Here is a 57671-nt window from a genome sequence, read left to right on the forward strand (position 1 = left end):
ACACCGTCGCGGTGGTGGACCGGCCGTTCGTCTCCTCGCCGGAGTTCACGTCGCGCAGCGTGTAGGTGTGCCGGGATTCGGTGAACAGGGCGCCGGAGGCGTCGGCGACGGTCTCCCGGGTGAGCAGGTTCCGGGTGTAGTGGCCGGTGGTGTCGAACTCCAGGGTCCCGGTCCTGAGGACCTCGCCCTTCTCGTCGCGCTGCGAGGTGGCGACGGAGCCGTAGCCGCGGAACTCGCGCTCCAGGCGGTCGTACACGCCGTCCTTGTAGGTGATGGTCGATCGCTGGGTGTCGGGGCCGTCGCCCGCGAGGCCGTCGTGGACCTGGACGCCGGTCAGCACATAACGCGAGCCCGGCTGGTCGTAGGTGTTGCCGTCGCGGGTGTAGTCGAGGTCGACGCGCGAACCGAGCGGCCGCTGAACGCTCTTGAGGAGGTTGGTGCGGCCGGTCTGGTTGGCGGCGACCGTCAGTTCGCTGTCGTTGGTCGAGGCGAGGTGGTCGGCGAAGCCGTCACCGTCGATGTCGCGGAGCATCTGCTGGGCGCGCGAGGCGCCGGTGGACACGTTCGCGCCCGGGTTGATGATCAGGAAGCCCAGACCGGGGAACCCGATCGAGACACGGAAGTAGGCGCCGCCGCCGACGTTCGCGTTGCTGTCGGAGTTGATGCCGCTCAGGCTGCCGTTGAACGGCACCGGCTCGGCGAAACCGTTGCCGATGTTCAGGGCGACCTTGATGGGGTCCCCGGTGAAGACGCGGTCGGCGAGGCCGTCGCCGTTGACGTCCATCAGGGAGTTCTTCGTCGAGGACGTCTCCTGGTCGAAGGAGGCGCCGCCGCCGAAGCCGTAGAAGTCGGTGTTGAAGCCGATGTTGAGGCCACTGCTGCTGCCGGAGCCCTCGTTCAGCCTGCCGCCGGGCCACGGCTCGGCCGCGCCGAAGCGGTAGCCGAGGTTGAGGGCGGCGCGGCCGTTCTCGTAGACACGGTCCGGCAGCGCGTCGCCGTTGATGTCCAGCAGGTCGAAGGTGCCGTCGGAGGAACTGGTGCCGAGGCTGCCGCCGACGCCCAGCGGAGGCATGTCGTTGCCCGCGCTGGAGGTGTTGGTCGTGCCCGAGGCTGGCGGGTCGGCGTGGCCCCGGCCGGTGGCGATGGTCCGCGCCGCGCTGCCGGCGCTGGCGTTGCCGCTGCGGGTGCTCGACTCGCGCACCGAGCCGTTCGGCACCGAGCCCCGGGTGGCGCCCAGCACCCCGGTCGGGTCGGTGTACTGGATTCCGCCCGCGCCGATGACGTCAGGGAACCCGTCGGCGTTCATGTCGAGGTAGTCCAGCTCGGCCTTGGCGGTGCCGCGCGCGACGCTGCCGCCGACGCTTCCCACGCCGCCGCCGAGGCTGCCGGTCAGTGAGGTCTGCTGGTTGCGGGACATCCTGGGCACGGCCTGTGCCTCGGAGAGGGCCTCCGCGCTGGGCAGGCCGATCGTCTGGCCGCCGAAACGTGCGCTGGAGACGGTGCCGGGGGCCACCCAGGAGAAGTCGCCGGAACCCCAGCGCCGGAACTCGGGCTGCGGAGTGAAGGGAACCAGGTTCGGCGGAGCGATCCGCGGGTCCTCCTCGAATTCCTCCTGGTCCCGCTCCGGGTCGACATCCTCGGGGAGTTGGTCCCTGATGTCCTCGAAGTCGGGCGTCAGGTCCGCCTGCCGGATGGGCTGTTCGGCCCGCGCCCGGTTGCCGTTGTAGCCGAACGTGTCCCAGCCGCGGTAGGGGCGGCCGAAGACGCCCTCCGGCGCCGCGCCGTACACGGTGGCGGGCACGCTCTCGACGCCGACGGTCACCGTGTGCTCGGTGATCCGGCCGGTCAACTCGGCGTCGGCGACGGCGAAGTCGAAGTACAGCTCGTCACCCGCCTCGGCGCGCACCCGCACCGACGGCGGCTCGGCGCCCAGGACGACGGTCTCCTTGGCGAGCAGGACACCGCGCTTCTTGACCGTGAACACCGCACGGCCCTCGGCGCCCGCCTCGGCCGTGATCCGGGGGGTGACCGTGAACGTGCCGGAGCCCGGCGCGGTGAACGTCTCCGGCGGCGCGGTGGCGCTGCTGACGGGATAGGTGTCTATGTCGAACGGAGGGCTGAACTCCATTGTGTCGTCGGCGAGTTCGCTCACGCCCTCGGCCGCGGTGTAGGTGGCGAGCGGGGTCCACTCCAGCGCGTTGACGTCGATCGCCGAGTCCGTCTTCAGCCGCCAGGCCAGTCGCTGCCCCTTGGTGACGGGGACGGTCACGTCGACCGGGACGGTGCCGGTGTCGGCGGCGTCGACGCGCTGTTCCAGGACCGGTTCGTCGCCGCGGGTGATCAGGACGGTGACGTCGTCGGTGGTGGCGGCCTTCTTGGTGACGTCACCGGTCAGGTGCACGGTGCCGTCCACGGGCGCGGTGACGGTGGCCGCGCGTCCGGCGAGGGTGAAGTCGGCGGCGGCAGAATAGGCGCCCTGCGACAGCCCGTTGGCGTCCGTTTCCTCGATGCCGGCGTAGGTGACGGCCGGGTTCCAGGCGACCTGGTCGCCCGAGCCGTCGAACACCGAGCCGACCCGGAAGTACAGGTGCTCGCCGCGGCTGACCTGGATGGCGTCGACGCCCTCGGGGCTGTGCGCGGCGTGGTCGTCGGCGCCGATGCGGGCCGCCCACATTTCCCGGCCCTCGTGCTGGACGGCCACGCGCACGCCGTCGGGTTCGGCGAACTCCTCCAGCTCACCCGAGGGTTCCTCGAGGGTGACGGAGCCGCTGACGCGCACGGTGCCGTCGTACGGCGCGGTCCAGCGGCGCACGCTGTCGACGAGCGGGAACGAGTCGATGCGCCGCTCGCGGTCCTCGCCGAAGCCGGGCAGCAGCCCGTCCGTGTCGAGTTCGCCCGAGCCGATCGGCACGGGGGTGTCGGCCGCCGTTCCGAAGACGGGCGTGCCGTCGGAGCCGACCCGTCCGAACAGCACGGAGGAGCCGTTCACCAGGTCGAGGATGCCGTCGGCGTTGACGTCGGTGAAGTACCGCTCGGTGGTGGAGAAGGTGTCGACATGGTTCAACTGGGCCGCCGCGCTGCCGAGATAGCCCTCGATGCCGACCGTGCGGGAGGTGGACGTCTCGCTCAGCAGGGCGGGGAGGTTGCGCAGCGGGGTGGTGGTGTCCGCGAACTTCGGCTGCCCGCCCGGCCGGGAGAGGTTCTTGCGGAAGACGAACCCGTCGCCGCCCCGGAACACCTTGTCCGGCAGGCTGTCGCCGTCCACGTCCGTCAGGGCCAGCAGACCCTCGCTGGAACCGCGGCTGTAGCCCGCCTTGACGCCGATGGAACCGGACTTGGTGGGGCCGGCGCCGTAACCGACGTACAGATGGCCGCCGACACTGCGCGAGGTGTTGCCGTTGAGGGCGCCGGCCTCTCCCGCTCCTGATTTCACGGTGTTCACGGCGCCGCTGCGAACGTTGTCGTCGGGCGAGGACCAGTCGACCCTGGCGAACGCGTCGTACGTGCCGTCGGCCTCGCGGATGTCGTCGAAGTAGCTGAACTCGTGCTTGTTGAAGGCTTTGCCGTCGGCGTCGTACTGCTCGACGGCCGCGAGCAGCGTCTTGTGGAACGCGCCGGTGGTGTAGGTGAGTCCGTAGCTGCGGACCGGCTTGTCGTTCAGCCGTATCTCGACGCGGCGCAGCAGGTCGGCCGAGACGCGCTTGAAGCCGCCGCGCGCGTCGATGGTGACGTCCTCGCGGCGCGGTTCGTCGAGTTCGCGGTCCCGCACGAAGGTGACGGTGTACGGACCGTCGGTGTCGCCGCGTCCGGTATAGGCGATCTTCTTCAGGTACAGCTCGCGACCGGTGACCGTACCGCCTTCGATACCGGCGTCCTCGATCTGGGTGTACTGGTAGCGGACGGTGTTGTCATGACGGTCCGTCACCTCACGGAGCGCCCAGCGGAAGACACTGCCCCCGTCGTCGGCGAGCGTCGCGCCCTCACCGCCGTACAAGTAGCGGACCCCGGACTTGTCGGTGACCTCCCAGGAGTAGGTGGCGGGGGAGTCGCCCTTGCGGACGATGCGGGAGAACCCGCCCTCGACGCGGGTGTGGAACACCTTGTCGGCGGAGCGCGGGCCCGGCTTGCTGCGGTGCGCGACCGGCGTGAGCTGGGCGTCGCCCATCGTGTACGTCTCGGTCTCCGTCGCCGTGTCGTAGCGCGGCACGCCCCAGCGGGTGTCGACGGCGATCGACGGCACCGCGAGGTCCCAGCCGGTGCCCAGCCAGCCGTTGGCCGAGGCGGAGGAGTACGTCACCGAGAGCCCGGGTTCGAGACCGGACCGGCCCGCGGGCAGTTCCAGCGGGTAGGTCAGCCGGGCGTCGCCCTGGCCGTTCGCGGCCGGCGCGGCGATCTGGTTCACGCCGCTGGCGGGGTCCGCCGCCTGGATGCCCTGGATCTGCGTCGGGTCGTACGAGATCTGCTCGGGGCCCTCGGGGGCGTTGACGGCCGCGTTCACCATGTCGGTGAAGTGGTCCGTGCGCGAGACGACGAGGTGGGTCTTCTCGTCGACGGAGACCCGCTCCAGTGCCTGCCAGCACTCCGCGGGCTCGTCGAAGTAGTAGGTGCGCACGTCGTCCGCCGTCAGACCGGCGGCCTTGAGAGCGGCGGGGTCGTACGGGAGGGAGACCGTGAGGCCGGCCTCGAACCGGTGCGGGGTCGGGGTGAACCGGTAGCCCGTCGGGCCCTCGGTCACGTTCTCCATGCCCGCGCCCAGTCCGGGCAGTTCGCCCTCGGCCAGCGGTTGGATGCCGACCTCGGTCGGGGTGTCGACCGCCTCCGAGGAGACGGCCACCTCGGCGCCCTGGTGGGCCAGGCGTCTGGTCAGCCCGGTCCCGGGCGAGACCAGGACCTTCGAGGGGGCGGCGACTGCCGCGGCGCTCTGCTCCGGTCTGTCCCCCGGTATGCAGCCGCCGGTCGCGGGCACGGCCGCCAGGGCCTGTGTCCGTGCGCCCGGCAGGACGTCGCACGACATCATCGAGACAACGAGCGCCATCCCCAGCAGGACGACGACCAATGGATTGCGCTTACGTAACCGACCGGACATCGTCTCGGTCCACCCCTCCATCGCGACGGACACCGCAGCGAGCCGATGGGGCAGGCGGGCTCACACGGCGCCCGGCGACCCAGGGAGTTCCCGGGTCCCGACGGCAACGCGAACGGCGCTCTCCCACACAGGTCGCCCACGCATCATCGCGATGGGCATGGACACGCCACTAGTGAAGAACCGGCCAAGGCACACGAAATCTTGAGCATTTCTTCACGCAATACTCACGAAGCCGGTGAGTGGCTGACCGGGACCGATCAGATGCTCTGCCGTTGCGGTAGCTGGCCTGCGGCCGGTCCGCTGTCGCGGGGGAGCTTCCGCCGACCCGGTGGCGTCGCCGTCGGGGTGCGACGTGATCCAGCCGTCCGTGATCACCGTCCGGCGAGCGGGGAAGCGATTTCTGTGCCGCCGCGTGGTCGGACCAGTGGTGCGGCGGTAACGTCCCCGCCCGCGCACCCCGGCACATGACACTGGCCGGATCCGGCGAGGCCCGCGCGTCGGCTGTCGGGCGCCGGCACCGGCGGCGAGTCACCCCACATCCGTAGACGCTGTCTCGTCCGACGCGCCGGGTCGTCCGAGCCCGCGACGGCGTCCGCCCGCCGCATGAACAACCGCCATCCCCCGGGCCACCGGCCGGACAGGCATGGGTCCGAGGGGCGATTGTCAGTGCCGGGTGTCACGCTGGGGGCCCAGAGGAACTGTGAAGGGAATCGCTGTGATCACCACTGATTTCGACCCCGGCACCCCCTGTTGGCTCGACCTCGGCGTACCCGATGTCCCGGCCGCCGCCGCCTTCTACGGCGCGGTGCTCGGCTGGGACTACGAGTCCATGGGCGAGGGAGAGGACGGAGAGGGCGGGATGTTCCGGAAGGACGGCAAGATCGTCGCCGGACTCGGCAAACTCACCGAGGAAGGAGCCCGCCCGGCCTGGATGATCTACTACAGCGTCGTCGACGCGGCCGCCACGACGCAGGCCGTGGAGCGCGCGGGCGGCACGGTGCGGGTGGCGCCGATGGACCTCGACGGCTGGGGCTTCATGGCGCAGTACACCGATCCCTCGGGGGGCCAGTTCGCCGTCTGGCAGCCGGGGAAGTCCAAGGGCGTCGAGCTGGTGGACCAGCCGGGCTCACTGACCTGGACCGAGTTCTACACGAGTGACGCCGCGGCCGCCAAGGAGTTCTACACCGGCGTCCTCGGCTGGCAGTTCAGCGACACGGAGATGCCGGGCGGCGGCGGCACCTACTCCCTCATCACTCCCGCCGGGCTCCCCGAGGAGCGTATGCACGGCGGCCTCGTGGAACTCCGTGAGGAGGACCTCGCCTTGGCGGGCGGACGGCCGTACTGGCACCCGGTCTTCGCCGTCACCGACTGCGACGCCGCGGTCGCCAAGGTCACCGAGAACGGCGGCAGCGTGCAGATGGGACCGGCCGACGCGGAGGGTGTCGGCCGGCTGGCCGTCTGCCTCGACCCGTCGAACGCGGACTTCGTGCTCCTCGCCCCGTCCGAGAGCTGACTTCCGCGTGCGTCGCGGTGACATCCACGTGTGTCGCGGGGACTCCCGCGGCCGTCGCGGTGATCTCCGCGTCCGCCGAGGTCTTACGGACCGGTGACGTGACAGGCGCCGTGCCGCCGCACGGTGCCTGAGCGGCACTAGCGTTCCGCCCATGCGAGTACTGGTCACCGGCGCAGCCGGGTTCATCGGTTCCCATGTCGTCGAGGCACTGACCGGGAGAGGGCACGAGAGCGTCGGGTTCGACCTGCGCGACGGCCTGGACGTGCGCAGCCCCGAAGCGGTCGCCTCCGCTCTCGTGGGCGTCGACGCCGTGTGCCACCAGGCGGCGATGGTCGGGCTGGGGACGAGATTCGGCGACGCGCCCGAGTACGTGTCCCACAACGACCTCGGTACGGCGGTGCTGCTCGCCGCGATGGCCGACGCGGGCGTACGACGGCTGGTGCTCGCGGGGTCGATGGTGGTGTACGGGGAGGGTGCGTACGCGTGCGAGCGGCACGAGGTGGTGCGGCCCGGGCCCAGGAGCGTCAGGGACCTGGAGGGTGGCGCCTTCGAGCCCATGTGCCCCGCGTGCGGGCGGGAGTTGAGGCCCGGCCTGGTCGGTGAGGACGCCCCGGTCGACCCGCGGAACGTGTACGCGACGACCAAGCTCGCCCAGGAGCATCTGTCGGCGGCGTGGGCGCGGTCCACCGGCGGCTCCGCGGTGTCGCTGCGCTACCACAACGTGTACGGGCCGGGCATGCCGCGCGACACGCCGTACGCGGGTGTCGCCTCCTTCTTCCGGTCCGCGCTGGCCCGCGGCGAGGCCCCGCGGGTCTTCGAGGACGGCGGCCAGCGACGGGACTTCGTGCACGTACGGGATGTGGCGGCCGCCAACGTGGCCGCGCTGGAGGCCGAGACGGGGGAGGGGGCGTTGACCACCTACAACACCGGGAGCGGGCAGCCGCACACGGTCGGCGAGATGGCGTGGGCGCTGGCCTCCGCGTACGGGGGGCCCGAGCCGGTCGTGACCGGGGAGTACCGCCTCGGCGACGTACGCCACATCACGGCCGACTCCTCCCGGCTGCGGGCCGAGCTGGGCTGGAAGGCCGAGGTCGGGTTCGCGGAGGGGATGCGGGAGTTCGCGGTGGCGAGGCTGCGCGGGGAGTAGCGCCGGGGGCACTCCGGCGGCCTGGCGAGGGCTGGGCGCCCCGCGAACTCCGGGTTCCCCGCGAACTTAGGACGCCCCGCTGGGCCCGGGCACTCCGCGAACCTCGCGAACTCCGGGCACTCCGCCGGGCCCGGGCACTCCGGGTTCCCCGCGAAGCCTGGGCTCTCCGCGAACCTCGCGCGCCTTGCGAACGCAGGGCTCTCTGCGAACCTCGCGAACTCCGGGTGCTCTGCGCACCCTGTGGTCCCCGCGAACTCCGGGCACTCTGTAGGCCCCGCGAACTCCCGGTGCTCCGGGCACCTTGCGAACCTTGCGAACTCCGCGAATCCCGGCTCGCCGGAACCCCTCGGGCCTCACGCACCCCGTCCACGCCATGCACGCCACGAACCCGGTACACCCCCACACCCCCACACCCCCCGTCCCCTCCGCTCACGCCTCGGCCGTCGGCAGTGTGACCTCGAAGCGGCAGCCGCCGGGGACGTTGCGGACGGCGGCCTGTCCGCGGTGGGCCTCCACGATGCCCCGGACGATGGCGAGGCCGAGCCCCGCTCCGGCGGGAGGCGTCCGCGCGTGCGTGCCTCGCCAGCCCGTGTCGAAGACGCGCGGGAGGTCCTCCTCGGGGATGCCCCCGCAGCCGTCGGTGACGGACAGCACGACACCCTCGTCCGACCGTTCGGCGGCGATCGCGACCGTGCCGTCGGCGGGCGTGCGCCGGATCGCGTTCACCAGCAGATTGCCCAGGACGCGGCTCATCTCCTTGCCGTCCACCTCGACGGGCACCGGTTCGATCCGGTCGCCGACAAGCCGTACGCCGTGTTCGCGGGCGAGCGGATCCGCTCCCGCGAGGGCGTCGCCGACGAGGTCGTACAGCGACATCCGGGAGGGGGAGAGGGCGAGCGCCCCGGCGTGTATGCGGGACAGCTCGAACAGGTCGCCGACCATGTCGTTGAGGCGTTCGACCTCGGTGCGGATCTGGCGGAGGTAGCGGTCCGGGTCGGCCGCGACGCCGTCCTCCAGGGCCTCCGACATCGCGCGCAGTCCCGCGAGCGGGGTGCGCAGGTCGTGCGAGATCCACGCGACGAGTTCGCGCCGCGAGGTCTCCAGGGCGCGCTCGCGGTCCCGGGACTCGGCGAGTTTGGCACTGGTGGTCGCCAACTCCCGGCTCAGCGCGGTGAGTTCGGCGATCGCCGGACCGACCGGGGCCGCGAAGTCACCGTCGTCGCCGAAGGAGCGGGCGGCGAGAGTGAGCGCCCGGCTGCGGGCGACGACCCAGCGGCCCAGGAGGAGAGCGGTCGCCAGGGACACGATGGCCGCCATCGCGACGACCGTGGTCACGACGGACAGGTCGTGCGAGGACAGGAACATCGCCCAGGCGACGGTCAGCGTCCCGGCGAGCATCGCGGTGACGGCCACCGCGGCCACGACAGCGAGCGACGCGGTCAGTGACCGCCGTCGGATCAGCCAGAGCACACCCGCCCCGAGCAGCCCCGCCGCGGCGGCGCCGAGAAAGGCGTAGAGAGCGATGAGCAGCATGTCGCGCATGTGTCAGACCGCCTCTTCGCGGGGCGTGGCGTCGAAGCGGTAGCCGACGCCCCAGACCGTCTGGATCAGCCGCGGTCGCCCGGGATCGTCCTCGACCTTCCCCCGTAGCCGGCGCACGTGGACCGTGACCGTCGACAGGTCCCCGAAGTCCCAGCCCCAGACCTCGCGCATCAGGTCCTCCCGGCTCGAGGCCCGCCCGGGATGGCGGAGGAAGAAGGCGAGGAGGTCGAACTCGCGGATGGTGAGGGCGAGTTCCTCGCCGTTTTTGGTGGCGCGCCGGGCGGCCGGGTCGACGGTGAGACCGGCCGCGCGGAGGGGACGGACATCGGTGGCGGGCCGCGTGCGGCGCAGGACGGACTCCACCCGGAGCACCAGTTCCCGGGGGCTGAACGGCTTCGTGACGTAGTCGTCGGCGCCGACCTCGAGTCCGAGGATCCGGTCGTCCTCGTCACCGCGGGCGGTGAGCATGATGACGGGCACGGGACCGCGCGCCCGCAACCGCCGGCACACCTCAAGACCGTCCATCCCCGGCAGCATCAGGTCCAGCACCACCATGTCCGGCCAGTTCGCGGCGGCCCGGGCGAGCGCGCCGGGCCCGTCCGCGGCCCGGTCCACGGCGTATCCCGCGCGGTCGAGGTAGCCGGAGACGACCTCGGCCACGGTCGGATCGTCGTCGACGACGAGAACGCGCGTCGTCCCTCCGGATCCGCCCGGGCTCGTGTCCCCATGGCCGCTCGGAGCACGTCCGGTACCTGGGGGTTCGTACGGCTGCTGCATGCCTCCAGCCTCCCACCGGCCTCGCCCCCGTGCCGCCGACGCCGCTCGACGTCCGTGTTTCGTAAGGACGCCAAGCCCGATATGCGCCATTCGCGTTCGTAAGGTGAAAGCCGTGACCGCAAATCCAGCCCTTCCCCCGACGGACCCGGAAGTCGACGTGGTCCTCCCCTGTCTGAACGAGGCCGAGGCCCTGCCCTGGGTACTCGCCCGCATCCCCCCAGGCTGGCGCGCGCTGGTCGTGGACAACGGCTCCACGGACGGCTCGGCGGAACTGGCCCGCGGCCTCGGCGCCACCGTCGTGCGCGAGGCGCGCCGCGGGTTCGGCGCCGCCTGCCACGCCGGGCTGACCGCCGCCACCGCGGACTTCGTGTGCTTCTGCGACTGCGACGCCTCGCTCGACCCGTCGCTGCTCGTCCCCTTCGTGAGCGAGGTCCGGGACGGAGAGGCGGACCTCGTGCTCGGGCGGCGCCGCCCGCAGGGCCCGGGCGCCTGGCCCGCGCACGCCCGGGCGGGAAACCTCGCCCTGGCGCGGATGATGCGCCGCCGCACCGGGCTGCGCCTGCACGATCTCGGCCCGCTCCGCGCGGCCCGCCGTGAAGCGCTGCTCGCCCTCGGCCTCACCGACCGCCGCAGCGGCTACCCGCTCCAGATGGTCGTCCGCGCCGCCGACGCCGGCTGGCGCGTCGCCGAACACGACGTGCCGTATCTGCCGCGCACCGGCGCTTCCAAGGTCACCGGCACCTGGCGCGGCACCTGGCAGGCGGTACGGGACATGCGCCGGGTCCTGGCCGAACCGCCGGCGCCGGTCCTGGCGGCCGCCCCCTCCCAGGGAGGAACCGCCCAGTGAACACCCTGCTCGTCATCGCCAAGGAGCCGCGGCCGGGGCGGGTGAAGACCCGGCTGACGCCGCCGTTCACGCCCGGTGAAGCGGCACAGCTCGCCGAGGCGGCCCTTGTGGACACCCTGCGTGCGGTGGCGGCGACGCCCGCCGCCCGCCGTGTCCTGGTGCTCGACGGGGCGCCGGGCCCCTGGCTGCCGCCCGGCTTCGACGTCGTACCGCAGTGTGCGGGAGGTCTCGACGAGCGGCTGGCCGCCGCCTTCGCCGGCTGCGAAGGGCCCGCGCTGCTCATCGGCATGGACACACCCCAGGTGACGCCCGGGCTTCTCACCGTGGACTTCGCCGACTGCGACGCGTACTTCGGACCGGCGGAGGACGGCGGGTTCTGGGCGCTGGGGCTCGCCGCTCCCGACCCCGAACTGCTGCGCGGCGTACCGATGTCGACGCCGGACACCGGCGCCGTACAGCGGGCCCGTCTGACGGCCGCGGGCCTGCGCGTACGTGATCTGCCCGCTCTCCGGGACGTCGACACGGCCGCCGACGCGGAGGCGGTCGCGGCGGCGGCACCCTTCGGCCGGTTCGCGGCGGAGCTGGCCCGTGTGCGGGCGGTGAGCCACCGATGAGCGCAGGGCCCGGCGCTCACGCCGCACCTGGGGAGCGGGTTCCCCCGTCGCCGTCGGTCCCGTTCGTAACGGTCCCGCCCGTAACGGTCCCGCCCGTAACGGTCCCGCCCGTGACGGTCCCGCTTCCCGGCCCAGCCGGACTCCGCTCCCGGCCCGAGCGGCCTCGGCCTCACACGCCGGGCTTGCCCGAGATGCCGGGCAGGCCTTACGCGCCGGGTAGGCCCGACATGCCTGCCATGCCTTACACGCCGAGTACGCCTCACGCGCCCGCCGTGTCTCACGCGCTGAGCTCGCCTCGCACGCCTGACGGGCAAGGCGCACCGGAGGATCCCGCCGCCCCCTGGTCGGCCGACCCGTACTCCGACGCGCTCCGTACCGGGCAGGGCCCTCTCTATCTCCGCCGCCCCGACGGCTGGTTGCTCCCCCTCGATGTCGAGCGCTGGTGCGCACGGGCCGACGCGGCCGATCTGGAGGCCCTGCGGCACTGCGAAGGCGCTGTGCTCGATGTGGGGTGCGGGCCGGGGCGGCTCGTCGCCGAGCTCGCGGCGCGGGGCCGGCCCGCGCTCGGTATCGACGTCAGCGAGGCCGCCGTCGCGCACACCGTGAAGCTCGGTGGGCAGGCGTTGCACCGGTCGGTCTTCGAGCCGCTCCCGGGCGAAGGCCGTTGGGACACCGCCCTCCTCATCGACGGCAACGTCGGCATCGGTGGCGATCCGGCCGCCCTGCTCCGCCGGATGTCCCAACTCCTGTCTCCCGGCGGACTGTTGATTGTCGAGGCCGTCCCGGACATGGACGTCGACGAACGCGTCCACGTCCATGTCGTCCGCGTCGCCGGCGCCCATGACGCCGCGGGCCCGGGCTTCCCGTGGGCTCGCCTCGGCGCCGCGGCCCTGCTGAGGCACGCGGCGCGCGCGGACTGGCGCCCGGACGGTCAGTGGGAGGCAGGCGGCCGGTCCTTCGTCGCCCTGCGCAACCGCAGTACGAGCAGCACCGCGGAGCCCCCGAACAGCGCCGCCGTGATCAGCAGCCAGCGGGAGAGGAACCCGTCGCCCGACAGGGTGGTAGCGGACCGGTAGTGGTCCGCCATCTGCCCGCTGATCAGCGGAAACCACACCAGCAGCAGGAGACCGGAGAGTGCCGCCGGTACCCGGACGAAGACCGTCCACCCCCGGCGGCCGACCGCTCCCAGCGCGCGTGAGAGGGCGCGGTCCGCCCCCGCGTACAGCGGTACCAGCACCAGGTCGTGCAGCACCGCCGCGCCCACGAACCACAGCGCCACCCCGAACCAGTCACCCGCCAGCAGCCGCACCCCCGCGTAACCGGCGAGCGCGAACGAGCAGGCGAGCAGAAGGAGTTGCAGCGGACTCCCGATGACATCCGCGATACCCGCCCTGAACCGTCGTCGCATCCCAGCTCTCCTCACAGGCTTCACAGGTCCCCGAACGTCATCCGGGCCACCCACTTGGTGTTGAGCACGCCGGGTGCCGCGGGCACGATGATCCGCGCCGGGAACCCGTGGTCGGGCGTGAGCGGCGCGCCGTTGACGAACAGGGCGAGCAGGGAATCCGGGTCACGCACCTGGTTGTCGCGCAGCGCCGCCCGCCGGAACGCCCCGTGCCGCTGGAGCGACTCCACCAGGACGTCGGGCGCCCGCTCATAGCCCACGAGCCGCGCCAGATCCCGTAGCCGCACCCCTCGCCAATGCTGGTCGGAGGTGGACCAGCCCTCCACGCACGCGATGGGCAGCGCGGCGCTGTGCAAGGGGAGTTGGAGCAACTCGTCCCGGCTCAGACGGACAGGCCGCCCGCGCCCCTCGACCACCAGCCGCCACGCCTCCGCGCTCGTCTCCGTCGCGCTGATCCCGCGCGACCTCGCCGTCTTGTTGATCTGGAACGCGCTGGGCCCGGACCCCGGTTCGGGACCGCCGTGCGGCGCCAGCAGAGCCGTCTCCCGCACCGGCCCGTCGAAGCTCCGGCCCGCCGTCGTGGCGAACAGCAGCAGCGAACCGCCGCCGACGAAACCGAGGGCGCCACGCCGCGAGACGGTGGGTTCGGCGGGATCCGGAGACACCAACTCGCTAGCTTCAGGCGGTAGTTCGTCCCGCAGGTGACGCAGGTTACGTACGGCTGTCGGCACCCGCAGTACCGCGTGTGTCACGAACGCGGCGAAGAACACCCAGGCCCCGTAGAAGTGCAGCGGGTAGAAGGAGCCGGGGAAGAGGTAGTCGAGCTGGACGTTCAGCACGCCCGTCGTGAACTCGAACAGGGCGCCGCCCACCAGAAGAAGCAGCGAGACCCGCTCCAGCGCGTGCGCCAAGGACCGCGCGGGCGGCAGCGCGAAGAGCTTCGGCACCACCGACCACAGTTTCGCCAGCAGTACGGGGATCAGTGTGACGCCGAGCGTGACGTGGACGCCCTGCGTGAGGCGGTACAGCCAGTGCGGGCCGGTCGGCCAGGAGAAGAGATAGAAGCCGAGCAGCCCCTTGTCCGGAGTCATGTCGTTCACCGGCGACAGGCCCGGATTGTAGGCGGCGTACGACAGGAGACCCGTCACGAACATCACCGTGATCCCGCCGAGCAGCACGATGCCGAGCACGGAGGTGAACCAGGGGTGGCGCAGCGGGCTGCGCCAGAAGGCGGGGGAGGAAGGGGACCGGGGCATGCCCCGACCGTAGGCGCGGGACAGCCCACGAAAGGGTGCGCGAACCATGACGAAACTCTGACGTCCACCCCGGTGGCGGCCTCGGCGGCCGGACCTCGGCCTAACGTGCCGGTGTGAACCGCGATCTTCTCCGTGACCTGTCCGCGGCCCTGGCCGCCGCGCTGCTCGTGCTGGCCGCCGTGCTGGTCGGCACCGCCATCGAGCACCGCGACGGGACGCTACACGTCGGCTGGCCGCCGCTGTACTCCCGTTGGGATCCGCACGTCGGCCCCGGTACCCCGGCCGCGATCGTGGTGGCCGTCGCGGTCGTCGTCTACGGCCCGCTCGTCGCCGCCCGGCTGCCCTGGCGCGCGCTGCTGCTGAGCGTCTGGGGCACCGGCACGGCCTGGACGTTCTCCCTGGCCCTCGTCGACGGCTGGCATCGCGGGATCGCCCAGCGGCTGACGACCGGGTACGAATACCTCCAGGTCATCGACCGCTTCCACGACATCCCGACCACCCTGCGGGACTTCACGCACCACATCCTGATCGGATCCCCGGACCACTGGCCCGCGCACGTCGCCGGACACCCCCCGGCGGCCACCCTCACCTTCGTCCTCCTCGACCGGACCGGGCTCGGCGGCGGGGCCTGGGCGGGCGTCTGGTGCATCACCGTCGGCGCGACGGCGGCGGTCGCGGTCCTCGTCACCGTACGAGCGCTTTCCGCGGAGGCACTCGCCCGCCGCGCCGCGCCCTTCCTCGTGCTGGCCCCGGCCGCCGTCTGGATGGGGACCTCCGCGGACGGCTACTTCGCCGCGGTCGCCGCCTGGGCCGTCGCGTTCCTCGCCCTGGCCGTGACGGGACACCGGCCGCGGACGACCGGCCTCGCCTCCGGGCTCCTCTTCGGTCTCACCGTGTATCTCTCGTACGGGCTGACGCTGTTCGTGGTGATCGCGGCCGCCGTCCTGCTGCTCGGCACGAGCCGACTCCGCCCCCTCCCGTACGTGCTCGCCGGGGCCCTCGTCGTCCCGCTCGCGTTCACCCTCGCCGGTTTCGACTGGTGGGAGGCGTACCGGCTGCTGGTGACCCGCTACTACCAGGGGGCCGGCGGCATCCGGCCGTACAGCTACTGGGTGTGGGCCAACCTCGCGTGCACCGTGCTGATCGCGGGCCCGGCGACGGTGGCGGGACTTCGCCGGGCCGCCGCGGCCGTCCCGCACAAGGAACTCCGCGCCCGCCTCCGCACGCCCGCTCCCGAACTCCGCCTCGCCCTGCTCGTACTCGCCGCCCTGCTCGCCCTCCTCGTCGCCGACCTCTCGGGCATGAGCAAGGCGGAGACCGAACGCATCTGGCTGCCGTTCGTGATGTGGCTGCTCGCGGCCTGCGCGTTCCTCACCCGCCCCCGTGCCTGGCTCGCGGCACAGGCGACCCTCGCGCTGCTCCTCAACCACCTGTTGCTGACCGGCTGGTGACGGTCCATCGGTTCGTTTCGCGCCTGCCGATGGCTGAGAAAAACGCTTGGACCGCATACCCGGAGTCACGGGACACTTCGACTCCCGACCTGCCCGTACTCGCAGGTCGGAAGCATCGGGGGAGTGCCGTACGACGACACACGGGGTGGGGATGGACACGCCTGAAACACGCGAGTCAGTACCGGGCAAGGGCCCGGTACTCCTCGCACTTCGTTACTACGTAAGGGAGTTGGCCCGGCTGCGACGGCTGACGCCGCCCGCGTTGCTGCTGCCGGCGCTGGGCAACATCGGCATCAACTACATCGCGCCGCTGGTCATCGCCAAGTTGGTCGGCCGGATCGCGGACGACAACGGAATCGGTGTCGGCTCGACGCTGCCCTACGTCCTCGCCTTCACCGGCATCCTGCTGCTCGCGGAGACGCTGTGGCGCGTCGGTCTGCACTGCCTCAACCGTGTCGACGCCCTCGGCATCGAGCACCTGTACGTGATCGGCATGGACGAACTGTTCGCCAAGGACGCGGCGTTCTTCCACGACAACTTCGCCGGATCGCTGACCAAACGGGTACTGAGCTTCGCCTCCCGCTTCGAGGAGTTCGTCGACACCATGACCTTCCAGGTCGTGGGCAGCTTCGTGCCACTGGCGTTCGGGTCCGTGGTGCTGTGGCTCTACGAACCGCTGCTCGTGGTCGGGCTGTTGGTGATGATCGCGCTGACGGCGGTCTGCGTGGTGCCCCTCATCCGGCGCCGCCAGGCGCTCGTCGACGAGCGAGAGGAGGCGATCGCCCGGGTGTCGGGGCACGTCTCCGACAGCCTGATGAACATGGACACGGTCCGGGCGTTCGCCGCGGAGGAACGCGAGGCGGCCGAACACCGGTCCCGCGTCGCGGTGTCACGCAGGCTCATGCTCCGGTCGTGGGACTACGGCAACCTGCGCATCGACACCCTGGTCGCGCCGATGTCCGTGCTGACCAACGCGCTGGGCCTGCTGCTCGCGGTCGCGCTGGGCGGCGGCGGCGTCGAGTCGGTCGTGGTCGCCTTCATGTACTACTCCAACGCGACGCGGATCATGTTCGAGTTCAACCAGATCTACCGCCGCCTGGAGAGCTCGATGACGGAGGCCGCGCAGTTCACCGAACTACTGCTGATCCCGCCGACCGTGCTCGACCCGGCGTCGCCGGAGCCGCTGCGGTCCCGGTCCGCCGACGTCCGTTTCGAGGAGGTGACCTTCGCCCACGCGGGCGCGGAACCGCTCTTCGAGGGGCTCGACCTGGCCGTGCCCAGCGGAGCGAAGATCGGTCTGGTCGGCCGGTCCGGCGGCGGCAAGACCACCCTCACCCGGCTGCTGCTGCGCATGACGGACATCGACACCGGCCGGATCCTGATCGGCGGCCAGGACATCAGCAGGATGCGCCAGGCCGACCTGCGCAGTCTGACCGCCTACGTGCCGCAGGACCCGGCGATGTTCCACCGCTCGCTGCGCGCGAACATCGCCTTCGCCCGGCCCGACGCCACCGAAGCCGACATCCGTCGCGCGGCCGACGCGGCACACGTCACGGAGTTCGCCGACGCGCTGCCGGACGGCTTCGACACCATGGTGGGCGAGCGCGGTGTGAAGCTGTCCGGCGGGCAGCGTCAGCGGGTCGCCCTGGCCAGGGCGATCCTGCGCGACGCGCCGATCCTGCTGCTCGACGAGGCGACCAGCGCCCTGGACTCCGAGAGCGAGGTTCTCGTCCAGGCGGCGCTGTGGCGGCTCATGGAAGGCCGCACAGCGCTCGTGGTGGCCCACCGGCTGAGCACGGTCGCCAACATGGACCGGCTCGTCGTCCTGGACCGCGGACGGATCGTCGAACAGGGCACGCACCAGGAACTGCTCGTCTCGCAAGGCGCCTACGCGAAGCTGTGGCAGCACCAGTCGGGGGGCTTCCTCCACGACAGTCCCGCACCGGCCGACCTGCGCTGATGCCACCACACCGTCATCGCCTGGCGCATCCGGTCAGGACAGGCAGCCCACATGCGCGAGGGCCTGCTTGAGGAGAACTCCCTGGCCGCCCGGCATCTCGTTCTGGACCATGGGGGACGAGGCCTCCTGCGGGCTGAACCAGACCAGGTCGAGAGCGTCCTGACGGGGGCGGCAGTCGCCGGCCACCGGGACGATGTAGGCGAGCGACACCGCGTGCTGGCGGGGGTCGTGGAAGGGCGTGGTCCCCTGCGTCGGGAAGTACTCGGCGACGGTGAAGGGCTGCGGGGAGGCCGGGATCCGGGGCAGTGCCACGGGTCCGAGGTCCTTCTCCAGGTGGCGCATGAGGGCGTCCCGGACCCGCTCGTGGTGCAGCACCCGGCCGGAGACGAGGGCACGGCTGACCGTCCCGTCCGGCCCGATGCGCAGCAGCAGTCCGACGCTGGTCACTTCGCCGTTGTCGTCGACGCGCACCGGTACGGCCTCGACGTAGAGGATCGGCATACGTGCGCGCGTCTGCTCGAGGTCGTCGGTACTCAGCCAGCCGGGCGTGGTTTCGGTCGTGTCAGCCATTGGTTGATCGTACTTTCCATGACCGCCCCTTGGTGTGCGCCGCTCCAGGTCAGACCCGCCAAGTAGACCGTGACCCGCACCACTTCCCGACTGTGGAACGGCGTGGCCGGTTCTGGCTCAGGAGGCCTGGCGAGTGAAGCGCGCGGTGATCGTGACCGAGGTCAGGGGCTTGAGCATGTTGGCCTGGTTCCAGGTCATGCCGAACTCCGAGCGTTCCACCGGGAGTTCCGCGGTGAGGGTGACCGCGTCCGCCGAGGCCTCGGAGGCCGTCGCGGTGAAGGAGAGCGCGCGGTTGACGCCGCGCACGGTCAGCTCGCCGGTGACCTGGGCGGTGCCGTCGCCGGTCGGGGTGACGTCGGTGGCGGTGAAGACGAGTGTGGGGTGCTTCTCGACGTCGAAGAAGTCCGCGCCGCGCAGGTGGACGTCACGCTTGGTGTTCTTGGTGTTCAGGGATGCGGCGTCGATCGTGATGCTGCCGTGCGCGCCGCCTCCGGCGAGTACCTCGCCCTCACCGCTGACCTCGGCGAAGACGCCCTTGACGTTGACGAGGCCCCACATCGTCTTGTTCGCGAAGCGGACCGCCGTACCGGCCGGGTCGAGTACCCAGCGGCCCGGGCTCACGGCCGAGAGCGAGACGGAGGAGGCGGAGTTCGAGGTGGTGTTGGACATGGTCGTGCCTTCCTGAGCGGTTCGGAGCAGTATTTAGAGAGATCAATATATTGCCAGCTATTAGGTAGCTCGCGAGATAATAGCTGGCCGGGGTACCCTCGGCAAGCAGGTCAGGACCAGGATCGGAAAGACAGGAGCCGGCGCATGGGGGAGTCCCAGCAGGCGGCGGGGCGGGTCGAATGGCCGGCCGCCGCGGAGTGCCCCGGTGCCGGAGCGACCGGGTACCCCAGCGCCGAGGAGACGGAGCTGCTCCAGCGCTGGAACTCCCTGGCGACCGGATTCCGCGATCTCACGGACCAGCTCCTCGCGGACGCGCAGCGCGAGATCGGCCTGCCGCCGTCGTTGCTCGAGGTCCTCTGCTTTCTCGCTACCGCTCCTGAGCAGGCGGCCCCGATGCGGCTGGTCGCCCAGACGCTCGGTTTCTCCACGGCGGGGACGACCGGGGTGGTCGACAGGCTGGCCGACGCCGGGCTCGTCGAGCGCAGGCCGTCGAGTTCGGACCGCCGGGTGACCTACGCCGCGCTGACGCCGCAGGGCCGCGAGAGGGCCACGGCCACGGCCAGGGTGTTCGCCGACTCGGTGCGCCGCCGCGTCGTGAAACCGCTGGGTGACGAGGGCTTCGCCTCGCTCGCCGGCGCGTTCGCGACCCTGGGACTCGCGGGCGACTCGTGCGCCGCGGACGAGCCGGCTGCCCACTCCTGAGACGCGCCCCGCGAGGAGTCGGGGAGGGCGCCCGCAAGGGCGGGTGACCGCGATCCGCGCGACCCGCGAGAACCTCAGGGGCCAGTGGGCGAGACGGTCCTTACGCGAACGAGATACGTGGGCATAGCATCGGTTCCCGCATGGACACGATGACGCTCTGGCACATATCCGCATGGGAGTTCGCGGCTCTCGCCGCCGCGGCTCTGCTCGTCGGCTTCTCGAAGACCGCCGTGAGCGGGGCCAACACGGTCAGCCTCGCGATCTTCGCCGCCGTGCTGCCCGCCCGCGCCTCGACGGGGGTGCTGCTGCCCATCCTCATCGTCGGGGACGTACTCGCGGTGCTCACCTACCGGCGCCACGCCCACTGGCCCACGCTCTGGCGGCTGTTCCCGGCGGTCGCCGCGGGAGTCGTCCTCGGCACGCTGTTCCTGGTGTGGGCCGACGACGGGGTCGTCCGGACCTCGATCGGCGCGATCCTGCTGCTGATGGCGGCGGTCACCCTCTGGCGCAGACGGGCCGCCAAGGAGGACGACGAACCCGACTCGGTGGCGACGCGCACGGGCCGGATCAAGGCCCGCTCGTACGGCGTGCTCGGCGGCTTCACCACCATGGTCGCCAACGCGGGCGGCCCCGTGATGTCCATGTACCTCCTGTCGGCAGGCTTCCGGAAACTCGGCTTCCTCGGCACCTCCGCCTTCTTCTTCCTGATCGTCAACGTGTCGAAGGTGCCGTTCAGCGTGGGCCTCGGCCTGATCGACGGGAACTCGCTGCTCCTGGACGCGGCACTGGCGGCCTTCGTGCTGCCGGGGGCCCTCCTCGGCAAGTGGGCCGTGCACCGCATCAACCAGCGGCTCTTCGAACGGCTGGTGATCGCCGCGACGGTGCTGGGCGGGGCCCAGCTGCTTCTGCGCTGAAGGCTGACTGTTGACGGCTGACCGCCGACAGTCGACCGGTGACGGCCGACAGCGGCGGCGAGCGGCACGCCCCGTACGCTCGATCCCATGTCTCACCACGTCCTGGTCCTCGGGGGTACCACCGAGGCGCGCGAACTCGCCGCCCGGCTGGCCGCACGCCCCGGGGTACGGGTGACCACGTCGCTGGCGGGCCGGGTCTCCCGGCCCGGGGTGCTCGACGGGGACGTACGGATCGGGGGCTTCGGCGGGGCGGACGGACTCGCGCGGTGGCTGCGGGAGCATCGCGTGGACGCGGTGGCCGACGCGACGCACCCGTTCGCTACGGGCATCACGGCGAACGCGGCCCGGGCCGCTGCGGCGACGGGAGTCGCGGCCGTGGTGCTGCGCCGCCCCGGCTGGCGCCCCGGCCCCGGCGACCGGTGGCACTCGGCGGTCTCCCTCACCGAAGCCGCCGCGCTGCTGCCGGAGTTGGGCAGCCGGGTCTTTCTCACCACGGGCCGCCTGGGCCTGGCGCCCTTCGTGAACCTGCCCCAACTCCACTTTCTCGTACGGTCGGTGGAGGCGCCCGAACCCCCTCTCCCCCTGGACGTCGAGGTGTTGCTGGCGCGCGGTCCCTACACGGTGGAAGGCGAGCGAACCCTGCTGCGCGAGCATCGGATCGATCTCCTGGTGACCAAGGACAGCGGGGGAGAGGCGACCGCCGCGAAGCTCGAGGCCGCACGTGACCTCGAACTTCCGGTGGTCGTCGTACGCCGCCCGCCCCTTCCGGACGGCGTCGACGCGGTCCCGGACGTCGAGTCGGCGCTGACCCGGCTGGACCTCGGCGCGCGCTGACGGGCGCGCGTGCCCGGCCCGTCAGCTCGATGTGCTGGACGCCAACTCCGGCTGCCGGGTGGGCGGGAGGCCACTGCTCAGGTCCTCGACGAGCAGGCGTTTGGCGATCGAGTCGACGGCGGCGCGCAGGTCGTCGCCCGACGGGCGGCCGAGGTCCTCCTCCACACGCCCTGCGAGCCAGCTTCCCCACGCCTCGCCGAGGACCCGCGCCTCCCGTTCGCCCGCGGCGGTGTGCGAGAAGAGGGAGCCGTCGCGGGTGAGGTAGCCCTCCTCGACCATGCGGTCGAAGACCGGTACCAGGACCTCCGGGGGCAGCCGGCGCCGGGCGGCGATCAGCCCGAGACTGGCGTGACCGACCATCCGGGTGAACAGCTCCACCTGCATCACCGCCCATGCCCCCGCCACGTCGAGCCGGGTGTCGGACTCCGTGACGATACGGCGCGCGGTGTCCATCTCCGTACCGCCGATGATCTTTCCGACGGCGGCTTCGAGGACCCGCCGCGAATCGGTGCCGGCCGGCGACGCGAAGCCCTCGCCCATGTCGGTCGAACCCATCCGCGCGCTGTCGCGCAACTGCACCTGCTTGAGGAACAGGGCCACGATGAAGCCGAGGAACGCGACCGGGACCGTCCAGAGGAAGACGGTCTGGAGTGTGTCGGCGTACGCCCTGACAATGGGCTCGGCCGCCTCCGAGGGCAGCCTGTGCAGCCCTTCCGGACTCTGCGAGGCCTGGGCGATCGCGGCAGGATCCGCCGCGCCGGTCCGGGTGGCCTCGGCGACCCCGTCGCTGAGGTTCGGCTTCAGGGAGTTGGTGTAGATGGTGCCGAACACGGCCGTCCCGAAAGAACTGCCCAGCGTACGGAAGAAGGTGACGCCGGAGGTCGCCGTACCGAGGTCGGCGTAGAGCACGGTGTTCTGCACGGCGATCGTCAGCACCTGCATGCACAGGCCGATCCCGGTGCCGAGCACGAACATGTACAGCGACGCCAGCCACGCGCCGGTGCCCGGCCCCATCAGCGAGAGCAGATAGAGCCCCACCGCCATCACCAGCGAGCCGATGATGGGGAAGACGCGGTACTGGCCGGTCTTGCTGACCACGTTGCCGCTGAAGACGGACGCGATGAGCAGGCCGATCACCATGGGCAGCGTGCGGACGCCGGAGATGGTGGCCGAGTCGCCGTCGACGTACTGGAGATAGGTCGGCAGGAACGTCATCGCGCCGAGCATGGCGAAGCCCACGATGAAGCTGAGGATCGAGCAGACCGTGAAGACGGGGTTGGCGAACAGGCGCATCGGCAGGGTCGGCTGGGCCGCGCGCGTCTCGACCCAGCAGAAGAGGCCGAGCGAGATGACACCGCCCACGAACAGGCCGATGATCGTGCCCGAGCCCCAGGCGTACTGGTTGCCGCCCCAGCTCGTCGCCAGGATGAGCGCGCTGGCCCCGATCGCGACGAACGCGATACCCAGATAGTCGATGACGGGGCGGACCGCCGACTTCACGACGGGGATGGTGCGGGCCGCGGCGATGACGACGACGATCGCGATCGGCACGTTCACGTAGAAGGCCCAGCGCCAAGTCAGGTGGTCCGTGAACAGGCCGCCGAGCAGCGGTCCGATGACGGTGGCCACGCCGAAGACGGCACCGATCGCGCCCTGGTACTTGCCGCGTTCCCGCAGCGGGATGACATCCGCGATCAGGGCCATCGCGGTGACCATCAGTCCGCCGGCGCCGATGCCCTGGACCGCCCGCCAGAGGATCAGCATCGTCATGTTCGCCGAGAGGCCGCACAGGAACGAACCGGTGATGAAGATGATCGCGGAGGCCTGGAAGACCACCTTGCGGCCGAACAGGTCACCGAACTTGCCGACCAGCACCGTGGCTACGGTCTCCGCCAGCAAGTACGCCGTCACCACCCACGACATGTGCTCCGCGCCGCCGAGATCCGACACGATCGTCGGCAGGGCCGTGCCCACGATCGTCTGGTCCAGGGCCGCGAGGAGCATGCCCAGCATGATCGTCACGAAGACGACATTGCGGCGCCGCTTGTCCAGCACCGGCGGCGCGGACGCCTGTGCGGGGGGCAGCACGGATTCCTCGGTGGTCGTCACATTCGTCACTTTCACACCGGAGTGCGCCATGTGCATGCGGGACGACCCGCTCGGCGTAGAGGCTCCGCCCACCGGCCGGACTACCCCTTCGGATGCCTCCGCAGCAGGTACGTGTCCATGATCCACCCCTTGCGCTCCCGGGCCTCGGCGCGCAGCCGCTCGATGCGGGGCGCCGTCTCTGCCAGCGGACCGGAGAGGAGGATCTCGTCCGGGGTGCCTATGTACGCGCCCCAGTAGATGTCGATGTCCTCGTCCGCGTACTGCCGGAAGGTCTGATGGGCGTCGAGCATGACCACCACGTCGTCGACGCCGTCCGGAAAGCCCTCCGCGAGGCGCCGGCCCGTGGTGATCTGGACAGGCCGGGCCACGCGGTTGAGTCCCGTGCGGTGCCGGGCGACGAGCGCGGACACACTGCTGATCCCGGGCACGACGTCGTACGTGAACGCCACCGCGCCCCGGTCCAGGATCTCCTCCAGGATCCCCAGCGTGCTGTCGTACAGCGAGGGATCGCCCCACACCAGGAACGCGCCGCTCTCGTCCTCGCCCAGCTCCTCGGAGATCAGCCGCTGGTAGATCTCGGCGCGGGCGCTGCGCCAGTCCCCGACCGCGGGCGAGTACGCCGCGCCCCCGGCGGACCGGTCGCGGTCCGGGTCGCGCGCCTCGACCAGCCGGTACGCCCCCTCGGGTATGTGCGCGTCGAGGATGTCGTGGCGCAACTGGACGAGGTCGGCCTTCACCTCGCCCTTGTCCAGGATGAAGAACACGTCCGTGTCCCTCAGCGCCTTGACCGCCTGAAGCGTGAGCTGGTCGGGGTCGCCCGACCCAATCCCGATGACATGAATCTTTCGCACACCTGGAGTGTGCCGCACGGCACTGACAGTGGGTCCATCGCACCCGGGTGCTCGTCGGGATGAGGCCGCCCCGGGCGGGAAAGTGGCGGGCTCGTCAGGCTCCGGGGCCGCGTAGTCGCGGGGCCCAGTCCGTCGCGCTGATCGTTGTATCCTCCTGCTCCACGGCTTCCGCCAACTCCCTTGCCCAGGAGCCCAGTTCCGCGAGCCGCATTCCGTAGGGGCGCGCCTGACCGGTTCCCGAAGCCCACTCCTCCAACGCCGCCGCCCCGCGCCGCAGCAGCCGCGCACCGCCGGTCACGTTGCCTCTGGCGGCGTGCGTCAGCCCCACGGCGAGCTGGGCCAGCCCCCGCCACAGCGCACGCTCCCCCTCGGGGCCCGCCTTCCAGGCGTCCTCGAAGACCTCGTGCGCGTGGAACGGTTTCCCGCCGTCCAGCAGCGCCTGCGCCTCGACGACGGTCTCCTCGGGGCTGCGCACGAGTCCCTCGGGCTGCCGTTCCACGCCGTCCCTGCCGTACGGCAGAGGCCGCCCCAGTCCGTCACGCGGCCGTGCGTTGCGCGCCCGCCCGTCCGGATCCCGGTCCCGCCCGCCGCCCTGCCGAACCTCAGCTGTCCCGCTCATACCCCGATTGTCGCGCGGCCCGCGTCCTTACGGAGCAGCCCCCGGCGTGGGGTAAAGTTCCTTTCGCACGATCACGCGGGTTTCCGTGGGTGAGTGCATCGGGACGTGGCGCAGCTTGGTAGCGCACTTGACTGGGGGTCAAGGGGTCGCAGGTTCAAATCCTGTCGTCCCGACTGGAGACAGTCGCAGGTCAGGGCCGGTTTCGGAGACATCCGAAACCGGCCCTTGGCCATTCTTGGGGACCAGTTGGGGACCGGCGCCCTTGACCGGCGTCAGCGGGTCATGACGATCGGGCCCGGCAGAGAGCGCGGTGCGCGCAGCACGCTGAGGTGCGCGGAGAGCGCTGCGCCGGCGGCCGTGATCTTGTGTACGTCCGGGTGCAGGTAGCGCTGCGTGGTGGTCAGCGAGCCGTGGCCGGCGATCCGGCGCAGGACATGGACCTGCACTCCCGCGTCGGCGAACCAGGTCAGTCCGGTGTGCCGGAGGTCGTGGCGGCGCAGGTGCTCGTAGCCGAGCTTGGTGACCACGTCGTCCCAGAGGGTGGCGTCGCGCAGGACGGCGGTGGAGATGCGTCCGCCGCGCGGGCCGGTGAAGAGGCGGGCATCGGGATCGGGGCCTGCGGACAGGATGCGCTGGGCGACGAGGGGGCGGATCTCCTCGACGATGGGAACTTTGCGGGCGCGCTTGCCCTTGGTGCCCTTGTCGGTCAGTCCGCCGGGTGCGGGCGTGGTCTGACGCCGCACGGTCCAGATCCACTGGCCGGTGTCGATGTCACCGACGCGGCATCCGGACACCTCGCCGATCCGGGCGGCGGTGCACGCGGCGAAGAGGACGACGTCTCCCCAGCCGCGGTAGTCGTCGTGGGAGGCGGCCACGAGCGCGTCGGCCAGTGCGGCGAGGGTCTCCCAGTCGGGCAGGGCCAGCCCGCGTGGGTCGAGGAGTTCGTCCTCGGCCTGCTTGTAGAGCTTCTGCCAGCCCGTCACCCGGGCGGGATTGACCTTGATGATGCCGTCACGGACTGCCTGCTCCATGACGCGGACCAGAACGGCGATGGTGTTCTTCACGGTTGAGCGGCTGTGCTCGTCGGCGATCCAGTTCTGCACGCTGCGGTCGACGACGCCGTTGGTGATCATCCGTACCGCGAGGTGGCCCAGGGCGGGGACCACTCGCATCCGCCACCCTGACAGGTAGGGGTCCAGCGTCTTCAACTCCAGGCCGCGCAGGGCGAGATCCATGTTCGTTTCGCCGTATTCGGCGAGCTTCATGGTGGCCAGCGACGGGGTCAGGCCGGCCTGTGCGGCCTCGATGATGGCCTGCAGCCACTCCTGCGCTTCGTCTTCGCTGTCTTTCCCCTCGGACAGTGACTGGCGGCGCTTGCTGGTGGGATCGGTCCACCGGACACGTGCGCGATACGGCGTGGGGCGGTCAGGGCGGTATTCGATGTCGGTGGAGAGGCGGACGCCGACAGGAACGTTGGTCTTATCGGCCATTGAACCCCTTGGCGGGGACGGTACGTCGGTTGCGCAGCCATTCCTCGACGTCGAGGGCGCTGTACATGACGACGCGTTCCGAGACCGTGACGAAAGGCGGTCCCTGTGGAGGCTGAGTGGTGCGCCAGCGGCGCAGGGTTGAGGCGTCCACTCGGAGACAAGCAGCGAGGTCGCTGGTTGAATACCAGACGCTGGTCAGGAGGAGCGCTTGGTTTTGAGCTGGGGCGACATGATGGCGGGGAGCTGCAGGATGCGCTGCGGCCTCTTTCTCGCGACATGGTTCGGCATTGGCGTTTGTTGCTATCGGCGCATTGGGCAAGTGCGGGTATTCTCCGGGGAGTACGGAACACTAGATGGATCTGTGGAAGAGTCCAGAGACGGACGACACAGTTCGCGAACGGAGAACGCGGCGCGGTGAATTCCGGGCTGGCAGCGGTGACGCGCTTTCACTGTCGCTTGGTCCGTGGTTGCGCTCAGGAGTGGACGTTGGGGAAATAATCGTCTCCGGAAACGCCGGTTTGGCTAACCGGCGATCACGAGCTATGTTGCGCGGCTTCGACGGATCAGGGCGGCAGACGCTACGCCCCACGTGCGGTGACAGGGCGAAGGCGCCTCCTGCTGCATGGGCGCTGCGTGACTGTTGCGGACCGAGTCCTGCTGTCCGTATACCGAGTCAGGGCGTGCTTGACGGAATGCGACGCCATCCACCGGGTACTGGGGCCGTAACACACCGTGTGCTGCTGTCGCGGCCTACGGTAGTTCCGGAGGCTGGCCGTGACCGATACCTGGCACCGCGCCGAGCGGGCGCTGACGCAGCGTGTGGTGCGGATACCGTTGGGTCAGTTGTCCCGGAAGAGACCAGCGAGTCCTGTGACCTGCCACGATGGACGGCTCGGGGCTGCTGACCTGTGTGAACGGCCTTTCGGTTGTTTCACGCTCGTGCCTGTTGATGCAGCCGGAAGTCCCAGAAAAGTCCCAGGAGATTCCCACTGCCCGCTGCCACTCTTTCGGCTCTATGCAGAGCGTGCGGGTGCGGTGTGGGCTGGTGTTCGTGCCTCGGTGGTCGGCCCTGATCGAACGGCAACGCGTGCTTCTCGAACGGCTCGCGGCCGGAGAGGAACCCGGAGCCCGGGCGCCGGGTGAGTGGCGCTCGGCTTGCAAAGTCATCCTTGCTGTCTGCCGTTTTCCGATGTCTTGGCCTCGGTACCGGTCGGGCGAGTACCGTGAGTGGTGTCGCTGGAGAGCGTGCTCCGGCAGTTGTTCGGGGGAGGGCGCGTTGACGACAGTCTTTGTGAGCCATCGCGGAGCCGACGGAGCAGTGGCCGAACGGCTCGCGACCGAGCTGCGTGATCGTGGCCACCAAGTGTGGCTCGACACGTGGGAGATCGGGCTCGGTGACTCGATCGTGGAGAAGATGAACGATGGCCTCACCCAGTCCGCTTGCCTCGTGCTGTGCTACACCGATGAGGGGAGCGCGAGCCCTTGGATGAGCCGGGAATGGATGTCGATGCTCGCCCGCCAGCTCGGCGGCGCAGGCGTACGGCTATTGCCGGTACGGATGACCGGCGGGGCGCCGCCAGCGATCCTGGCCGATCTGAAGTACGCGGATCTCGCGAAGGACTGGCCGCGCGGTTTGGCGGAGCTGTGCACGGCCCTGGGCTGAGCCGTGGCCCGACAGTTCGTCTACATTGTGTGCGCCGAAGGCGAGGAGGCGGTTGCAGAGCGACTTGCTGAGCCGCTTCGTTCAGCGGGATATGACGTAGGTCATGACGGAACCGTCTCTGTGGGGGAGTCGTTGGTCGGCGCCGCTGCGCGCGCTGTGTCTTCCGGTTGCCCGATCGTCCTCTGCGGGACCACGCGAGCGGTGGGCAGCGCGTGGGCGCACCAAATCGTGAACGCGGCGCACACCGACGGTATCTCACGGGTGTTCGTGGTGCAGATGGAGAAGGCCGCATACGTCGAGCAGTTGGCCCTGCAGACCAAGGTTGCTCGTTTTCACGCCGATCCCGTAGGGAGCGTGAGCGAGCTGGCCGCAGGTCTGGCCAAGCACTTCCCGCCGACTCCTGCCAGCGAGCCGGCGGCTGGAGCTGCAGACCAGACTGGAGAAGCCGCGTTTCTCGACGCTCTGACGACGTCCGTGACGGTCGATGTCGATGCGCTCCAGCGGTTTCGCGGCGAATTGCGGATAGAGATTGCTGCCGCCTATCCGGCTGTCCTGAGTTCTTGGGAGTTCCTCGAGCGTGCAGGGCTGTGCGGTGAGGGGCGGCTGACCCGAACCGGCGTCCTCATGTTCGGCAAGAGTCCGACGGTCGTGTGTCCGACCGCCATGGTCAAGTGTGTCCGCTACTACGGCGTGGATCGTGGGGCGCGCCGAGTGATCGAGACGTATGAGGGGAACACGCCGGAACAGATAGTGGCGGCCCGCGAGTTCGTCGCCCGGCACACGAGGCGCGATGAGGGTCCCAGTAGCCAGGGGGCGCAGTCCGTTATCGAACACGGCTACCCAATGATTGCCGTCCGTGAGGTGATAGCCAATGCGCTGGTGCACCGGGACTATTCGGTACGCGACGCGTGTGTGCACGTGCGTCTCTTCGAGGACAGGCTTGAGATCAGTAGTCCCGGACGGTGGCTCGGCCACGAGTTCCCCACCGAAGAACCTTGCGGCCTGGCACAGCTGGAAGGGCAGTCCCGCAAACGAAATTTTCGGCTGGCGCATGCCCTGTCCTGGGTGAGGTTGGTGGAGGGCGAGGGCAGCGGCATCCCCTCCGCTCTGCGGGACTGCCGCCAGACTGATTCCCCAACCCCGACCGTCTCCCAGCAGCAGGGCTTTATCACGGTCACCCTCCGGCCACGCCCGGATATCCCTCGCGCGCACAGAGACGGGCGCACCATCGTTCCCAGGACGTTGCCACCAGCGCTGGCCCGGTTTGTGGGACGTGAGGCCGAACTGGCGGAGTTGGAGAACGCGCTGGAGTTCCGGCCAAACGAGGGCGGCCCGCTCGTCAATGTCATCACCGGCATGGCGGGAGTCGGCAAGACCGCCCTGGCCGTGCACTTCGCGCACCTGGCGGCGAACCGTTTCCCGGACGGCCAGTTGTATATGGACCTGGGGGGACACCGCTTGGCCAGCGAGCCAGTGCTCCCATCCGATGCACTCGGCCGCTTCCTGGGCGCACTCGGCGTACCGCTGAACGCAATTCCGGTGGAGCTGACCGAACGCACCGCGCTCTACAGGAGTTTGTTGGCCGAACGGGCCGTGCTCATCGTGCTGGACAACGCCGAATCGAGCGAACAGGTCACACCGTTGCTGCCAGGCAGTCCCCACAGCGCAGTGGTGATCGCCAGCCGCCATCGGTTGTCGGCCCTGACGGTCGGTGTAGGCGCCCACACCCTGTCGTTGGGCAACTTGAGCGCGACCGAAGCACTCACGATGCTGTCCAGCAGGCTGGGTGAGCAACGGCTTGCCGACGCTCCAGAGACAGCGGCGGAACTGGTAGATCTGTGTGCCCGGCTTCCCCTTGCCCTGGCCGTTGTCGCTGCCCGAGCCGCCGCACGGCCCCATCTGCCGCTCCATGCCCTGGTTGCAGAACTGTCGGACCAACATCACCGGCTCGACACCCTCGATGCTGGCGGCGACACGAGCGTGCGAGCCGCCTTCTCCTGGACCTACCGCGCGCTCGCTGCACTGCCAGCCCGCATGTTCCGCCTCCTTGGCCTGGTCCCCGGGCCCGATTTGAGCCTCGCAGCTGCCGCTGCGCTCTGTGACTTGCCCGTGCCGGAGGCCCGCAGGCACCTGCACGCTCTGTGCATGGTCCAGCTGGTCGAGGAGCACCAGCCTGACCGCTACCGCTGCCACGATCTCCTGCACATGTACGCGCATGAGCAGTCGGTCACTGAAGATTCCGCCGACCAGCGCCATGCGGTGATGCGCAGGCTGCTGAAGCACTACCGCGACCACAGCATCGCGGCGAACCTGCACATCAGCCCCCCAAGAGGCAGTCTCGACCACGAGAACGCACCAGGAGGCCAAACCTTTGACTCGTATACGGCAGCGATCGAATGGCTCACAGCCGAGCGACCGGTGCTGCTGGCGATCGTCCAGCAGATCGCCGAAGAATCCTCAGACGAACTGGCTGAGCACGCGTGGCAGATCGCCCGTGCACTGACACCATCCCTCGATCTCCACGGCCTGTGGTCCGACATGGGCACACTCCAAATTCATGCCGTGACCCTCGCCGAGCACACCGGTGACCTGCACGCGCAAGCCGTCAGCCACAACAGCCTGGGAAGCGCCCATCATCAGCTCGGCCGTGTTTCGCAGGCGTTGGAGCACTACCAGCGGTCGCTGGACCTGTGCCGTCAGATAGGTGATCGGTTGGGAGAGGCGGAATCCCTTCTTTCGCTCAGTGAGATCCAGGCGCAGCGCGACCGGGCAGACGACGCCTCGGAGTGCGCCCGGCATGCCCTTGAACTGTTCCGCATCGTGGGCAGCAGACATGGCGAAGCCAGGGCACTGAGTGCCCTGGCGGTCGCCGAAATGCGGGCTGGACGCTACCTACTCGCCCTGGACGGCCTCCGCCAGGTCCGTGCGCTCAATCGCGAATCAGGCGATCGCCTCAACGAGAGCATGACCGTGCAGCGCATGGGACAGGTGTACCTCCGCCTGGCCCAGTTCCAGGAGGCGTTGGCATGCTTTGAGCAGTCGCTTGACCTGTCGCGGCGTACCGGCAACCGTCACGGAGAAGCCGTCGCGCTGAACGGCCTGGGCGACACATACCAGGCGCTCGGTGACAACCAGCAGGTCTGGGCGGCCTGGGAATCGGCGCTCAATCTGCTCACAGAGTTCGGCGACCCTGATAGCGACGCCTTGCGAACAAAACTGGCTGCCCTGGACGTCTCAGCTCGCGAATTCGTGTCGACGCCCCGAGTAACACCATCAACGATCATGGTCCTGGATGCGGCGGAAATGAGCCTCCAAACCGAAAGTCAACGAACTCAATTGCGAAGCGGTCTCCACGACATCCTGAACCAGGCGTGCGTAGCAGCTGGTATCGACCTGGATGCCTGCTTGATGGAAGAGCTGGGAGACGGACTACTCATCGTTGCCCCCCCGCAGATGCCCCTGAAGCTGTTCGTCGATCCCCTCCCGCGCGCGCTCACCGCTTTGCTCGGGGAGCACAACCGTGTACGTACACCGCACTCCCACCTCAGGATCCGGGCGATCCTCCACATCGGCGAAGTCGTGCGCGGGACAAACGGTGTGGTGGGACCTTCAGTGAACTTCGCCCTCCGCCTCGTCGACGGGGTCGCACTGCGATCGACCCTCAAGGACTCGGAGAGCCCGCTGGTCTTCGGTGTGTCACCTCAAGTCCGCGACAGTATCGCCCGGCTTGAAGGAACGGATGACTCTGCCGTCTACAAGCAAGAACAGACATCCATCAAGGAAGCCACCGTGAGCACGTGGATCCGCACGGACATCTCGATCCCTGGCGGGGCCTGACCGTTGATCGCTTGGCCAGGAAGTGATCTTCACCGACGTTGCCGATCATTTATTCGAGTGGGTCAGAGGGGTTGCAGAACTAGAACACAAGCGAAGAATCATAGGCGGACGTCTTGTTCGAGGATTTGATATCTGGACGACCGTACGATAGGGCTCCGTCGTTCTCGCGATTGGCCGGGATTGATCATGTGAGTCCGAGGGTGGCCGACGGCCGGGTCATGTTCCGGCCGTGATGGCGCAGGCCCCCGGCGATGTTTTTCCGCCCCGCCAGGCGGAGTGCGCCGATGGCCAGATTCCGCAGGGAGGCATCGCCCGCGGTGCGCTGCCGGTCCGCACCCGCGAGGCATCCTCCCCGAACGTCACATCCCTGACATGGTGCTCACGATTCTCAATGGCCCAGTGCCCGCGCACGTGTTCCGCCAGGTCAGCGGCTGTCGCCTGGTGAGGGCGTAGACGCGCTCGAGTGACACCCTCCCGGTGCGCACCGTGCGCCGTCGGCGGACGATCTGCAGTGCCTGGCCGGCTTGCGGGAACGGCAGCCGCGGCACGGTGACGGCCTTGAGTCGGCGGATCTCGTCGCGGCCGTGGGCGGCGGTGCGCGTGCGGTCATCAGCGGCACCTCCTTCTAGGGAAGATCCATCACCAGTGCGTGCAGGATCGGGTGGTTGCCCTTGAGTACGGCGATGTAGTGCGCGCCCTTCTCCTCGACCAGGAACTTCGCGTGGTCGGTCTGGGTCAGCAGCGCGTCGAAGGTCACCACCGCACCGGTCAGGTCCAGCGGCTCCAGCAGCGGCCGGAACTCGGTGATCTCATTGCTCTTGGCGTCGACCTCGCGCTGGGCGAGCACGATGCCGTCGCCGCGCAGCGCGGACAGCAGATGGACGCAGCGGCCGTCGGCAGGGATCGCGCCGCGCAGGGACTTGCCGTGCACCGCGACCGCCTCCCGCACCGGGCGGGACGGCGGGTGTCCGTCCTGGTCGGTGCGGGAGGCGTCCGCGCGAGCGGTGAGCCAGCCGCTGATCGCCGCGTCCAGCGCGTCGCCGTCGACGCGCTGCAGTACCCGGCGCACGGTCGCCTCGCTGGGCGCCCGGTGGGCCGGTCCGGATCGCGCAGCGTGGCCCCGCAGCGGAGAAGGAGCCGGTCAGAGGCATCGGCGGCCCACTCGGCGATCGCGGTGAGGGACTTCGCTCCGGCCAGGACCGCACAGGCGGCCAGGGCCAGGACGTACGACAGCGGGTGACGCCGGCCCCGCAGGCGGCGCGGATCGGGCAGGCGGGACTGCCGGGCCAGTAGGTCGGGCGGTTCATCGGAGCGGGCTGGGCCGGAGCCGGCGAGTTGGCCCAGCCCGGCGGGGATGGGTGATGATGGCGTAGCAGGCACGGTCTTCCGTTGTGGTGATCAGCGAACTCGACACTCCATGATCACCGGAAGCCGTGGGCCTGCACGTGTACCTGCCGATTCATCACCAATCACCATCACGGTCGAGTTGGAGTATCAGGCCCATACCGGCCCACAGCGATCGTTCCTGACGGCAAACGTGCAGATCACAGCGTTAGAGCCCCGGAGTAATCCGGGGCTCTTGCTGTACCCGTGCTGACTGTGTGCTGACCTGGAGGCACCTGTGATCACCCCAGGAAACCCGTCCCGTGCTGGGCCGGTGCTGATCTCCTTGCCCAGTCCCCTTCGGGCGTGGCGTTGCCGTGGCGATCGACCTCAATCACGGTTCGCCTCGGTGGCCCGGACGTGGGCTGCTCACACGATGTTCACTCGCTTGAAGGCCCTTGCGGAAATAGTTCTGCCCTTCCCTGACGTTCTCGATCTTTGAGCCGAGGAGGGGAAGGTGTCGGGCCTGAAGCTGTTCCACACGACAAATGGCGGCGTTGCCGAGGTCACGCCGCGTCTTGCTGAGGTCGAGGCGGATGTGCAGGGCCTCATCGAGGCGCACATGGAGACGATGCTGGGGGTGCGGTTCCTGGCAAGCGAGTACGTCATCGGCTGTGTCAACGGCGGACGGATCGACTCGCTGGGGTTCGACGAGAACGGGGCGCCGGTGATCGTCGAGTACAAGCGCGGCACCGACGCCGGCGTCATCAACCAGGGCCTGTTCTACCTGGCGTGGTTGATGGACCACCGGGCCGAGTTCGAGCGCCTGGTCCGCGACCGGCTCGGGGTGACGGCCGCGTCCCAGGTGCTGTGGAGCGGCCCGCGCCTGATCTGTATCGCTGGTGACTTCACGCGCTACGACGTGCATGCCGTTCGCGAGCACCGTCGGTCGATCGACTTGGTCCGCTACCGATTCTTCGGCAGCGACCTGCTTGGGCTTGAGACCGTGGCGTCCGTGAGCGGTGGCATTCAGGTGGCGCGCCGGGTGCGCCGCCAGGCGGTTGCTCGGGCAGCAGCTGACATCCAGGGCGCGTCGATGATGGAGTTGACGGGCGCGGTCGACGATGCACTGCTCGGGCTCGGGGACGGTGTGAACCGTGTTGAGCGCAAGCAGTATCGGGCGTATCAGCGTCTGCGGAACTTCGCCTGCCTGTGTCCGCCGCAGCGGAGCAAGCTGCTGGTCTACCTGAAGGTCGACCCGAAGGACGTCGACCTCGTGCCGGGGTTCACCCGGGACGTGTCTGGTCTCGGTCATCACGGGACGGGAAATCTGGAGGTGCAGCTCCGTACACCGAAGGACGTGGAGCGGGCGCAGGATCTGTTCCGGGCGAGCTACGCAGCGGCGTGATCGCCTGTGGGCCTCTTGGCGGTGCTTGCTTCGTGGCTGCTCTGTGGTCGTTGGGTGGCGCCTTTCGACGTGCGGGCAGGGCATGGCGGTGGACTATCAATGGTGCGCGGGATCGCCGGTTTGGCTAACCGGCGATCCCACGCTATATTGCCCCGCTCTCGCATGCCGATGATCAGCGTGAACGGCTGGCGGCGGGACCGGCCGTGACCGCCGGAGCGGCTGGTGGGCTGGTGAAGAGGGTCGTCCTGTGATCGGGGCCCGCGGTCTGCGGGCGGCGAAGGCCGGTTTCGTGGGCGAGGGTTTCGGAGAGATCGGCCAGCAGCGAACTCGGGGTGTGCGGGGACGCGGTGATGGTCCAGGTGGGCCTGTCAGGATCGGGGCCGGCCCAGACGGTCCAGGTGGCCAGGTTCTGTCTCGGGTGCTGTGAGGTGAAGGCGTCGAACTGGACGCCTGCGTCCCCTGTGGGGGATGTCCAGCGGATCCATCGCCCGTCCACAGTGTGCTTCCATCCGGCGCCGGAGAGGGGATGCGTGGCCGCGGTGACCATCTTCTCGTCCACCGGGGCGCCGATGGCCGTGTCCCAGCCGTCGCCGTCGGCGAGGTGGTCCAGTAGCTCCTGCAGTACCGGGGCGGGGGTGGCGCCGGTAGCGGTGAGGACCCACGTGCGGTCTGAGACGGGCGTCTCGTAGGCGGCCACGGTCCACGCTGTTTCGTGGGCGGGGGTTTCGTGGACGCGCTCGATGCGGAGGGTCTGGGACTCGTGGAGGGCGTGGGTTGTCTCGTCCGACCAGGTGCGCCACTTCTCCCAGTCGCTGTGCGTGTCGAGGAGGGTGTCGTGGTCGCCGGCATCTGCCAGGTAGGCCGGAACGGTCTCTGGTTCCGGGCGGGCCGGTTCGGTCGTGGCTGTGGTGAGGGCGAGTGGGGTGCGGGCTTCGGCTGCGGCGCGTTCGGTGTCGGTCAGGGGTGCCGGGCCGGGGCGCATCTCGGCCGCGTGGACCTTCTCGAAGGCGAGCAGGGCCCCAGCGGGCGAGTCGAAGGTGTCGGCGATCTGGCGCAGGTGGTCCTCGCCGTGGAGGTAGACGGACTTGCCGCTCCGGCTGAGGTAGGTGCCGACCGCGACGGTGGTGTGGCCGTAAAGAGGCGGAATTTCTTCTGATGCATCATTCGACGGCTGCCGGTGACGCCTGCTGACCAGCTCAGATCGGCATCGGGCACACCCCTTTCGAGTGAAGAGAACTGGTCTGGCCTCAAGTGATCGCCTTCTGACGCCACGATGTTGCGTTGAACGCAACCGTGGGAGTGGGTGTGAGAACAGTCGATTTGCCTGGTGCTGTCCATTTGGTCAGGCCGACGAACGTTCGGGCCCTGGATCCGGCACCGGTGATGTTCGAGGCCATGCTGGAAGGCTGGTCGCGGCAACAGCGCAGTCGCCTGCTCGCGGAGAAGACGGTCAAGGACCGGCTGCGGCTGGTACGGCGTTTCGGCGAGTACACCAACACGTACCCGTGGGAGTGGACGCCGGAGGACGTGGAGGCGTACTTCGCCGCCCAGTTCGCCAAGGATCCGCCGGCCGCCCACTCGACAGTCCGTGGCCAGCAGAACGATCTGGAGATGTTCTGCGCGTTCATCACGGACAGCCGTTATGGCTGGTCGACCGCCTGTCTGGAAGAGTTCGGTCAGTTTCCCGTCCAGGTCTGCCACGACTGGAACACCGCCGACCACGTCGCGGAGTACGAGGGCAGACCCGGTCGACGAGCCCTTACCTACGACGAGCTTCAGCAGTTGTTCGATGCGGCCGACGACCGCGTGGAGAAGAAGCGAAAACTGGGCCGCAAAGGGGTACTGGCGGCCTGGCGGGACTCGGTCGTGCTCAAGTCCGTTTACGCCTACGGGTTGCGACGGCGGGAGGCGTCGATGCTGGACATTCCCGACCTCCGTCACAACCCGCGGGCCAGTGACTACGGACGCTTCGGAGCTCTGCAGGTCCGTTGGGGGAAAGCGTCCCGAGGAAGTCCGCCCAAGCGCCGCACGGTTCTGACCGTCCACGAACTGGACTGGATCGTGCCGCTTTTGGAGGAGTGGGTCGACGAGGCCCGGCCCCGCTTCAGCCCCGGGAAGCATCCTGCTCTGTGGGTCACCGAACGCCGGAGCCGACTGGGAGTACGCCGACTCGACGAGGTTTTCAACACGATCCGCAAGCTCGCTGCGCTGCCCGAAGAGCTCGAACTGCACAGCCTTCGTCACATTGTCTCCGCTTAGTTTCCGTGTGGCGATTGACTCCAACTGGGGTGATGGCCTGGAGGTTTGGGCTTTGCGCTGAGGCGTGTGGTGTTTCTACTGTCGCCACTCATGATCCTGAACTTCTTCTCGTCCCGGGGCTGGCAGTCCTGGGACATCGAGCATCGGCCGCTGATCCCCGAGGGGATGCCCGTGCTCATCGACGACGACCTGCGCTTCGAGGACGGCCCGGCCGCGCCGCGTCCGACGGCGGTGGTGAACCGGTGGTTGCGTGAGCTCCCGGCCAGCGGGGCGCCGGCGCCGAGCTCGTGGGAGAACTACGCGCGGGTGGTCAAGGAGTGGATGGAGTTCCTGGCTGAGCACGGGGTGGGTCTGTTCGACTCGCGGGTACGGCTGAAGGCCGCGTTGAGCCGGTACGCCGAGCATCGGGCGGCGGGACCGTTGAAGGCCCGGTTCGCGGCCACGACGTGGGGCCAGCACATGAGCATCCTGTCGCTGTTCTACCGGTGGGCGATGCACGAGGAGTACGCGACGGCCGAGCCGTTCACCTACCGGGCCGCGCGGGCCCTGTTCGCCGGGACCGGCCGGGAGGTGAAGGTGAACCTGGCGGTCCGCCGCACCCCGAAGCCACACGTGACGATCAAGTACCTGGAGCCGGACTTCACCGAGCTGTTCCGCAAGGGGCTGCGCGGGCTCGCGCCGGACGGCTCACAGGACACCGGTTTCCACGGGCGGGAGCTGACACGCAACGCGGCGGTCGGGGATCACGCGCTGGCCACCGGGATGCGGCTGCAGGAGTTCACCTACCTGCTGCCCTGGGAGATCCCCGCCCTGCCACCGGAGCCGACCCCGGTCCCCATCCCGTTCCCGGTGCCGGCCGGAATCACCAAGGGCAAGAAGTTCCGCACCACGTGGACCTCCTACGAGGCCCTGGCCGGACTGCACGACTACCTCGACCTGGACCGGGCCGCCACGACGGACGGCTCGCTCTGGCGGCCGCCACGGCGCTGGGGCGAACCGCTGATGGTGACCGCGCCGGACGCCCGGGGCGGGCTGATCAACGGGATCCGGCGGCCCTGGGAGTCGCTGACGCCGGCCGAGCGGCGCCGTTTGGTCGCACCGGAGGGCGGTTCGTGCCTGCTGGCGGTGAAGAACGGCGGCGGCCCGTTCACCGCCTGGGCGACAGTCTTCGAGCGCACATCCGACCGGATCCGGGCCCGCTTCGAACCGCGATTCCCGCACGTCTGGCCCCACCGATGCCGCCACACCTTCTCGATGAGGACCTTGGAATACCTGGTCACCGGGCACTACCGGCAGGCCGCGAAGCTCGTACGGGACACCGATGCCGACGCCGCTCTGGTCTTCTACCTCAGCAAGGCCGACCCACTGCTGGTACTTCGTGATCTTCTAGGGCATTCCACCGTCCTGACCACGGAAAATATCTTCGCCGCCTGGATACGACGCGCATCTTCCGGGAGGCATATGAGGGGGCTGGCGCCGCAGCCGGGCTGACTGACGACGCGGGCGCCGATCGGGAAGTCTCCGCCGAGTTCGATGACGACGTCGAGGGCGGGGCTCTCTGATGCCGACCATGCTGATCGAGCAACCCCTGGGAATCATCTGCGTGTTCAGCGATGGAAGCCGTGCGGCGTTCTCGCTGGACGGCTTGCCGAACCCGTTGCTGGCCAGGCAGTTGGCCACCGGCCTGGTGGATGTGATCCACCCGCACGGCACTGCGGATTCCGCGGGCACGGTCAACCACTATGCCCAGGCGATTCGGGGCATGGTGCGGACCCTGGCTGCGCAGGGCTTCACCGGTGGCCTTGACCAGCTCAGGCGGGGCAGGTTGGCCGAGTATTTGATGGGATGCTCGGGCGGCCGGGAGGCGTGCACCCGCGCGATGGTCGAGGCGTTCGGTCAGGCCGGCGGTTCGCTGGCGGACGGCGTGCTGGAGCTCGCGGCCGGACGGAATTTCAACGTTCAGCCGAACCACCACGCCCTGCCTCCCTACTCGGAGACCGAGTGGCAACGCCTGGGCGATCTTTGCCGACGGCTGGTCGAGGAGTCGTACGCGGCTCACCGGCAGGCCCTGACCGCTGTTGCTCACGGACAGCATCCCGCCGAGGGCGGATGGACTCCCCAGAATGTTCGCTGGCTGCTGGCCACCATCGGGCCGGTGAGCATCTCCGAGTTCGGCCGCAACGTCGGGATCTCGGCCGCGTTGGTCCACCGCCGCGGCGGTTTCCACGACGCGACGCAGGCCCTGTTCCCGCACCTGGAAGTGCTCATCGCCTACCGGCTGCTGTCCGGCATCTACTCCGGCATCGTCCCCGACGGCATCGAGGACCTGGTATCGCAGGGCGTCGACTGGGCCGGGGACTCCACGATCCTGCTCTCCTACGTCAAGGGCCGCACCGCCGCCGAGAGCCTGAATCTGCCGCGCAGGGCCGTGCGCCTGCTGGAGCAGTGGCTGGCCCACTCCACGCTGCTGCGGGGCTTCGTTCCGTCGGACGAGGGCCGCAAACTGTGGTTGGGGCTGAGCCGGGCCGGCGGTGACCGCCGGGTGAGGAAGTTCGACCGCGTCGCCATCCAGCGGTGGGTCGTGCGGCACCAGCTGGCCGGTGACGACGGACAGCTGTTGAAGATCCACCGGTCCCGGATCCGCACCACGCACGAGGCGATGCGGGACAAGAGCGCATGGACCGGCAGCGGCCGGGCCACCATCGACCCCAACCACACTCCCGCCGTTGAGGGCGACCACTATCTGACGGCCGCGACAGCCGCCCAGCAGCGCGCCGTCGAGGCCGTGATCGAGGACGCCCAGCATGACCTGCTGCGAAGGTCGCATCCGCCGACGGTGATCACCGAGGAAGAGGCCGCCGCCTTGGCCGAGGGCTATCCGCAGCTGGTGGCGGACCTTGCCCTGGACGACGAGGTAATCGCCGAACTCGTCGGCGGACAGCGGGATGTGTTCACCGCTGCCTGCGGCGATCAGCTGTCCGGACTGCACGGCCCGAAGGGCAAGCCCTGTCCGGCCCGCCCCTGGGTCTGCCTGTTGTGTCCCCTGGCGGTGTTCGCTCCACGGCATGCGGTCAGCCTGCTGCGGCTGAAGGCGTTCTTCTCCCGGCAGTGGCAGCAGATGCCCGCCGCCCACTTCATGGTGGTCTTCGGCCCCTATGCCGCCCGCATCCAACAAGTCCTGAACCGCTTCGATCCGGCCGTGGTCACCGCGGCCGCCACCCATGTCGCCGACCGGGACGACGAACTTCCCCTGCGACCCGAGGAGATGACCGCATGAGCACCGCTCCGGCTCCCGCCTTCGACGGACGCTCTGCAGTCTTTGCGGGCGTCGATATCTGCGATGAAGCCGGGCTGGCCCTTCCGGGCAACGCCGCTCGCCCCGCTTTCGAGGACGACATCTGGGACTTCACCCACGTCATCGGCTTGCCGACCCAGCTGAGCCCCTCGGTGAGGCGCTTTGACTTCACCCTGATCACGGAATCGCGTTGGCGGCTGGTGGCCAAGGAACTGGTCCTGGCGATGCTCGCACCCCGCCATCAGTCGGTCGCCCCGTTGCCCCGGGCCTTCCGCAACCCGCTCCACGTCACCAGTTGTCGCGCCCGTCTCGACGAACTCGTCCGCTTCTTCAACTGGCTGGGCGAGCGGGCGACCATCAGCCTGCAGCAGATCACCACCCGGGACTGCGAGGCATACCTGGCTCACCGCCGCTACGTACTCGACGAGCACGGGGCCGTCGTCGGTGAACAGAGCCACGGAACCAGGCGCTCGGCCGCCCAGGTCGTCGTCGACCTGGTGAACTACCGCGACCTGTTCACCGCCGACCGCGTCCCCGCAGAGCTGCGGCCCTGGGGCGGCGCCACCGCCTCGGCCGTCGCCGAGATGCCCAGCGGCCGGACCGAGAACAAGACCCAGCCGGTCGCGGACGAGATCATGCAGCCGATGCTCGCGGCCGCCCTCTACCTGATGTCCACACTGGGCCAGCACGCCGTCGATCTGGCACACAAGATCCGCGAATCCGACCTGCACTCGGCACGGCGAGCCCAAGGAATCCGGCGCGTCGGCCCCAAGAACCGCGTCCCGGTCCGGGAGCTCAGCGAAATCCTCGCCGAGTACACGCGAACGTGCACAGCCCTGCCCATGCTGGATGATCATTACATCTCGAAACGCCTCGAACAGGGCTGGGCCGAGGACGATCCTCTTCTCCCGGTGGCCATGGGCACCCTCGCCCGCCGGGCCGGGCTGAGCCAGTTCTGCCACCCGTGGCTGCCCACCATGCGGTCGGCGCTGGAAGACGCCCTCGCACAGGTCGGCGTCGAGAGACCGTTCGGCCGCGCTGCCGGCCCGGTCCCCGCAGCCGACGGAGCATCGTCACTGCCCTGGACTTTGCCACTGTCCCGGCCCCAGGCCGTCGCCCTGGTCGGCATCGTCCGCACCGCCGCGATCATCACCGCTGCCGCCATCTCGGGCATGCGCGCGAGTGAGCTGATGGAATTGCGCATCGGCTGCCGCCGACCGCCCGAAGAGTCCGTCCCGGGCCTGACCCGCTACCGGATCGTAAGCAAGATCGTCAAAGGACAGCCGCTGGGCGGCACCGCCGACGAGTGGGTCGTCATCGAGCCGGTCTATCGCGCGATCGAACTCCTCGAGCAACTGCACGACGCCCCGACAGAAGAGGCCCTGCTGATCGGCAGGTTCTCCTTCAACGTCCGCTTCAAGTGGTTCAAGAACTGGGCCAACTCCGAAGCCGGCCGACGACTTGGCCTGGCGACAATCCCCGAGGGACCAGTCAACTTGCGGATGCTGCGGCGCACTTTGTCCCTGGAAATGGCCTACCGGCCCGGCGGCGTCCTAGCCACCAAGATCCACATGAAACATATCGCCGTGGCCACAACGGAGGGGTATGCCTCGCGCCCTGGCGGAGCCCAGGCCGAGCTGTTGGCCGAGGTCAACAAGCACGAGAGCGAGCGCAATCTCCAGCTGGTACTGGAGGAGTTCCGAAACTACCAGGAAGGTGTTCTGCCCGCCGGTCCCGGCGCCCGCAGCCTCACCGAGTTCTTCGCCGGCATCGACGCCCAACTCGACGCCGCCTCGGCCACGGCCCCGAAAACCCAGCGCAACGACCGCGACGTCCTCAACCTCCTGACCAAACGCGCCAACGTCCTGCACCTCGGACCGGCGAACTACTGCTGGTTCACCGACCCTTCCCGGGCGCTCTGCCTCAAACTCGCGGGCACCCCCACTGCGGACCGCCCGCTGATCGGGATGTGTGACTCCGCCCGCTGCCCGCAGGCCACCCACCACCCCGGCCACCGCCCCGTCTGGGCCGACCACGCCGAACGCACCGAGATCTTCATCGGCCAACTCGGCACCACACGCAAGACCGAACGCACCCGCCTCCAAGCCGACTACGACCGAGCCCTCCGGGTCGTCGCCGAGATCGACGCCGCCAGCACCACGGACGAGGAATCCGCATGAGAATCTCCGCAACCCAGCGCACCGAGAACGAGAACCGTATCCGAGCCGCCATGGACCGACTCCTCCGAGGCGAGATCCCGCCCGGCGGAAAGTGCGACATCAAGACTCTCGCCAACGAGGCCGCCGTCGACCGAACCGCGTTCTACGGCACTCGCCCTTATGTTCACCTCCGCGTCGAGTTCGAACGACGTGTCCAGGCACTGCAAGACACCGGCGAGATCCCCGACCCCCGCGAAGCCCAGATCACCCGCCTCAAGGCAGAGACCACCAAGCTCCGGGAACGGCTGGCCCAGTCGGAGCAGACGGTCGAAGAACTCACCGACTTCCGCGGACAGGCCCTGGCCCGGCTGGCCGCCCAGCACGACGAGATCGTTCATCTTCGAGAATCCGTCGCCGGAACGAGCCGGGTGAGCCGCCTCCCCGCACCTCGGTCCACCGTCATCGGGAGCTGCAGTTGAGGCGGGCTGAGGCAGTGAGACAGGGCCTCACCAGCCGGAATACACACGACGCGATGACGGCCCTTGAATACTGTTCAGCTAGGAGAAAAGGAAATGAGGAGAGCATGGCACTCGTCAGGAAAGGTTCGCGCCGCATCGCCGTCGACGGCATCAGCTACCGATGGAGGGTCCGCGGACGGGCGACCTACGGCCGCGGCCTGGCCTGGTGCCCACTGGCTTACGCGGTCGAACAGGACGAGACGTCAGGCACCACCTTGGTGGTCACAACGAACCAGCCGCATCCAAGCAACTGGTTCGGAATCCCGGCCCGAGCCGTCCTGCCCGCAGAAGTGGCCGCGACGATCCGCACGGCCCGGGCCAAGGGCTGGACACCCGAGAAGCCCGGAATCCCCTTTCGGCTCGACCAGTCAGAGGGGTTCATCCCTGCTGACTGACTGACAGACGGGAGGGTGAACTGCGTCACAGCATCAACGCTGGAATGCAACACACCCGACCGTCTGCATCGCGAAAGCGGCATCGCTCTCCGTCCTGCCCAATCGCTACAAGGGGTCATCCGCACACGGCCTCTGCGGACACAAGTCACATCTTCGCCTCGACCGCGTTGGCAAACGGCGTACCGATCCACGAGGTCTCGCGCTGGCTCGGCCACAAGTCGATCAAGACCACCGTGGACATCTACGGCCACCTGGTCCCCGAGGCGTGGGATCGTTGTCGAGACGTCATGCAGAACGCCATGCGCCCGGCGGTTACAGACTCGGATGAGTACGCTTCCGCAGCGTGACGTGCTGGATGTGCTGGATGAGTTCCGACGGTGCTGGATCGGTGCTGGATACGATCAGCTTGACGGACGTTTTCGCAGGTGGGAGCGCTGCGCTAAACGTTCCGCTTCAACGTTCAGTTTTCGCCGCCCTTTTCTGCCCTCTTTGGGGACCGGCCCGGCAGGTCTCCTGTGCGTGACTTGCTGCTGTGATCAGAAACGTCCCCTGCATAGGGGCGGAGACTGGGCGCTCTCGGTCGGCTCGAACGTGCCGCCAAGTGCTCGGAAGCCGCCTGTCGCACTCGTCACTTAGGCAGCCCCGTCGGCGGCTATGCCTGGCGGATATAACACGGGATCGCCGGTTGGCCAAACCGGCGCTTCTCCTGATCATTGTCTGCGTTCGTTGCGGACATTGCGATCTCCTTGTCTGCGCCAGGCGATGGCTGCGTGCGTGCGTGCGTGCGTGCGGGAGGGAGGGAGGTAGGGAGGGAGGGAGGGGAAAACGCCTCGTCGGTCGGGGACCAGATCTGGGGACCAGTGCGTGGTGCATGCAGTGGCCTCGCGGTGTCGGTGTTGATGGAGAGCATGCAAGTGGTGAATCGGCGTCCTTCAAAGGTTGGACGAGGCGCCGTTCTGGTGCCTGGAAGGGGTAGCGGTGTTGCGGGGTTCGAGTTGTCGAGGAGCAGAGTCGGGGGGACTTGTGGGTATCGAGCTGTCGTTGGCTGACGTTCCGCTCGGGCCGTTCGAGGGTTCGTTGGTCACCGTGTATTCGGCCAAGAGCAAGGGGGCCAATCTGCACGTGTCGAGGCAGTGCGGACAGTTGCGCACGTCCGAAGTGAGGACCGCCGACGTGCCGCTGGAGACGGCGATGTTGCGGCGGTTGTGCTCGCGATGCGCGGCATGGGGTGCTTGGGGCCGGCCGGGTACCGGACTGGGGATGTTCCTCGGGGCTCTCGGCGGAACGGGGCTGTTGTACCAGTTGCAGTCCTACGTGGAGCCGGACGAGGACGAACGCTGGACCGACCGCGAGGCACGGGAAGCCGCCGAACTCCTTCGCACTGCACAGGATGTCGACCCCGATGATGACGAGGAGGAGGTTGAAGGTGGCATATCGCGGCGGGAGACACGTGAGGATGCAGAGGAGCTGCGCGGTCTGATCTTTGCCCACTGGCGCGGCGCGGGACGGAGCCTGCATCGGGCACAGGCCACCCTTGCTCACTTTCCCTGGCTGGAGGAGTGGGCGAAGCCGTCACTGATGGTCAAGATGCGGTATCTGGAGACGCTTCGGGCGCAGGCGGCGCGGTTTGTAGACCCGGAGGAGCTTGTCGTGGCTGCTGCCGTAACGGCTCTCGCTATGCCCGAGCTTCCGCACGCGGATCCGGCTTTCGCGGTGCTCGGCGGCAATAGCCGGGTGTCCAGGGCACTGGTGGACCTGTGGCACCGGTGGCAGAGCGCGGCCGGGCGGCCCTGGGAAGGGGCGGTGACGCGTGCATACCTCTCGTACGAGATCGTGCGAGGCATCCGCAGTAATCGGAAGGGCTACGACGAGGCCCTGGCCGAGGCGGCGCGCCTGATTGAGTCCTGGGAGGAACAGGCCCGGGAGACAGCGACGTCGGCGGACCGGGCTCCCAGATGCCGGCTGACGGCGCACCTGCCGGAAGCATCCGAGGCCGTCCCCCGTCATGATGCCCGGGACTTCCTGGACGGGCTGGATACGTGGACCCTCGGTGTGCTGCTCACGTGGACCGTCGAGGCCGACTGGGGTAGCGGCGTCCTCACCCTGGAAGTGCCTGATCTCGTCGCCGAACGGCTACTGAGCCCGGTGAGCAGCCTTCCGTGCAGTCCAGCCGCCGCGGCGCCGGATCTGTCCGAACGTGACCGCGGTCGGGGAAGGCAGCCGGGCATCGTTCGGCCGGGTGTCTTCGATGACACCCCGGTCTTCGACCGGCGCCCGGTCACCCTCGATCACCTCCGTGCGCTGCACATACTTGGACCCGGTGCCGACGAGCTTTACCTCGTCTTCTCGGCGAGCGGGGGAGCGGAAGTACTGCCTCTGGACACCATCGAGAAGCGGCTGGCCAAGGGGTGGCTGGGCGTCCTCATCGCAGGGGCCCGTGACCTGCCCGGAAGCGTGCTTGGCCTGCAGGAGCTGGAACAGAGTCCCGAGCCGGAGGCGTGTGAGGCCCAGCTGTCCGGTCGCGGCCAGGGCGTCCACGATCCGAATTTCGGCGAAGGGCTGGGTCTTGCCGAGGGCACACGCCGGACCCTTCGCCAGACGTATGCCACCGAAGACCGGAACCTGAATCTTCGCCTGCTGGCCCTGGCGCGCGGCGCGCACGACCTGCGAAGCCTGGACGGCGGACGGACTGGCGGGCTGCCGGTGGCCGTATGGCACGGCCTGCTCACCGAGGACCGCCTCAGCCTCGCGCCTTTCCGGCAGCCGAGCAGTGACCGTTGGCGAAGCGGCAGCGGTCTCTCTCTGGGGCCCTTGGCCGCAGTCCAGCTCTACACCACCAACGCCAGCCCTCTGATCGAGGGCAAGGGCCACTCGCCGCTGTGCCGGCACGCCCACGAACGCGCGGTCGTGGCCGGCGACGACCTCCTCACGGTCGCCGACCTCATGGCGCGCACCGACTTCGACTGGTGCAGCAAGTGCGGTGGCTACGCCCTGCGCAGGCTCAGCGACACCCAACTGTCCTACTACCGTGCGGCTCACCGACTGCACGACATCAAAAGGCGACTCGACCACGGGAGCGGAATTCCCGACACCGAGACCTCCACGATGACCGCTCGCCTGGACGAACTGGCGGCCTGGCAGCCGGATGATGAAGCAGAGTGGTGCGGCAGTGATTCCTGGCAATGGCAGGACACCATCCGCGAGCTCAGGCGCAGGGCCGCGAGATCTCATGCCGTGACCAGCCCTGGCGAACCGACCTCTTGACCCACTGGCGGCCTTGGACGTGCCTCCCGGACGTCCCGTCGGCGATGACCCAGGCGACTCCTCCTTCAACAAGGGAGAGGGCTCGGCGACGTTGGCTTTGGGACCACCTCTGGGGACCAGTGTCCGATGCACGGATCTGCCTCACAGTAGCGTCGGTCATGGAGAAGATCACAGAAACGAGAGAATGTGCCCCAGCGAGCCGACCTCCTGACCGGACAACACCTTGGGGTCTTCCTGCCACAGTGAGCGCCGTGACGGGGCTTGACCCGGACCTTGGACACGGATTAGGTGGCGGCGTGGTGCAGCCGTGACGACCGTGTGGGCTAAACGGCGTGCGACGAGCATTCTCGCTGCACCCGCCTCAGGCGTCCCGCTCAGCCGGGGCTCTCGCTGTCGGTTCTCAGTCGAAGATTGCGTACAGGTCCTTCATCAGGCTGGCGGGCCCGCTCCGTGGGACCGCTGACGGCTCCAGGGCGTCCACAGGGCTGATGCCGACATAGCGCCTCGGGGCCAGCAGAGAGCGGTGGGGGCGGCCGTGGACATTACCGAGCGGCCGACCCGCGTCCAGGGACCCGCGCCCCGGCTGGTGCCGTCACACCGCTGCCAGGGCAGACGTGACGGCTGCCGCCAGCGTCAACACGGCGGCGAAGGCGACGGCGGCCCGGGCCAGAGCAGTCGGGTAAGAGGCGCCGTCGAGTCGCGCGAGCTTGCCGGCGACGCTGGCAACGAGCAAGGCGAAGAGAACGACCAGCGCGGTGGTGATCAGAAGGGTACTGAGAGCGGACACTGCGACTCCATGCTGGTGGGATGGTCGTGACGTATCCGAGAGTCAGGGAACTCGTGTGCGCCATGGTTCGGACGGTGGAAGATGAACACCGACGAGCAGCCGGGCGAGAGGGTCTTGGTAGGTGAACGGTGGAACGCGGGCTCGGGACGCGGCGCTCGCCGAGTTGCGCAGGCGACTCGGCAACGGCTTTGCCCTTCTCGGCCTGACCAAAACTCAGCTCGCCGCCCGGGCGAGTCTTGGCCGCACGACGGTCCAGGAGGCGTTCAATCCCAAGGCACCCGTCCCTTCTCCGGGTACGATCGCCGCGCTCGCGCACGCGCTGGGCCTTCCCGAGACCGAGTTGCTGGACCTGCGGCGCACCGCCGTCGGGGAGACATCGGCCTCGGCGGAGGAGGCCGAAGGTTTGGGGAAGCCGATCGCGGAGTGGGACCCGCATCACCTTGAGGTTCATCCTGCCGGGTCGGACGTGGGCCTGGGACACCCATCCGTCTCCATGCTCTCCGGATACGTCCGACGCGACCATGACCGGGTGCTTGCCGACTCCGTGGCAGCGGTTGCGGCGGGCGAACGGCGCATGGTGGTGCTGGTCGGGTCGTCCTCGACAGGCAAGACCCGGGCATGTTGGGAAGCCGTGCAGCCGTTGGCGTCGGAGGGGTGGGGACTGTGGCACCCCTTCAACCCGACGCGTGCCGAGGCGGCGCACGACGCGCTCGCCCAGGTAGGACCACGCACGGTCGTGTGGCTGAACGAAGCCCAGCACTACCTTGGCGACCACAGCTACGGAGAACGGATCGCCGCCGCTCTGCACGCCATGCTCACCGCCCCTGGACGCGGGCCCGTGCTCGTACTGGGCACCTTGTGGCCCGAATACGCACGCCGGTACATCGCTCCTCCGACCCCCAAGGCCCCGGACCCGTACAGCAGGGTGCGGGAACTCCTCACGGGTCGGATCGTGCACGTGCCCGAGACCTTCGACGCGAAGGCACTGCAGGAGGCAACCAAGCGAGCACAGACAGGTGATCGACTGCTTGCCGACGCCCTTGGACGGGCCCGCGGCAGCGGTCGGGTGGCACAGGATCTTGCGGGAGCCCCCCTCCTCCTTCATCGCTACCTGACCGCGAGCCCTCCTGCCAGAGCTGTACTGGAGGCGGCCATGGACGCCCGGCGCCTTGGCGTGGGTTTGCACCTGCCCCAGGACTTTCTGACCGACGCGGCGGCCGACTACCTCGGCGATGAGGACTACGACGGTTTTCTCCAGCGGCCGGACTGGGCTCGAGACGCTCTGGCCGAACTTGCTGAGCCTGTCCACGGCAAGCAAGCTCCCCTGCGCTCTGCGTACACCCGCCCCAAGCGGACTCCCCCTGACAGCGGTCCTGTGCTCGCTGAATTGGGCGGAACTGGAACCATGTTCCGGCTCGCCGACTATCTGGAGCAGCATGGCCGTCGAACTCGACGCCACCTCTGCCCGCCAGCATCGTTCTGGAGTGCTGCCTTCGAACGGCTCACACAGTGCGACGACCTGAACGGGCTTGCTACGGCGGCGAAGGCCCGCCACCGCCTGCAGTGGGCCCATCACCTTCGGCGTCGTGCCGAGCGGGCTGGTGCTCCCCAAGGGGCTGAGGCAATCGTCGATGAGGGCCACGACTTTGACGTGGACACCGACAGGCTCTGGTCGCGGGCGGTGGCCGGGGACCCCGACGGTGCGGAAGCTGCGGCCAGGGACGCAGCTTCCGTCGGCAGCCCCTCGGGGTTGTGGGTGATGGGCGTCTGGCGAGCAGAGGCCGGGGAAACGGCTGCTGCGGAGAAGCTCTTCTCGCAGGCGGTCGAGGCCGGGTTCCTGGAGGCTTTGAGTGACCTTGCCTTGTTGAAGGACGATGCCGGGGATCAACGTACGGCGGAGGCTCTTGCCCGTAGAGCGGCGAAGGCGGGTCACACGGAGGGCTTGCGGAGCCTTGCGGAGCGGCGTGAGAAGAGTGCGAACTACTCGGACGCGGAGGCACTGGCACGGGCACTCGCCGACTCCGGATCCACGGAAACCCTGCTGGCACTCGCGCTGGAACGTCAGGAGGCCGGAGACGTAACCGCCGAGGAGCTCTTCCGGTACTGCGCCGACGCGGGCGACACTCACAGCCTGCACCATCTCGCCCTGCTGCGTGAGGACGCCGAAGAGGGGAAGGAGGCGGAAGCCCTCGCACGGCAGGCGTCCAACGTCGGCGACTCCAATGCCCTGCGCCACTTGGCGATCCGTCGGTGGAAAACAGGAGACATCGACAGCTGTGAGTCACTCCTCCGAGAGGCCGCAGCTACCGGCGACGTTAAGGCTGCACGCGCACTGGTCCTCCTTCGAGAGAAGGCGGGGGAGTCCGGTGGTGCAGAGGCCATCGCGCGGCAGGCAGTCGACGCGTGCCGTCCCCAGCTTCTACGCGATCTCGCAGTGCTGCGAGCGAAGGCCGGGGACATGACCGCCGCCGAGCGCCTCTTTCAGGAGGCTGCCGATACGGGGCACCGATACGCCATTCAAGAGCTGATCCGGTGGCGGGACGAGACGGGCGACCATGCCGGAGCCGCAGCCCTCGCGCGCGAGACGGTCAACACGGACGTCAACAGGCGTCACCCGTTGCACGAGCTGGCGCGGTGGAGGGACGCAAACAGTGACAGCACCGGTGCCGAGTCGTTGTACCGCGAAGCCGCCCGCCTCGGAAGCGACGACGCCTTGGTGGATCTTGCCGTGTCACGGGAGCGAGCTGGGGACCGAGGAGCCGCTGAAGCCCTGTACCGAGAGGCAGCGGACACAGGCAACGTCGACGCTCTACGGGCGCTGGTACTGCAGCATGAAGAGAGGGGAGACGGGAAGGGAGTCGAGTCCCTCCTCCGTGAAGCCGCCGATGCGGGGAACGCCCGCTTCTTCCTCCTCGACTCCCGATGGCCATCGGGGCTGGATCCTGATGGCCAGCCAACGTCCCCATGGGACAAGAGGACTTGACTCCACCTGGCAGGCGTTTGTCCTGTACCAGGACCGCGCAGCCGAATTCTCGGTAGCGGAGCGCCGCGTCCGGCTCACGCTACTCACTCCCGGGTCGCATCTTGCTGGGGTTGGGTCAGCTGATGCGATCCTTGGCCGTCCCAGAGATTGACCTCTACCACCACGACGGACGCGCCGTGGTGGCTTGGGCAGGGCGGGCACGGCCGACGCCGGAAGCAGTGACCCTCGGCACGACGGGCGCGGGGCTCATCTGATCTTGTCCAATTATGAGGCCAATGGGTTGCTGTTGCATTCCGACGGTGATGTTGGTTGCTGGGCCTCCCCAGTGAGCGATGGCCAGAGCTTGCTCACTCCACCGAAGGCCATTCGTACACAGTGGAGGCCACGCCCATATTGCGGACGCCCATAAGTCTGACCTCCGTCGGGAGCTCGATTTCGAAGCTGTTCACGGGGTCCGGGACGAGGCGCAGAGTCGGGGTGCCGGTGTCCTTCTCAAGGTGAGAGGCGATCACCAGGACGTAGTTGTCGCTTTCGGTCATTGCTCGGGTGAACTCTGCTCGCGTGAGGGAGAGTTCGGATGGGACAGCGCCACCGTGCGCCTTGATCTCGAAGTAGCGCCCGGTCGAGTCGTGGGCGTCGGCCCCGAAGCCCGGGACTCCCCGCTGGTCCTCCAGTTCGATGCCTTCTTCCCGCAGGATGTGCCGCAGTGCGTGGAGGACGCGGCGCTCCTTGTCGGCGTCGCGGTAGCCCAGGGGAGCGGACTGCTCTCGTGGAGGGGCGCCACCGGGCCGGGGAAGGGGGAGGGACGACGACCGCGGAACGCTTCCCCCGGTACGTGTGGGGGACGAGAAGGACGGCCCGCTCGCGGACGGCGCGCCGGTCGTGGTGACCGTGAAGGTTCGGTCGTTGAAGGCGGCCTCGTCGACGAGAAGCCGCGCAGCGGGTGGCGGCGCAGGCTGCGGCGAGGGCGGCAGTGTGCTCGCCAGGGCGGTGGACGGCGTGGCGGAGGCGGGGCGCCGGGCCGGCACACCGCTCGCGGGCCGGGCGGTTGGGATCACCGGTGCGGGGTGCGGGGCCGGACTCTCCTGTTCCCTCCGTCGTAGCTGGTCGTCCAGTCGGCGTCGTTCCTCCCGGTCTTGCTGGCGAGTTGACGTGAGCGCGGTCTCCACGGTCAGGTTCGCCAGATGCTCCTCCCAGACGTCCCGCCAACGGTGGCCGACCCGCTGCCGTTGCTCGGGGAACAGCGAGGCGATCGCCGTCCCTGCACCCCTCTTGGTCTGCAGTGACTCGGCGGACCGGAGGAAGACGACGCCGCCCTGCTCACGCGAGGTGTGCGCGTCGACGGCGACTTCGATCGGTTCGCGCGCTCCGTCTAGTTCCAGACTGATCCGCAGGCCGGGATGGAGCCGTACCTCCAGGGCGGCCAGCCAGTCCCAGTCGGCGAAGGACTCCGCTACCTCGGGCTCGTCGCGTACGAGAAGGTCTTGGAGCCCGACGACCGCGCGGTGGAAGTCCTCGGTGAGGGCGCGGTCCGGTACTGCGTGATGGGCATCGATGACCTGTGCGCCGACGACGTCGAGCGGCGTGACCCTGAGTAGGCCGAATAGTGGCGTGAATTGCCGGGTGTCGCCTCCCGGCCTCCAGAGCGGCAACCGTTCCGCCAGAGAGCGTTCGACGCCGACATGATCCACGGCGTACACCGGCCTGGTCCGCGTCCACCCGGAGGTGGTCCAGAGCGGCAGCGGGCGCAGCTTGTTGCGCAACCCGAGCGGGACCTGCCCGTCGGCCGCGCCGAGCCGGTCCCGCAGGCAGCGCAGGGCGTTGAGCATCACCTGCTGGTCCCGGCCGTCAGGAGCGTCGCCCCGCCGGGAGATCTCCTTCAGTACGTCGGCCAGGTCCTCGGCTTCCGGTTCGCCGACGCCGAGGAACCTCCACAGCGGGTCGAGGGCGGGCTCGCTGAACGTGAAGGGTCGGAATCCGCGCAGGACGGCGGCACCTCTGAAGCATGAGTTCGCGGTCTTCCAGCCTTGGTCGGTGAGGACCAATGCCTCAGCCGTGAAGGCGCGTCGGATTTGCTTTTCGACCTCGGACCGTGGGACCTCGGCCGAGCGGTCCGTGAGACGTCGTGCAAGGGCCCGGTACACGAGCAGTGCCTCCACCCGGAGACCGTCGCCGAGCTCGTCGCCGTCTTGTGTGCGCTTGCGTAGTTCATGGAGCCGGGCCGTGAGGCGGGGAACATCAGGGTCGCCGCAGACGCCGAGGGATGTGAGGACTTCAGTACGGGTTGCCAGCGCCCGCTGGATGTGTCCGTGCAGGTAATCGGGGTCGGAGTGACCGTAGAGCGCCTCGGCGTCCGGCGTGCGCAGCTGGAGTGCGGTCGGGGCCCGCAGAGCTCCGGTGGTGTCCTCCAGCCAGGCGGAGTCCCGCAGCTGCCAGACCCAGAGTGCGGACGTTTCACCCCGGACGAACCACTTGCGGTCCGCCCGAGCCATCGGCACCCGTGCGTCGGAGCCGGTCAGCGGACCCGCCAGCGTGCGCAGCAGCGCGGCGGTGCGCCGCCGACGCTCGTCCACGTTCTGCTCGGCCACGATGTCGGCGACGACGGCTTGCAGGTCGTCGCTGACGAGGTCGTCCAGCGTGTATTGCGCGCCCTTCTCGCTCATCGCGTCCCGGCGGTCCGTAAGGGACCACATGCACTGACGCGACAGACCGATCCGCGGGTCCGCGGCGTACTCCTTGAAGTACGTGTGGTGGAACCGGGCGCGTGGGACGGGCGTCAGGCGAGGCGTGTCCGCCACGCCGAGGAGCCGGAGGAAAGCCGTTCTGCTCAGGCCGTTTCCCTGCGTGGCCGAGAGCAGCGATCGCGCGTAGGAGCGGTGCACCCAGACGAGTCCGGGTGTCTTGCGGGCGGCGACCGCGAACCGGTCGCCGTCGGCGCTCTCGAGCGCTGCCGACAGATAGGCGGCGCTGGGCTCGACCTTGTGGGGCTTCTCTTCGCCCTGGTCGTCGAATGAGAAGCCGTTCAGCCGGACGGCCCGCCCGATGCCGGTACCGAGGGTGTTGCGTGCCGTCTTGGGCAGGTCTCCGAGGGCCCGCTGGAGGGCAGTGAGGCGGTCGATCTCCTGTGTGTCGTCGGCGTCGGGCAGGCGTCCGCCCGATTTGCCGAGCCGGGCCACGATCCGGAGGACGCCCGCCGTGTCGTTCCGCCGAATCAGCCGTCCGCGATTCCGCAGCCATTCGATCACCCCCTTTGCGTCAGGGTCCTCGGCCCAGTAGGCGGGGTGCAGATCGTGCACGACTCCCAGGAGATCCAGCGGGCCGTTCGCATCGACAGGCCCTTCCGCGTAGGCATGCCGCCGGTCGAATGGCGCCAGTACATGTCCGTCCTTCGTGACCAGGCACGGCTTGTGCATCAGCGCGAGGTCGTGGCCGCTTTCGATGGTGACCGCGGCAAGTCGGACGGTCCGTACGACCTCGCGGTCCGCGTCGCCGAAGAGAACAAGCGCGTCCGTGACCGGTACTTCGGGACGCAGTTCCGCCCCGGCCGCGCGCCAGTCCGCGAGAACGCGACGCCAGCGGCCGGCCCGGTCGCGAGCAGCTGGCGGAAATGCGTGGGATGCGCCGGTCAGGCGGGTGAGCTCCGCGTCGTCGACAACACCCGTCAGAGTGGCCTCTTCGACGGCGAACTCGTTCAGGGGCACCAAGGGGCCGACGTCGGAGGCTGGCAGGACGAGATCCTCGGCGAGCGATTGCCGGGCGCGGGCCTGCAGGGCCGACCTGATCAGGTCCTGCAGCTGCCCCTGCGGCGTGGCCCGGCCAGACGACGGGAGGGGGATGAGGTGCCACGCTGCCGGGTCCACGTGTCCGAGCACGTCGCGGACAGCGGCCTCCCACAGGTCGGCGATCAGCGGGACAAGCTGCTGGTTCAGCTGGCTGCCGGCGAACCCCTCGCGGCTGGCGACGGGGTCGAACTGGCTGTGGACGCGGGCGGCCATGTCGAGAGGTGCGACGGGCAGTCCAGCGTGTACGCAGCCGTGGCGAAGGTCCCGCAACGGAAGTGCCACTGTTACTGGGACCTCGGACCCGAGGGCCTTGTGGTGGCGCTTCCAGTCGGGGTGGGGCGTGACCTGCGCTTCGTACACGCGCCAGACCGTTCCCTCGATCGTCGTGGCATGCCGCACCGTCACACCGGTGTCCCTGCCGCCGACATCCACGTGCGTGTGTCCGGCTTCTTTCCAGGACAGCGCCAGTACGATTCTGCGATTACCGTCCATCACTTCGACGCGTTCGAGATGGCGCAGGAAGAGCAGAGAGGCGTCGCTCCAGCTCTCGAACCACGTGAAGAGCTGGTCGGCCGGTAGTTGTCCCGGCTCCAAGGCGATGCGGAAGACCGTCCACCCGGGTCCGGAAATCTCCTCCGGCAGCTCGGGCCGGGCGACGGGTTCCAGGGTGAGGCCAGCGTACCGGACGTGGAAGGGGTGGCAGTGGACCTCCCAGGTCGTGGCGATGGCTCTGAGCGTCGAAAGCCCGATGCCAAAGCGGCCCGTGCTCCGAGCGTCGGTGGTCTTGCCACTGAGCCAGGGCATTCCCAGCAACAAGATGTCACCGAGGTGGACGGGGACACCGTCGTGGGCGATGAGGAGAGCGTCCGGGCTCCACAGAAAGCGCAGTTGCCCGGCCTGTGCGTCGTTGGCGTTCTGTACGAACTCGGAGAGTACCTGGAGAGGGTCGGACGACAGCGACTCTGCGCCCTGCTGCGCACCCGCCGCCATGCTGCGGTAGACGCCCAACCCGCTGCGCAGCCCCTCGTCGAGCAGACGGACCGCGTCCGCAGCCTGCTCAACGCCCGAGACCTCCAACTCCGGATCCGCACGCGGATCGTCCAGCAGACTCCGCACCGCAGAACTGAGTGACACCTTGCCCACGCCGATCTCCCTTCGCACTGTGTGACAGGGCGCAAGCGTCGCGGGTCTCTGGGCACCTGTGGGTCACCACCCGTCGTCATCAGGTCAATCCCTGGCGGCCGATCGAGAGCTGCGTGTCCGTTTACAGGGCTTTGTATCCACACAGACAGTCCGAGCACCTCACGCTGTCGTCCGCGGAACGCGGCGGAAACTTAGCGGCCATCCCGTTCGATTGTCAGACCCGTCTGATATCGCGTAGTCGAGGATCAGCTGCTCACCCCCACCTGTTCGTCTCAGGGCAGCTGCTCGCCAGATGCCGCCTCACGAAGGCGCCTGCCTGATGGCAGAACAGCAGTCGCTTGATGGGGACCAGTTGGGGACCACACGGCATGCATGATGGTGCACGACGGGCCGCCACGTGCACGATATGCACCGGATTAAGTCTGCTATATCCAGAAAATACCCCTGACCCTTACTCCTGGGGGTCAAGGGGTCGCAGGTTCAAATCCTGTCGTCCCGACTTTACGAAGTCGCAGGTCAGGGGCCGTTTCAGAGCAGATCTGAAGTGGCCCCTTGATCATTTTTGGGGACCACTTGGGGACCAGGGCGCTTGACGGGGACTGTGGCGCACTTTGACCCGGTCAAGGTGCGCCACGGAGCGGACGGTAAGGCGCAGAGCGGGCGGTTCGTGGAGCCGTCTACGTGTTTCCGATGACGCATCACATGGAGTGCGTCGCGATTCTTGAACCTGCCGCGAAGGGCTCCTGACCTGCGGCTTTGGGTGCGCGCTTTATGTGTGGTGCGGGCGTTGCGGGCGATATCCGGACGTTGAAATGACGCTCGTTCTGATGGGGCGTCAGGTGGCCTCTCGGGCAGGTCGGGCCCTGTCAAGGTGGTACGTATCGATGGAGCGCCGAGAGCAGGCGACGCTCTGTGTGGAGCCGCTGGTTCCTGTTGGTCGGATATCCCGGAAGGGACCGGCGAGCGTGTTGGCCTGCCGTGATGAGCGGCCGATGCTCGCCGGCCTGCGCGAATGACCTTTCGGCTGTTTCGCGCTCGTGCCGGGGTCTTCGTCATCAAGCCCTCAGGGGTGCCCTACGAGGATCTCGCCCTCGACGATCTGGTGACCGTCCGCCTGTCCGACGGCAAGGTGGTCGACGGCGACCTGCGCCCCTCCACCGATACCCACCGCTGCCTCTACCTCGCCTTCCCCTCCATCGGCGGCGTCATCCACACCCACTCCACCCACGCCGTCGCCTTCGCCCAGGCCCACCGCGGCATCCCCGTCCTGGGCACCACCCACGCCGACACCTTCAACGGACCCATCCCCTGCACCCCCGACCAGTGCGCGAAGGACTACGAGTACAACACCGGCCGGGTGATCGTCGACATGCTGCAAGGCGACGACCGGCGGGCGACCGAGGTCCCGGCCGCCCTCGTCGCCAACCACGGCCCCTTCACCTGGGGCACCACCGCCCGCAAGTCCCTGGAACACGCCATCATCTGCGAAGCCATCGCCATCAACACCCTGGCCCTCTCCCCGACAGCCCCACCGCCCTCACACCTCCTGGCCCGCCACTACACCCGCAAACACGGCCCCGACGCCTACTACGGCAACCCGGGACCGGGCGCGACCGCTGCGGTGTGACCGGCGGCCTCCATAGCTTCCCGGGGCTGCCCCGGGAACACACCACGGCTGGCGGGGCAGCCCTTCCGTGCTCTGGCGAGCCAGGTGCGACAGGGCTTGCCCGCGGGGTCCTCGGCAGTGCCTTGGGGAGCGTTCGAGTACGCGGCTGCGGTGCGGCGTCGTCGGCGGTCATGTACCAGGGACAGCGCGGCCGGGGTGCCCTCGTCGGTTTCCCAGCGCGCGGCTGCGAGCAACTCGGCAGGCGGACGCTGAGCAGCGTATGCCGTCCTGGTCGGCGGCAGCCGACGTGGTGTGTTCGGCCGGACGCCGTCCCTCGGGCAAGGCGTGGCCCGACCCTCGTCACAGAGTGGCGCCCGGGAGTGAAGCTCCGGACACTTCGGCTCTCAAGTGGCCGGGCTGTCCCGTGCCGACCCACGCCGCAGCAGCTCCTGGGGCCTGTCCGCGGCGGATCAGGTCGGTCTCGACCAACGGCACTGATCAGTCCGGGTGAGCGGGGTCCGGTGCGCGCAGCTGCAGGGCGGAGGAGGGCGGCGACGCGGTCGGGGAGTCGGCGACCGACGACAACACCGCTGGGGGTCCCTCGTGCCCTCAAGGCAGTGGGGGAGCGCGCGCCAGACCCTGGGACACCGGGGTGATCCGCCGGACAGTCTCTGGGCCAGACAGGGCTAGGAATCGTGCGGGTGACCGATCCCGGCCTGCCCGGCCTTCTCCGGCCCACACTACGGCTCAGGTGGATTCACGGACGACGAGGCGGCAGGGAACGGTGTGCAGGCCGGGCGCCGACATGGAGCCGATGGCGTCCAGCAGTAGGAGGGCGGCCCGTCGGCCGATCTCGGGGAGGTCCGTGTCGATCGTGGTGAGGGGGGGACGGG

General features: G+C 69.1%; 37 protein-coding genes, 1 tRNA gene and 2 pseudogenes (2 of these 40 running past the window's edge). 23 read left to right on the plus strand and 17 right to left on the minus strand.

Annotated features, from left to right (window positions below):
- Positions 1–5086 carry the 5' portion of a SpvB/TcaC N-terminal domain-containing protein gene (locus tag ACIBLC_RS04755; protein WP_399209187.1) on the minus strand. The gene continues 3725 nt to the left of window position 1, outside the view, so the window shows 5086 of its 8811 coding nt (coding positions 1–5086); it begins with the start codon at positions 5084–5086; the stop codon falls past the left edge of the window.
- Positions 5087–5801: 715 nt separating this feature from the next.
- Between ACIBLC_RS04755 and ACIBLC_RS04760 the strand changes: the two genes are divergently transcribed.
- Positions 5802–6599, plus strand: a complete 798-nt coding sequence (locus ACIBLC_RS04760) for a VOC family protein (protein WP_399209188.1) — start codon at positions 5802–5804, stop codon at positions 6597–6599.
- Between the two features lie 151 nt (positions 6600–6750).
- On the plus strand, positions 6751–7746 hold the full coding sequence (locus ACIBLC_RS04765; RefSeq protein WP_399209189.1) for an NAD-dependent epimerase/dehydratase family protein: 996 nt from the start codon (positions 6751–6753) through the stop codon (positions 7744–7746).
- A gap of 429 nt (positions 7747–8175) precedes the next feature.
- Here ACIBLC_RS04765 and ACIBLC_RS04770 read toward each other — a convergent pair whose 3' ends face one another.
- Both ACIBLC_RS04770 and ACIBLC_RS04775 read right to left on the minus strand, forming a co-directional pair.
- Entirely contained in the window at positions 8176–9288 is a 1113-nt protein-coding gene (locus ACIBLC_RS04770) for a sensor histidine kinase (RefSeq protein WP_399209190.1), read from the minus strand.
- A gap of 3 nt (positions 9289–9291) precedes the next feature.
- Complete coding sequence (locus tag ACIBLC_RS04775) at positions 9292–10065, minus strand: response regulator transcription factor (RefSeq protein WP_399209191.1); 774 nt, start codon at positions 10063–10065, stop codon at positions 9292–9294.
- A gap of 103 nt (positions 10066–10168) precedes the next feature.
- Between ACIBLC_RS04775 and ACIBLC_RS04780 the strand changes: the two genes are divergently transcribed.
- From ACIBLC_RS04780 to ACIBLC_RS04790, 3 genes are all read left to right on the plus strand, one after another.
- Positions 10169–10912 (plus strand): glycosyltransferase family 2 protein, encoded by a 744-nt coding sequence (locus ACIBLC_RS04780; protein ID WP_399209193.1) that lies wholly within the window; start codon positions 10169–10171, stop codon positions 10910–10912.
- The gene (locus ACIBLC_RS04785) at positions 10909–11526 is read left to right on the plus strand and encodes a DUF2064 domain-containing protein (RefSeq protein ID WP_399209194.1); all 618 of its coding nucleotides are present in this window, start codon (positions 10909–10911) and stop codon (positions 11524–11526) included. The genes ACIBLC_RS04780 and ACIBLC_RS04785 overlap by 4 nt, the downstream gene beginning before the upstream one ends.
- Positions 11527–11753: 227 nt before the next feature.
- A complete protein-coding gene (locus ACIBLC_RS04790; RefSeq protein ID WP_399209195.1) occupies positions 11754–12602 on the plus strand; it encodes a class I SAM-dependent methyltransferase in 849 nt (282 codons plus the stop codon).
- Between the two features lie 352 nt (positions 12603–12954).
- Here ACIBLC_RS04790 and ACIBLC_RS04795 read toward each other — a convergent pair whose 3' ends face one another.
- Positions 12955–14187 (minus strand): molybdopterin-dependent oxidoreductase, encoded by a 1233-nt coding sequence (locus tag ACIBLC_RS04795; protein ID WP_399209196.1) that lies wholly within the window; start codon positions 14185–14187, stop codon positions 12955–12957.
- Between the two features lie 113 nt (positions 14188–14300).
- Between ACIBLC_RS04795 and ACIBLC_RS04800 the strand changes: the two genes are divergently transcribed.
- Both ACIBLC_RS04800 and ACIBLC_RS04805 read left to right on the plus strand, forming a co-directional pair.
- Positions 14301–15638 carry a hypothetical protein gene (locus ACIBLC_RS04800; protein WP_399209197.1) on the plus strand — a complete coding sequence of 446 codons (1338 nt, stop codon included), beginning with the start codon at positions 14301–14303 and terminating at the stop codon, positions 15636–15638.
- 151 nt (positions 15639–15789) lie between these two features.
- Positions 15790–17598 carry an ABC transporter ATP-binding protein gene (locus ACIBLC_RS04805; RefSeq protein ID WP_399209198.1) on the plus strand — a complete coding sequence of 603 codons (1809 nt, stop codon included), beginning with the start codon at positions 15790–15792 and terminating at the stop codon, positions 17596–17598.
- 33 nt (positions 17599–17631) lie between these two features.
- On the opposite strand, the gene ACIBLC_RS04810 is transcribed toward ACIBLC_RS04805, so the two are convergent.
- On the minus strand, positions 17632–18168 hold the full coding sequence (locus ACIBLC_RS04810; RefSeq protein ID WP_399209199.1) for an NUDIX hydrolase family protein: 537 nt from the start codon (positions 18166–18168) through the stop codon (positions 17632–17634).
- A 117-nt stretch (positions 18169–18285) separates the two neighbouring features.
- Positions 18286–18837, minus strand: coding sequence for a YceI family protein (locus ACIBLC_RS04815; protein WP_399209200.1), 552 nt, complete (start codon positions 18835–18837; stop codon positions 18286–18288).
- Between the two features lie 144 nt (positions 18838–18981).
- Between ACIBLC_RS04815 and ACIBLC_RS04820 the strand changes: the two genes are divergently transcribed.
- The 3 genes from ACIBLC_RS04820 (at position 18982) to ACIBLC_RS04830 (ending at position 21287) form a co-directional block, all read left to right on the plus strand.
- Positions 18982–19539, plus strand: a complete 558-nt coding sequence (locus ACIBLC_RS04820) for a MarR family winged helix-turn-helix transcriptional regulator (RefSeq protein WP_399209201.1) — start codon at positions 18982–18984, stop codon at positions 19537–19539.
- A gap of 140 nt (positions 19540–19679) precedes the next feature.
- Entirely contained in the window at positions 19680–20453 is a 774-nt protein-coding gene (locus ACIBLC_RS04825) for a sulfite exporter TauE/SafE family protein (protein WP_399209202.1), read from the plus strand.
- An 87-nt stretch (positions 20454–20540) separates the two neighbouring features.
- Positions 20541–21287: a cobalt-precorrin-6A reductase gene (locus ACIBLC_RS04830; RefSeq protein WP_399209203.1), complete on the plus strand. Its 747-nt coding sequence runs from the start codon at positions 20541–20543 to the stop codon at positions 21285–21287.
- A 21-nt stretch (positions 21288–21308) separates the two neighbouring features.
- Here the strand turns inward: ACIBLC_RS04830 and ACIBLC_RS04835 are convergent, their stop codons facing one another.
- The 3 genes from ACIBLC_RS04835 to ACIBLC_RS04845 all read right to left on the minus strand — a co-directional run bounded on the left by ACIBLC_RS04835 (position 21309) and on the right by ACIBLC_RS04845 (position 24866).
- Positions 21309–23426, minus strand: coding sequence for an MDR family MFS transporter (locus ACIBLC_RS04835; protein WP_399209287.1), 2118 nt, complete (start codon positions 23424–23426; stop codon positions 21309–21311).
- A gap of 50 nt (positions 23427–23476) precedes the next feature.
- Positions 23477–24247 (minus strand): precorrin-6A synthase (deacetylating), encoded by a 771-nt coding sequence (cobF, locus tag ACIBLC_RS04840; protein ID WP_399209204.1) that lies wholly within the window; start codon positions 24245–24247, stop codon positions 23477–23479.
- Between the two features lie 94 nt (positions 24248–24341).
- Positions 24342–24866 (minus strand): DUF309 domain-containing protein, encoded by a 525-nt coding sequence (locus tag ACIBLC_RS04845; protein ID WP_399209205.1) that lies wholly within the window; start codon positions 24864–24866, stop codon positions 24342–24344.
- A 99-nt stretch (positions 24867–24965) separates the two neighbouring features.
- On the opposite strand from ACIBLC_RS04845, the gene ACIBLC_RS04850 reads away from it, so the two are divergent.
- Positions 24966–25039 (plus strand) — tRNA-Pro (locus ACIBLC_RS04850).
- A 99-nt stretch (positions 25040–25138) separates the two neighbouring features.
- Here ACIBLC_RS04850 and ACIBLC_RS04855 read toward each other — a convergent pair.
- Both ACIBLC_RS04855 and ACIBLC_RS04860 read right to left on the minus strand, forming a co-directional pair.
- The gene (locus ACIBLC_RS04855; RefSeq protein WP_399209206.1) at positions 25139–26356 is read right to left on the minus strand and encodes a tyrosine-type recombinase/integrase; all 1218 of its coding nucleotides are present in this window, start codon (positions 26354–26356) and stop codon (positions 25139–25141) included.
- Positions 26346–26675: a helix-turn-helix transcriptional regulator gene (locus tag ACIBLC_RS04860; RefSeq protein ID WP_399209207.1), complete on the minus strand. Its 330-nt coding sequence runs from the start codon at positions 26673–26675 to the stop codon at positions 26346–26348. Before ACIBLC_RS04860 ends, ACIBLC_RS04855 begins: the two co-directional genes overlap by 11 nt.
- An 870-nt stretch (positions 26676–27545) precedes the next feature.
- Here ACIBLC_RS04860 and ACIBLC_RS04865 point away from each other — a divergent pair.
- Positions 27546–28019 (plus strand): toll/interleukin-1 receptor domain-containing protein, encoded by a 474-nt coding sequence (locus ACIBLC_RS04865; RefSeq protein WP_399209288.1) that lies wholly within the window; start codon positions 27546–27548, stop codon positions 28017–28019.
- Positions 28020–28220: 201 nt separating this feature from the next.
- Complete coding sequence (locus tag ACIBLC_RS04870; protein ID WP_399209208.1) at positions 28221–31856, plus strand: tetratricopeptide repeat protein; 3636 nt, start codon at positions 28221–28223, stop codon at positions 31854–31856.
- A 625-nt stretch (positions 31857–32481) separates the two neighbouring features.
- Here the strand turns inward: ACIBLC_RS04870 and ACIBLC_RS04875 are convergent.
- Both ACIBLC_RS04875 and ACIBLC_RS04880 read right to left on the minus strand, forming a co-directional pair.
- Complete coding sequence (locus ACIBLC_RS04875; protein WP_399209209.1) at positions 32482–32925, minus strand: ISAs1 family transposase; 444 nt, start codon at positions 32923–32925, stop codon at positions 32482–32484.
- A gap of 113 nt (positions 32926–33038) precedes the next feature.
- Positions 33039–33236: pseudogene (locus ACIBLC_RS04880) on the minus strand (transposase family protein); the annotation flags it as partial.
- 460 nt (positions 33237–33696) lie between these two features.
- Here ACIBLC_RS04880 and ACIBLC_RS04885 point away from each other — a divergent pair.
- Positions 33697–34587 carry a DUF5655 domain-containing protein gene (locus ACIBLC_RS04885; protein ID WP_399209210.1) on the plus strand — a complete coding sequence of 297 codons (891 nt, stop codon included), beginning with the start codon at positions 33697–33699 and terminating at the stop codon, positions 34585–34587.
- 172 nt (positions 34588–34759) lie between these two features.
- Here the strand turns inward: ACIBLC_RS04885 and ACIBLC_RS04890 are convergent.
- Positions 34760–35719, minus strand: a pseudogene (locus tag ACIBLC_RS04890) (DUF317 domain-containing protein); the annotation flags it as partial.
- A 263-nt stretch (positions 35720–35982) separates the two neighbouring features.
- On the opposite strand from ACIBLC_RS04890, the gene ACIBLC_RS04895 reads away from it, so the two are divergent.
- The 7 genes from ACIBLC_RS04895 (at position 35983) to ACIBLC_RS04925 (ending at position 46477) form a co-directional block, all read left to right on the plus strand.
- A complete protein-coding gene (locus ACIBLC_RS04895; RefSeq protein WP_399209211.1) occupies positions 35983–36846 on the plus strand; it encodes a tyrosine-type recombinase/integrase in 864 nt (287 codons plus the stop codon).
- A 90-nt stretch (positions 36847–36936) separates the two neighbouring features.
- Positions 36937–38337, plus strand: coding sequence for a site-specific integrase (locus ACIBLC_RS04900; RefSeq protein WP_399209212.1), 1401 nt, complete (start codon positions 36937–36939; stop codon positions 38335–38337).
- A 79-nt stretch (positions 38338–38416) separates the two neighbouring features.
- Positions 38417–40123, plus strand: coding sequence for a hypothetical protein (locus ACIBLC_RS04905; protein WP_399209213.1), 1707 nt, complete (start codon positions 38417–38419; stop codon positions 40121–40123).
- Complete coding sequence (locus ACIBLC_RS04910) at positions 40120–42321, plus strand: site-specific integrase (RefSeq protein ID WP_399209214.1); 2202 nt, start codon at positions 40120–40122, stop codon at positions 42319–42321. Before ACIBLC_RS04905 ends, ACIBLC_RS04910 begins: the two co-directional genes overlap by 4 nt.
- The gene (locus tag ACIBLC_RS04915) at positions 42318–42779 is read left to right on the plus strand and encodes a hypothetical protein (protein WP_399209215.1); all 462 of its coding nucleotides are present in this window, start codon (positions 42318–42320) and stop codon (positions 42777–42779) included. The genes ACIBLC_RS04910 and ACIBLC_RS04915 overlap by 4 nt, the downstream gene beginning before the upstream one ends.
- A 104-nt stretch (positions 42780–42883) precedes the next feature.
- Complete coding sequence (locus ACIBLC_RS04920) at positions 42884–43213, plus strand: hypothetical protein (RefSeq protein WP_399209216.1); 330 nt, start codon at positions 42884–42886, stop codon at positions 43211–43213.
- 1023 nt (positions 43214–44236) lie between these two features.
- Positions 44237–46477: a hypothetical protein gene (locus tag ACIBLC_RS04925; RefSeq protein WP_399209217.1), complete on the plus strand. Its 2241-nt coding sequence runs from the start codon at positions 44237–44239 to the stop codon at positions 46475–46477.
- 592 nt (positions 46478–47069) lie between these two features.
- On the opposite strand, the gene ACIBLC_RS04930 is transcribed toward ACIBLC_RS04925, so the two are convergent.
- Positions 47070–47264, minus strand: coding sequence for a hypothetical protein (locus tag ACIBLC_RS04930; protein WP_399209218.1), 195 nt, complete (start codon positions 47262–47264; stop codon positions 47070–47072).
- A gap of 121 nt (positions 47265–47385) precedes the next feature.
- Between ACIBLC_RS04930 and ACIBLC_RS04935 the strand changes: the two genes are divergently transcribed.
- On the plus strand, positions 47386–50247 hold the full coding sequence (locus tag ACIBLC_RS04935; protein ID WP_399209219.1) for a helix-turn-helix domain-containing protein: 2862 nt from the start codon (positions 47386–47388) through the stop codon (positions 50245–50247).
- Positions 50248–50594: 347 nt separating this feature from the next.
- Here ACIBLC_RS04935 and ACIBLC_RS04940 read toward each other — a convergent pair whose 3' ends face one another.
- Positions 50595–55172 (minus strand): sacsin N-terminal ATP-binding-like domain-containing protein, encoded by a 4578-nt coding sequence (locus ACIBLC_RS04940; protein WP_399209220.1) that lies wholly within the window; start codon positions 55170–55172, stop codon positions 50595–50597.
- 1012 nt (positions 55173–56184) lie between these two features.
- On the opposite strand from ACIBLC_RS04940, the gene ACIBLC_RS04945 reads away from it, so the two are divergent.
- Entirely contained in the window at positions 56185–56799 is a 615-nt protein-coding gene (locus tag ACIBLC_RS04945) for a class II aldolase/adducin family protein (protein WP_399209221.1), read from the plus strand.
- A gap of 726 nt (positions 56800–57525) precedes the next feature.
- On the opposite strand, the gene ACIBLC_RS04950 is transcribed toward ACIBLC_RS04945, so the two are convergent.
- Positions 57526–57671: the final stretch of a LacI family DNA-binding transcriptional regulator gene (locus ACIBLC_RS04950; protein WP_399209222.1), read on the minus strand. 874 nt of this gene lie beyond the right edge of the window; only the last 146 of its 1020 coding nucleotides appear in the window; its start codon lies beyond the right edge, outside the window; the stop codon is at positions 57526–57528.

The sequence above is a fragment of the Streptomyces sp. NPDC050535 genome, assembly GCF_044457665.1.
Taxonomy (GTDB): domain Bacteria; phylum Actinomycetota; class Actinomycetes; order Streptomycetales; family Streptomycetaceae; genus Streptomyces.

Excerpts from the sequence above, each read along its gene's own strand:
- ACIBLC_RS04855 (WP_399209206.1), bottom strand. The coding sequence starts at position 26,356 with ATGGCCGATAAGACCAACGTTCCTGTCGGCGTCCGCCTCTCCACCGAC.
- ACIBLC_RS04865 (WP_399209288.1), top strand. The coding sequence starts at position 27,546 with ATGTCTTGGCCTCGGTACCGGTCGGGCGAGTACCGTGAGTGGTGTCGC.
- ACIBLC_RS04810 (WP_399209199.1), bottom strand. The coding sequence starts at position 18,168 with ATGGCTGACACGACCGAAACCACGCCCGGCTGGCTGAGTACCGACGAC.
- ACIBLC_RS04835 (WP_399209287.1), bottom strand. The coding sequence starts at position 23,426 with ATGGCGCACTCCGGTGTGAAAGTGACGAATGTGACGACCACCGAGGAA.
- ACIBLC_RS04920 (WP_399209216.1), top strand. The coding sequence starts at position 42,884 with ATGGCACTCGTCAGGAAAGGTTCGCGCCGCATCGCCGTCGACGGCATC.
- ACIBLC_RS04845 (WP_399209205.1), bottom strand. The coding sequence starts at position 24,866 with ATGAGCGGGACAGCTGAGGTTCGGCAGGGCGGCGGGCGGGACCGGGAT.
- ACIBLC_RS04910 (WP_399209214.1), top strand. The coding sequence starts at position 40,120 with ATGAGCACCGCTCCGGCTCCCGCCTTCGACGGACGCTCTGCAGTCTTT.
- ACIBLC_RS04900 (WP_399209212.1), top strand. The coding sequence starts at position 36,937 with ATGATCCTGAACTTCTTCTCGTCCCGGGGCTGGCAGTCCTGGGACATC.
- ACIBLC_RS04820 (WP_399209201.1), top strand. The coding sequence starts at position 18,982 with ATGGGGGAGTCCCAGCAGGCGGCGGGGCGGGTCGAATGGCCGGCCGCC.
- ACIBLC_RS04915 (WP_399209215.1), top strand. The coding sequence starts at position 42,318 with ATGAGAATCTCCGCAACCCAGCGCACCGAGAACGAGAACCGTATCCGA.
- ACIBLC_RS04895 (WP_399209211.1), top strand. The coding sequence starts at position 35,983 with ATGCTGGAAGGCTGGTCGCGGCAACAGCGCAGTCGCCTGCTCGCGGAG.
- ACIBLC_RS04795 (WP_399209196.1), bottom strand. The coding sequence starts at position 14,187 with ATGCCCCGGTCCCCTTCCTCCCCCGCCTTCTGGCGCAGCCCGCTGCGC.
- ACIBLC_RS04775 (WP_399209191.1), bottom strand. The coding sequence starts at position 10,065 with ATGCAGCAGCCGTACGAACCCCCAGGTACCGGACGTGCTCCGAGCGGC.
- ACIBLC_RS04830 (WP_399209203.1), top strand. The coding sequence starts at position 20,541 with ATGTCTCACCACGTCCTGGTCCTCGGGGGTACCACCGAGGCGCGCGAA.
- ACIBLC_RS04815 (WP_399209200.1), bottom strand. The coding sequence starts at position 18,837 with ATGTCCAACACCACCTCGAACTCCGCCTCCTCCGTCTCGCTCTCGGCC.
- ACIBLC_RS04770 (WP_399209190.1), bottom strand. The coding sequence starts at position 9,288 with ATGCGCGACATGCTGCTCATCGCTCTCTACGCCTTTCTCGGCGCCGCC.
- ACIBLC_RS04765 (WP_399209189.1), top strand. The coding sequence starts at position 6,751 with ATGCGAGTACTGGTCACCGGCGCAGCCGGGTTCATCGGTTCCCATGTC.
- ACIBLC_RS04805 (WP_399209198.1), top strand. The coding sequence starts at position 15,790 with ATGGACACGCCTGAAACACGCGAGTCAGTACCGGGCAAGGGCCCGGTA.
- ACIBLC_RS04790 (WP_399209195.1), top strand. The coding sequence starts at position 11,754 with ATGCCTGCCATGCCTTACACGCCGAGTACGCCTCACGCGCCCGCCGTG.
- ACIBLC_RS04945 (WP_399209221.1), top strand. The coding sequence starts at position 56,185 with ATGACCTTTCGGCTGTTTCGCGCTCGTGCCGGGGTCTTCGTCATCAAG.
- ACIBLC_RS04825 (WP_399209202.1), top strand. The coding sequence starts at position 19,680 with ATGGACACGATGACGCTCTGGCACATATCCGCATGGGAGTTCGCGGCT.
- ACIBLC_RS04905 (WP_399209213.1), top strand. The coding sequence starts at position 38,417 with ATGCTGATCGAGCAACCCCTGGGAATCATCTGCGTGTTCAGCGATGGA.